This is a genomic window from Planomonospora antibiotica (assembly GCF_014647955.1).
In the GTDB taxonomy this organism is placed as follows: Bacteria; Actinomycetota; Actinomycetes; order Streptosporangiales; family Streptosporangiaceae; genus Planomonospora; species Planomonospora parontospora.
In genome coordinates this window covers 1-57,671 of the sequence record NZ_BMQE01000007.1, presented here as the reverse complement: position 1 = coordinate 57,671, position 57,671 = coordinate 1, and the positions used below count along the sequence as shown (strand labels likewise).

Genomic DNA, 57,671 nt, shown 5'->3' with positions numbered 1-57,671 from the left:
GCTGCTGCAGGACATCCCGGACGACGACGGCTACCTGGCGGTCATGGCCTACCTCGACCGGGAGGCGGCCTTCGACGCCCCCGTGGCCGAGGACGCCTCGTTCGAGGCCATGACCGACGCGTGGAGCGCGGCCGACCCGGCCACGCTGCGCGGCCTGCTCGCCGTGCGGACCGACCGGCCCGTCACCTTCGGGTGGGGGCCCCGGTTCCTGCACTCCACCGGCCAGTACCACAAGGGCGGCCCGCAGAACGGCGTGTTCCTGCAGATCACCGGGGCGGTCGAGGCCGACCTGGAGGTGCCGGGCAAGCCGTACACCCTGGGCCGGCTCCAGATGGCGCAGGCTCTGGGCGACCAGGACGCGCTGACCGGCCGGGCCCGCCCGACCGTGCGGCTGCACCTGACCGACCGCGCGGCCGGGGTCGCGCGCCTGCTCGCGGCAGCGCGGGAGGTCTGAATGACCCAGCAGGAGCAGGTGGGCAGCCCCGAGGAGTCCGTGGCCGCCGCCTCGGCGGCCGCGGTCACCGGCACCACCGAGGAGGTCGTGGCGGCCAACCCGCTGCGCGACCCCCGCGACAAGCGCCTGCCGCGCGTGGCGGGGCCGTGCGTGCTGGTCCTGTTCGGCGTGACGGGCGACCTGGCGCGCAAGAAACTGCTCCCGGCGATCTACGACCTGGCGAACCGGGGGCTGCTGCCCCCGGGCTTCTCCCTGGTCGGTTTCGCCCGCCGCGACTGGGCCGACCAGGACTTCGCGAAGCTGACGTACGACGCGGTCAAGCAGCACGCGCGCACGCCGTTCCGCGAGGAGGTCTGGAAGCAGCTGTCGGAGGGCATCTTCTTCTGCCCCGGCGAGTTCACCGACGACGGCGCGTTCGACGCGCTGGCGATGATGCTCAAGGAGATCGACGAGACCCGGGGCACCGGCGGCAACTACGGGTTCTACCTGTCGGTGCCGCCGAGGTTCTTCCCGGTCGTGGTCCAGCAGCTCAAGCGGACCGACCTGGCGCACGGTCCCGCCGGGGCCTGGCGCCGGGTGGTCATCGAGAAGCCGTTCGGGCACGACCTGAAGAGCGCCCACGAGCTCAACGCGATCACCAGCGCGGTCTTCCCGGAGAGCTCGGTGTTCCGCATCGACCACTACCTGGGCAAGGAGACCGTCCAGAACGTCATGGCGCTGCGCTTCGCCAACAACCTGTTCGAGCCGATCTGGAACCGCGGGTACGTCGACCACGTCCAGATCACGATGGCCGAGGACATCGGCATCGGCGGCCGGGCGGGTTACTACGACGGCATCGGCGCGGCCCGCGACGTGATCCAGAACCACCTGCTCCAGCTGCTGGCGCTGGTCGCGATGGAGGACCCGACCTCCTTCGACGCCGACTCGCTGCGCCGGGAGAAGGAGAAGGTGCTCAAGGCGGTGCAGCTCCCGCAGGACCTGTCGCTGTCCACCGCCCGCGGGCGGTACGCCGCGGGCTGGCAGGGCGGTCAGCCGGTCGTCGGCTACACCGAGGAGGAGGGCATCCCCGCCGACTCGATCACCGAGACCTACGCCGCGATCAAGCTGGAGATCGCCAACCGCCGCTGGGCGGGGGTCCCGTTCTACCTGCGCACCGGCAAGCGGCTGGGCCGCCGGACGACCGAGGTCGCCGTGGTGTTCCAGAAGGCGCCGCACCTGCCGTTCAGCAAGGACGACACCGAGATCCTGGGGCACAACGCCCTGGTCATCCGGGTCCAGCCGGACGAGGGCATCACGGTGCGGTTCGGCTCCAAGGTGCCGGGCACCGCGATGGAGGTCCGGGACGTCTCGATGGACTTCGCCTACGGCGAGTCGTTCATGGAGTCCTCCCCCGAGGCCTACGAGCGGCTGCTGCTGGACGTGCTGATCGGCGACCCGCCGCTCTTCCCGCACCAGCGCGAGGTGGAGCTGTCGTGGAAGATCCTCGACCCGATCGAGGAGTTCTGGGCCTCGCAGGGGCCGCCGGAGGACTACCCGGCGGGCAGCTGGGGCCCGGCCTCGGCCGACGAGATGATGGCCCGCGACGGGCGCGTCTGGAGGAGACTCTGAGATGACGAGCTTCATGCTCACCGACACGACCGCGTCGAAGATCTCCTCCCAGCTCACCCACCTCCGCCACCAGCTGGGCAGCCCGGCGGTCGGCATGGTGCTGACCCTGGTGGTGGTCTGCGACGAGGGCAGCCAGTACGACGCGGTGCGCGCCGCGACCGAGGCCGCCCGCGAGCACCCCTCGCGGATCCTGGTCGTCATCACCCGCGACGAGACCGAGCCGAACCGGCTGGACGCGGAGCTGCGGGTCGGGGAGAGCACGCCGGGCGAGGTGATACTGCTCCGGCTGTACGGCGAGCTGACCCGGCACGCCGACTCGGTGGTCAGCCCCCTGCTGCTCACCGACACCCCGGTGGTCGCCTGGTGGCCGAAGGCGTCCCCGGAGGTCCCGGCCGAGGACCCGGTGGGGGCGCTCGCCCAGCGCCGGATCGTCGACGCCCGTGCGGCGACGCCGTCGGTGCGGGCGATCGCGAGCCGGGCCCGGAGCTACGTGCCGGGCGACACCGACCTGGCGTGGACCCGGCTGACTCCCTGGCGGAGCCTGCTGGCCGCCGCGTTCGACCAGCCGGTGGGCAAGGTCAGGAAGGGCGTGGTGGAGGCCTCGCCCGACCACTCCAGCGCCCCGCTGCTGGCCGCCTGGCTCGGTGAGCGGCTGGGCGTCCCGGTGAAGGTGGCGGAGTCCGGCGGCCCCGGCCTGACCACGGTCAGGCTGACCACCGCCGAGGGCGACATCGTCATCACCCGCTCCGACGCGCGGCTGGCCACGCTGTCCCGCCCGGGGCAGCCGGACCGCCAGGTGGCCCTGACCCGGCGTCCGACGGCGGAGCTGCTCGCCGAGGAGCTGCGCCGCCTGGACCCGGACGAGGTCTACGAGGCCGCGGTCCGGCGGGTCGCCCGCACGAGCAAGTCCTCCTGACGGGAGGGCGCCCCGCGGACCGGCCGCGGGGCGCTCCCCCGCCGGGGTGTTCCGGCCCGGGGCCTCCCGGGCCTTCCCGGTCCTCCGAGACCCTCCTGGGTCTTCCGATTCCCCGAATCAGAGAGAGCGCGCTGTGAGTGTTCCCAACGTCGTCGTCCACCGCGACGCCGACATGCTGGCCAAGGCCGTCGCCGCCCGGGTGATCACCCGCCTGGTCGACGCGCAGTCGGCCAAGGGCTCGGCCTCCCTGGTCCTGACCGGCGGCACCGTGGGCATCGCCACCCTGGCCGAGATCGCCGCCAGCCCGGCCCGCGACGCCGTCGACTGGCGCAACCTGGACGTCTGGTGGGGCGACGAGCGCTTCCTGCCCTCCGGCGACCCCGACCGCAACGAGACCGGCGCCCGCACGGCGCTGCTGGACCACGTCGACGTCGACCCGGCGCGCGTGCACGTGATGCGCGGCCCCGACTCCGGCATGACCGCCGAGGAGTCGGCGGACGCCTACGCCGAGGAGCTGAGCCGCGCCGCCCGGCACGAGGACCACGGCCCGGCGCCCTCCTTCGACGTGCTGCTGCTGGGCATGGGCCCGGACTCCCACGTGGCGTCGCTGTTTCCCGGCATGCCCGCGCTGTACGATACCCGGCCGGCGGTCGCCGTGCACGGCTCCCCCAAGCCGCCGCCCACCCGGATCTCGCTGACCATGCCGGTCATCCAGGCCGCGCGCGAGGTGTGGGTGGTCGCGGCGGGCGCGGACAAGGCGGGGGCCGTACGGCTGGCGCTGTCGGACGACTCCGGACCGGTGCAGGTCCCGGCGGCCGGCGCGCGGGGGCGGCGACGCACCCTGTTCCTGCTGGACCGCGCCTCCGCGTCGAAGATCCCCGCCTCCCTGAGCCGGATCTCCTCTCCCTGAGGGGACGGAAATTCGGATGCGCACTATCTGGTGATTTAGGCATCATTTCCGTCATGAACGTGAGCATCGCGGAGCCGGAGCGGCTGGGGCGGACCGAGCTTCCCGACGGCCGGTCGCTGGGCTGGGCCGAATGGGGACCGACGGGCGGGGCACCGGTGCTGCTCTGCCCGGGAGCGGCCACGAGCCGGTGGCTGGGATTCGGCGCGGACGTCCTGGACGAGCTCGGGGTCCGCCTCGTCTCGGCGGACCGCCCCGGCCTCGGCGCCTCCGATCCCGCGCCCGGCCGGACGCTGGAGGACTGGGCGGACGACGTGCGCCACCTCGCCGTGGACCGCAGGCTGGACGGTCTGGCGGTCGTCGGCTACTCGCAGGGCGCGCCCTTCGCCCTGGCGTGCGCGGCGGCGGGCCTCGCCACGTCCGCGGCGATCGTCTCCGGCACGGACGAGCTGGCCGCGCCCGGGTTCGCCGACGCGCTGATCCCCCAGGTCCGGGGCATGGTGGAGGCCGTGGCGGGTGACCCCGCCGCCGCGGAGGCCTCCTTCGCCGGTTTCGGCGACCCCGAGACGATGTGGCAGATCGCCATCGCGGGCGCCTCCGCCGTCGACCGCGAGGTCTACCTGCAGCCGCCGTTCGAGCAGGCCTACCGCCGGGCCATGGCCGAGGCGTTCTCCCAGGGGCCCGCCGGATACGCCCGCGACACCGTCCTGGCCTCGGGCCGCTGGCCGTTCGACCCCGCGGACGTCACCGTCCCGGTCGACCTGTGGTACGGCCCGCACGACACCAGCCCGGTCCACTCCCCCGACCTCGGCGCCACCCTGGCCCGCCGCATCCCCGCCGCCCGCCGCCACGTCGTCTCCGGGGCGGGCGGCTCGCTGCTGTGGACCCACTCGGCGGAGATCCTCCGCTCCCTGCTCCGAGGCGCCGCCGGCGCCTGAGCGGGTGCGGGGACGGGACCTATGATGCCGGTCGGCGGCGGACGCGGGGAGGCAGGATGGGCGTGGACGGCGCGGGAGCCGTACGGCGGGCGGTCCCGGACCGTGCGGGACCGGCGGAGGAGCGGGCGCTGTTCGTCTACGGGACGCTGATGTTCCCCGAGGTGCTGCGGGCGCTGCTCGGCCGGGTGCCGCAGAGCGCTCCGGCGGCCGTCGCGGGGTGGCGGGCCGCCCGCCTGCCGGGCCACGTCTACCCGGTGCTCGTGCCCGCCGGAGCGGGTACGGCGCGCGGGCTGCTGCTCACCGGCCTGACCGCCGGCGATTGGCGCGTCCTGGACGAGTACGAGGGCCCGCTGTACGACCTGCGGCCGGTCGTGCTGACGGACGGGCGCGGGGGCTGGGCCTACATCAGCGCCGATCCGTCGGCGGCGTCCGCCGAGGACTGGGACGCCGGCCGCTTCGCGGCCGAGCACCTGAGCGCCTACTTGGGCGAGTGCACCGGCTGGGCGACCGAGGACGGGCGAACCGGATAACACCGGACGGTACCGGACCGGGCGGCGCTCAGGCATGGACGGCTCCCCGGACATGGGCGGCGCTCACGCGCGGGCGGCCTCCGGCGGCGGGTCGCCGGTGAGAGCGGCGGTCACGGCGCCGGCCAGGTGCTCCTCGACGTCGTCGGCGCGCCTGCCCCGGTCGGCCGTCAGCTGCTCCCAGACGGGGACCGAGGTCATCGCCCACGCCAGGTCGGCGGCGACGTCCGGGGCCAGGCCGGGCCGCAGCCGCCCGGCGGCCTCCAGTCGGCGGGCGGCGACGAGGAACCCCTCGTGAAGCTCGCCCATCCGGTCGTTCCAGGCCGCGTCGGCGTCGGGGTCGTCGCGGCGGGAGGCCAGCAGCACCGAGGCCACCGGATGGATCGTCGCCGCGTAGCCCAGCCAGACGCGCAGGAACGCGCGGAACGCCTCCACCGGCTCCTCCCCGGTCAGCGCCTTCGCGCAGCGCGCGCGGATCCCGTCGCGTTCGTCCATGTCCCGCACGACGGCCACGAGCAGGCTCGCCCGGGAGCCGAAGTGGAGGTAGAGCGCCTGCCGGGAGATCCCGGCCGCGCGGGCCACTTCGGCCATCGAGACGCGTGGGCCCTGCTCGGTGATGAGCCGCCGGGCGGTCTCCAGGATGCGCGATCGCGTGCTTGACACATGTCAAGCATAGCTCTAGCTTGACACGCGTCAAGCTCCAGGGCTCCCGAGGAGGCACCCGATGCACACCACCCACCCGGCGGTCGCCGCCGCGCTCACCGCGATGGGCGCGGTCGGCGCCGGCGACCGGGACGCCTGGCTCGCCTGCTACGCGCCGGACGCCGTGCTCCACGACCCGGTCGGCGGCTCCCCGCTGGACCCCGACGGCACCGGGCTGCGGGGGACGGCCGCCCTCGAACGCTTCTGGGAGCTCACCGTCGCCGCCAACGAGGTGCGCTTCGAGATCGCCGCGGTGCATCCGGCGGGCGACGAGGCGGCGGTCGTGGCCTCGGTCTCCGCCCGCTTCCCCACCGGCGCCTCCGCCGGCTACGACGGAGTCTTCGTCTACCGGGTGGGCGGCGACGGGCGGATCGTCTCGCTGCGCGCCTACTGGGACCTGCAAGCCGTCCTGTCCGCACTCGGCGCCTGACCGGCGCCGGTCGCATCGTGGAGCCGACCAGGCCCGCAGCGCCCCGGCAGGCCCGGAGGTCCATCGGTGAGGCCGGAGGCCGGGTGCCGGACGCGCGGCGGGGAGCGTCCCGCCAGGCGCCCCTCAGAGCAGGGCGTCGATCTCGGCGGCCAGGGAGCGCTTGGCCGCGGGGTCGAGGCAGGAGGCGGTGACGGCGTTGCGGGCCAGGGCCGCCAGGGCCGGGCGGTCGAGGCCGAAGACGTCGGCGGCGACGCGGTACTCGTTCGTCAGCGTGGTGGCGAACATCGGCGGGTCGTCGCTGCCCAGCGTGACGGACAGGCCCTCGGCCAGCAGGCGCGGGAGCGGGTGGTCCTCGATCCGGGCGACCTGGCCGGTGCGGACGTTGGAGGTGGGGCAGACGTCCAGCCAGATCCGCTCGTCCCGCAGCCGGTCGACGAGGCGGGGGTCGTCCAGGCAGGAGATGCCGTGCCCGATCCGTTCGGCGCCGAGGTGGTCGACGGCCTCCCAGATCGTCTCGGGGCCGGTCATCTCCCCCGCGTGCGGCACGCTGCGCAGACCTGCGGCCGTGGCCGCACGGAAGGCGTCCCGGAAGGCGTCGCGGTGGTGGACCCTCTCCTGCTCGATCCCGGCCAGGCCGAAAGCTACCAATGCCTGGGGAGGTTCCTGCAGGGCGTGGTCCAGGGTGACCCGGGCGGCCTCGGCGCCGTACTCGCCGGGGATGTCGAAGATGTAGCCGACCCGGACGCCGTGCTCGTCCAGGGACCGCCGGGCGGCGAGGTCCAGCGCCTCGGTGACCTCCCCGGCCGGCATCCCGACGACGTGGTGGGCGTACGGCGTGACGGTCACCTCCGCGTAGCGCCCGTTCTGCGCGGCCAGGTCCCGGGCCAGGCCCGTCACCAGGGTGGCCACGTCCTCGGGCTCGCGGACCAGGGCGTTGACCGCCTGGTAGGCGACGGCGAACTCGCCGAAGTCCCGGAACCGGTAGAACGCCCGCAGTTCCTCCTCGGTGGTCGGCACCCCGCCGCCGGGGTGGCGGCGGGACAGTTCGAGGACCGTGGGCACCGAGGCCGAGCCGACGAGGTGGACGTGGAGCTCGGCCTTGGGCAGCGCGTCGATGAAGTCGTGGATCGTCATGCGGCAGACCTTAGGCACCCGGGACGGCGCCGGGTAGAGATCGGACGTCAATCTCACATGAGAATGTCAAATTCTATCGCTTGCCGATCCGGCGGTCGCCCGCCGCGCGGAGGGCGGCGAGACGGTGCCGAGCGCCTGCCGCCGGAGGGCCTGCACCGGCACTTCCGCTCCGACATCGGGACGGACCTCGCTCCGTAGCGTCACCCCTGCCGACTCGCCGGGTCCGGCCTTCCGCCCCTCCACTCCAATAGTGGAATAAAGCGTTCCATTCCGATATGCTGAAGGGGATGAAAGGACATGAGATGAACTCCGGCTGGATTCTGCTCGACGCCTCGCACGACGCCCTCCGCACGGTCGTGGCCGGCCTCCCCGCCGACGCCCTGGAGCTGCCCACCCCCTGCACCGACTGGAACGTCACCCAGGTGATCCAGCACGCCGCGGGCGACCAGGTCGCCTACGCCGCCTTCCTGACCGGAGAGCCCGGCCCGGAGGAGAACCCCTTCGCGCCGTCCGGCTCACTGAGCGGCGAGCCGCTGGCCCACGTGGAGGCCGCCATGGAGCGCTCGGCCAAGGCGTGGGCGGCGGTCGACAGGGACGCCGCCGAGGTGCCCGTGCCGATGCCGCCGAACAAGATGGCGCCCTGGCTGGGCGCGGGCGCGTGCGCGCTCGACGCGGCCGTGCACGCCTGGGACATCGCGATCGCCACCGGCCGGCCGTCCCCGCTCACCCCGCAGCTGGCGCGGGAGCTGCTGGTGGTGGCACGGGAGACCGCCGAGCCGGTGCGCGGCTTCGCCTACGCCGCCGCGCTGGCCCCCGAGCCCGGCGACGACGAGGTCGCGGCCCTGCTGCGCCACCTGGGCCGCGACCCGCACTGGACCCCCTGAGGACGGCCGGCGCGGCTTCGGGGGCCCTGGACCGGCTCGCGGAGTCCGCCGGAGATCTGTGGAGATATGTCCTCCCGCTGACCGGAGGGCCTGGCGCATAGTGGGGTCAAGAGCAACTCGACTCCCCCATCGGAGGCCCTCCGTGTTCGAGCGCTTCACCGACCGTGCCCGCCGCGTCGTGGTCCTGGCCCAGGAGGAGGCCCGGCGGCTCAGCCACGACCACATCGGCACCGAGCACGTCCTGCTCGGCCTGCTCGGGGAGGAGGACGGCGTCGCGGCCCGCGCGCTGCAGTCCTTCGGCATCGGCCTGGAGCAGGTCCGCAGCGACATCGAGAAGATCATCGGCCAGGGTTCGGCCCCGCCGTCCGGGCACGTCCCGTTCACTCCCCGCGCCAAGAAGGTGCTGGAGCTGTCGCTGCGGGAGGCGCTCGACCTGCGCCACACCTACATCGGCACCGAGCACATCCTGCTCGGCCTGATCCGCGAGGGCGAGGGGCTCGCGGCGCAGGTGCTGACCAAGCGGGGGGCGCGGCTGGAGGCCGTGCGCGCCCATGTGGTCGCGGTGCTCGACGGCCGGGGCGGCGACCGGGGCCGGTTGGTCACCGCCGAGGAGGTGCTCACCGGGCTGGGGCCGTCGCTGGGCGGGAAGCTGGACCGGATCCAGGAGAGCCTGGACCGGATCGAGCGCCGCCTGGACGCCCTGGGCGCCCCGCAGGCGGCAGACGGCCCGCAGGCGGCGGACGACACGGCGGACGACACGGCGGCACCGGATGACACGGCGGCACGGTCCGCGGCGGAGCCGCCCGGGGCCGGGGCCGCCGGGCGGGAGGGGTGATCCCCCTGGTCCGAAGGGCCCTGAGCTCCCTTCGGACCAGAGGGACCGGGTGATGGGTTCAGCTCGGGGACGCCGTCGCCATCACGCCGATCCCCAGCCTGGCTTCCACCACGCCGGGGTCGTCGGTGTAGCCGAGGGTCGCGCCGAGCGAGACCAGGAGCCTGCGCATCCGCACGTTGTCGGAGAGCAGCGTCGCCTTCACCTCGGCGAAGCCCAGGTCGCGGGCCTCCGCGACGAGCATCCGGGCCAGGGCGGCGCCCAGTCCCCTGCCCTGCCAGCGGTCCTCGACCAGGAAGGCCAGCTCGGCGGTCCCCGGATCGGGGGTGAACACCAGGCTGGCCAGCGCGACCACCTGCCCGTCGCGCCCGGCGACGATCGAGTGCCCGCGCTCCCGGTCGCAGAGCCGGTCGAAGACGCGCTCGGGCAGCGCGGGCATCGCGGTGAAGTAGCGGAAGCGGCGGCTCTCCGGCGAGCAGCGGTCGTGCAGGTCGCGCACGGCCTCACGGTAGACGGGGGTGAGCGGCCGGATCTCGGTCTCGGTGCCGTCGGCCAGTCTGACGGACCGCTCGGCCGGGCCGGTCTCCTCTGCCGGAGGCTGGGCCAGCCGGACGAACGAGGCGGCGCGGGCGGCCTCGGTCAGCGTGAACGGCAGGTCGCCGCGGCGCACCCGGATCGCCCGGCGGTCGGCCACGGGCAGGGTGAGGAGGGTCGGATCGGGCAGGTCGCTCATATCGGAACCGTAGACCCAGCGGGCGTCGTCGGCGCGCAGCAGCTCCTTGAGCAGCTCCGGCAGGCGCCAGGGCGTGGTCCGCAGCCGGGAGGCGAGCAGTAGGGCCCGGGTGGGCTCGTCGGTCAGCTCGTGGGCTCCTGCGGGCACGACCTGGACCCGCCGCCCGCCGGCCGCCTCCAGCGCCTCCCGCACGGCCTCGGGGGCCGCGGGGATCTCGGCGACGAACTCGTCCACCGTGCCGTCGGCGTCGGGGTGGACGCTCAGGCCGAGGATGTTGCCGCCCTTCTCCGCGAGCGCGGCGGCCAGCGACGCCAGCCGTCCCGGCCGCTCGTCCACCGTCGTACGAATCCGCAAGAACCCCATCGGAACGCTCCCTCCGTCTGGCACCGAGCCTGACGGAGTCCTGTTACAGCGCTGCTACGCGCGGATGAGGTGCCCGTTACGTCGACAAAGATCACTCATGACGCGGTTGCGCAACGGTTTCCGTCGGAACGCGCGGCCCGACTAACGGATATAGCAGGATATTGGGCCATGAGCACGCGTGTCCCTCTTTCGGATGACTTCATCAACGGTGACGTCTCTTTCTGGTTCCGCTCCCTCGGCGTCCCCGAGGCGGGGACGCCCCTCGAGGGCGACCGCGACGCCGATGTGGTGATCGTCGGCGGCGGCTACACCGGGTTGTGGACCGCGTACTACCTGAAGAAGGCCGACCCGGCCCTGCGCGTCGTCGTGCTGGAGAAGGAGTTCGCCGGGTACGGCGCGTCCGGGCGCAACGGCGGCTGGCTGGTCGGCGAGCTGGCCGGGACCCCCGAGCGTTACGCGCGCACGCACGGGGAGGACGCGGCCCGGCGCTTCCAGCGGGTGATGTTCGAGACGGTCGACGAGGTCGTCGCCGTGGCCCGGGACGAGCGGATCGACGCCGACGTCGTCAAGGGCGGCGTCACCACCGTCGCCACCAACGCGGCCCAGGAACGGCGCCTGCACGAGCTGGTCGCCCACGCGCGCCACTGGGGCTGGACCGAGGACGACCTGCGGCCGCTGGAGCCGGACGAGCGGGAGCGCCGCCTGCGGGTCAGCGGGGCGGTCGGCGCGGTCTGGAGCCCGCACTGCGCCAGGGTCCAGCCGGCCAGACTGGTCCGCGGCCTGGCGGAGACCGTCCGGGGACTCGGGGTGGAGGTCTTCGAGCGCACCCCGGTGACCGGGATCGCGCCGCGTACGGCGCGCACGCCGTACGGGACGGTCCGCGCCGACTACGTCATCCGGGCCACCGAGGGGTTCACCGCGGAGATGCGGCAGTACCACCGGGCCTGGCTGCCGATGAACAGCTCGATGATCGTCACCGAGCCGCTGGGCGGGTTGTGGGACGAGATCGGCTGGGAGGGCTGCGAGCTCCTCGGCGACCTGGCCCACTACTACATGTACGCGCAGCGGACCGCCGACGGGCGGATCGCGTTCGGCGGTCGCGGCAAGCCGTACCTGTACGGCTCGCGGGTGGACGACCGGGGGCGCACGCACGCCTGGACGGTCGAGGCCCTGTGGGAGCTGCTGACGCAGATGTTCCCCGCGGTGCGGGCCTCGCGCGTGGCCCACACCTGGTCGGGGGTGCTGGGCGTGCCGCGCGACTGGTGCGCGACCGTGCACGTGGACCACGCCACCGGGATCGGCTGGGCGGGCGGCTACACCGGCCACGGGGTGTCGGCGGCCAACCTCGCCGGCCGTACCCTGCGCGATCTGGTCCTGCGCGAGGAGACCGAGCTGGTCTCCCTGCCCTGGGTGGACCGCAGGGTGCGAAGCTGGGAGATCGAACCGCTGCGCTGGATCGGGGTGCACGCCATGTACGACCTGTACCGCCGGGCCGACGCGCGGGAGCGGGCCGGGCTCGGCCGCACCTCCGTGCTGGCCCGGCTGGCCGACTCCATCACCGGCCGCTGACACGACCGCTGACACGACGACCGCGGATCCAGAGAGGATCAACGTATGACGGACCTGCTCTTCCGGGGCGGGCGCGCCTTCCTGGCCGCCGGCTCCTTCGCCGAGGCCGTACTGGTCCGCGACGGGCGGATCGCCGCCGTCGGCGCCGAGGCCGAGCTGGCGCGGCTGGCCGCCCCCCGCTGCGAGACCGTCGACCTGGGCGGCGGCCTGCTGGTCCCGGGGATCACCGACGCCCACATGCACCCGGTCCAGGCCGGGCTGGAGCGGGCCAGGTGCGACCTGTCGGCGGTCTACGGGCTGCCGGAGTACCTGGAGAAGGTCGCCGGCTACGCCGCGGCCCACCCGGACCGGGAGTGGATCGACGGCGGCGGCTGGGACATGTCGGCCTTCCCCGGCGGCCTGCCGCACCGCTCGCAGCTCGACTTCCTCGACCGGCCCGTCTACCTGATCCAGCGCGACCACCACGCCGCCTGGGTGAACGGCCGGGCCCTGGAGATCGCCGGGATCACCCGCGACACCCCCGACCCGGCCGACGGCCGGATCGAGCGCGACGCCGACGGCGCGCCGAGCGGCGTGCTGCACGAGGGCGCGATGGACCTGGTGGGCCTGCTCGCCCCGCGCCCGACCGGGCAGGACCTGCTGGAGGCGCTGCTGGACGCCCAGTCCCACCTGTTCTCCCTGGGGATCACCGGCTGGCAGGACGCCATCGTCGGCTCCTACGCCGGTTCGGACGACCAGCTGCCCACCTACGTCTCCGCCGCGTCCTCCGGGAGGCTCAAGGCCCGGGTGACCGGCGCGCTCTGGTGGGACCGGGCGCGCGGCGCCGAGCAGATCGACGGGCTGCTGGAGCGCCGCAAGGCCGCCGAGGGCCTGGAGACGTTCCGGGCCGGCTCGGTGAAGATCATGCAGGACGGCATCACCGAGAACTTCACCGCCGCGGTGATCGAGCCCTACTGCCGCTGCGGCGGGACGGGCCTGTCCTACGTCGACCCCGAGGCGCTGAAGGGGTACGTCGCCGAGCTGGACCGGCACGGCTTCCAGGTGCACTTCCACGCGATCGGCGAGCGGGCCGTGCGCGAGGCGCTGGACGCGCTGGAGGGCACCGACCCGGTCACCCGGCTCGAGCGGCGGCACCACATCGCGCACCTGCAGATCGTCACCCCGGCCGACGTGCCGCGTTTCGCCCGGCTCGGCGTCACGGCCAACCTGCAGCCGCTGTGGGCCACCCACCACGCGCAGATGGACGAGCTGACCATCCCGTTCCTGGGCGAGGAGCGCTCGTCCTGGCAGTACCCCTTCGCCGACCTGCTGCGCGCGGGCACCCGCTTCTGCGCGGGCAGCGACTGGCCCGTCTCCAACGCCGACCCGCTCCAGGGCATGCACGTGGCGGTCAACCGCACCGAGCCGGGCGGCTCGGTGCACGCGGACTACCCGACGGCGCAGACGCCGTTCCTGCCGGGGCAGGCGATCGACCTGGCCACCGTGCTGACCGCCTACACGGCCGGGTCGGCGTGGATCAACCACGACGACGACGCGGGCACGATCGCGGCCGGCAACCGCGCCGACCTCGTGGTGCTGGACCGCGACCCGTTCGCCGGAGCGCAGGAGGACATCTGGCGTACGAGGGCCGCCATGACCTTCGTCGGCGGCGAGCAGGTGCACTGACCCGCGGCCCGGCACTCCGGCGTCCGGCACTCCGGCGTCCGTCGGCCCGCGCCGCGGCCGGCCGGGGGACGCCGGGGGCTCAGCGGGCGGGTACGGTCGCCCGGACCAGGCGGCACAGGTCGGCGGGACGCAGGGCGTCGGAGCGGCGCCAGAGTGCGGCGCCGACGCTGTCGGCCTGCCGTACGTGCCCGGCCGTTGCGAGACCGTGCCGCTCCAGCAGGGCCGACAGGTCGCCGGGGGCGAAGAAGGACAGCCAGGGCTCGCCGCGCTCGGCGGCGGCGGGGAGGGCGAAGTCCGCGTAGGCGCCGCCCCGCTCGTCGCGCAGGGTCGGGGGCAGGGCGTACTCCATGACCAGCTCCGTGCCGGGGGCGAAGCGGCCGACGGCGGCCAGCGTGGCCTCGACCGCGTCCCGGGTGAGGTACATGGACACCCCCAGCCAGCTCACCAGGGCCGGCCTGGACGGGTCGAAGCCCGCGGAGGTCAGAGCGGTCGTCAGATCGCCGGTCTCGAAGTCCACCGGCACGAACGTTCCCTCCGGACGGTCGATCCCCGCGGCCGCGAGCAGACCCCGCTTCCACTGCTGCGTGGCGGGATGGTCCACCTCGAAGACCTCGACCCGGACGGTCGGCCCGGAGCGGTGGGCGAAGGTGTCGAGGCCGGCACCGAGCACGACGTACTGCTCCAGGCCGCCGCGGGCCAGCTCGGCCAGGCGGCGTTCGGTGTAGTGGCTGCGCGCCGTCACCTGGGCGCGGGTGCCCGCCAGGATGAGATGGTCGCCGTGCACCCGGTGGTAGCCGATGATCTCCTCGGCGAGCGGGCCGAGCAGGGACGCGGCCGCGGTGTCGTGGAAGATGAAGGGCTCCCGGTCCACCACGAGGTGGGCCGCGCGGGCCGCCGCCGCCATGATCGCGGTCTGGCTCGGCTGTGCTGCGTACATGAACCGTCGTTCCTCTCTCAGCGCGGGGAACGACAATGCTAAACAAGAAATAGATTTATCTCTCCAATCATAACATATATAAATAACTTTTGCATATCGGATGCATCAGTAATCGATCACGCGGTTCCTCGTTCATTCCGTACGGCTCCGCCGTGCAGCCTCCCCGAGGGCGCCGCACGACGTCCCGTCCCTGCTCCGCGGCGCGATCCCACGGGAGTTCCCTCCTGCCGGCGGCGCATAGCATGCACCCGGAACCGTCGACCCTCGAAACAGAAGTGCATGCGCGAACACCGCTCTCCGCATTCCGCCGCCCGCCGGGAGCAGGCCGCGGAGACCTCCCGCGCGCCCCGGCACCGCCGTCGCGCGGGCGGACGCGCACGGCCCGGCCTCCCGCGGCGTTCAGGCGGAGACCTTCGGCCGGGACCCGTACGCGGCGTGGTCGCGGGCGTGCGGCGGTTCGGGCCGCGCTCGCTCCTCGCCGTCCTGCTCCTCCTCATCGTGGGGGCCGTCGTGTTCACCCGCACCGGTGACGACGCCGTCGTCCTGAAGTTCTACGACGCGGCCGGGAAGGGCACCGAGCTGACCGGCGAGGCCGTCAAGAAGGTCATGCACGGCAGCGGCGGCTCCGACAGCGACGCGCTGCTCGACCCGGCGACCCTCGAGGTCGTGCGGGAGTGGCCGCTGTACGCCGGGGGCCCGCCCGGCCGCTGGCGGTTCGACGTCCCGGACCGGGCGGTGGCCTTCGCCGTCAACTGGCCGACCTCGCGCGGCTACTCCACCGTGGTCGTGGACAACGGCGGGACCGGCTTCACCGGCCGCGGGACCGTCGTCTTCAACCTCCAGGCGGCGCTGGACGCCCGGCGCAGGCTCGACGCGGCGCTGGCCGTACGGAGCGGCTACCGTCGCTCGGCGGAGTTCGAGCGCGCCTACGCCGCGGCCACCGCCGAGCTGGACCGCGCCCGCGCCGCCGCCTCCGACGCCGAGCGGGGCCGGTACGGCCAGCGCGCGCTGGACGCCCTGCACACCGCGAACGACCTGATGCTCAGCGAGTACGGCCCCGCCTCCGCGGCGGCGCGCGGCGCCGAGACCTGGACCGGCCTGACCGTGACCGAGGTCGCCGGGCACCGGGGGCGGCCCGGACTGGCGCGCTGGCTGACCGGGCCGGACGGCTGGGTGCGGATCGTCTTCGAGCCGGACGAGGACCGCGGCGACCCCGAGCACTACCGGGCCGCGGTGCAGGCCGCCCGCGCCGCCGGGCTGAAGGTGCTCGGCCAGCCGCTGGACTCGGCCTTCGCCCGGGAGAACACCCGCGCCGCCTACCTGGCCCGGATGAAGGCCTACGTCGACGCCTACCCGGAGATCGAGGCGTGGGAGGTGGGCAACGAGGTCAACGGCTGCTGGGTGGACGGCGGCTGCCGGGGCCAGCGGCCCGTCGCGGACGACGACCGGATCACGAACAAGATCGCCGACGCGGCCGCCTACGTGCGCGAGGCCCGGCCGCAGGCGAAGGTCGTCGTGACGCTCTACTGGCAGCTGGGCACCGACGCCGCCCGCTGGTCCGTCTTCACCTGGGCCCGGGAGAACCTGCCCGCCTCGGTCCGCGAGGACGTCGACGTGGTGGCGCTCTCGGTCTACGCCGAGGACGCACCGCTGGGGCTCGCTTTCGACCAGGTGATGAACGCCCTGCACGCCGAGTTCCCGGGGCAGAAGGTCGCGCTCGGCGAGCTCGGCTACTGGAGCGCGGACACCACCAAGGCGTACTGGGCGTTCGACGCCGCCGACACCGCGGCGGCCCGGCGGGCGCTGGCCGGGCACTACTACGCGGCCGCGCTCGGTTACGAGTGGAGCCTGGGCGGCGGCTTCTGGTGGTACTTCGTCCAGGAGGTGCCGGGCGACGCCGGGCTGCAGAACGCGATCCGCGGTGTGTCCGGGCGGCTGGCCGGTTCCTGACGCGCACCGGAAGCGACCGTGACCCCCCCGGACGGCGGGGACCGGGCCGTCAGCCGGAGGCGAACGGGAGTGCTCCTACGGAGCCGGGCGGCGGCTCGCCGGGGCGGGCGGTGGTGACACGGGGTCCGGCTTCCGGCAGGTCCGCCTGCACGGTGGTGCCGCACTAAGATCACCTCTCATGCTTTCGGATGGTTTCTGGCGGGTTGTCAGGGTCGGATCAGTAGGTCTGGTCCTTGCCGCGGCGGTCGCGGGCCTGGCGCTCGGCGACGCCTGGCTCTGGGTGGCCGCCGAATGGTCGCCGCCGGCCTATGCGGGGTTCCATGCGCCAGACGGGTTCGACACCCCGACGACCGTGGCGCTGTTCGCAGCCGCTCTGGTGAAGGCCGCGTTCCTGTGGCTGATCCTGCGTGCCCCCGCGCCGGGACCGCTGGACCGCCGGGCGAAGGCGCTGCGCCGGCTGCTGTACCTGGCGGTGGTGTACGCCCTCGTGCTGTGGTATCCGATCGCACTGCTCCCCGACGTGGTCGATGCGGCATTCCAGCTCGCGCTGTGGACCGTGATCGACGTCCTCTACCTGCTCGTCATCCGCTGGCGGTCCCGCGTGCTGCGCGCGGCGGCCGGAACGGTGTTCGCGGTCGAGCTGGCCGGGATGGCCGACGAGCTGCTCGACGAACTCGACCTCCCAGAGCTCGGCTCGGGCGGCGTCGTCGGACCGGTCCTGATGCTGGGCGGAGTGGCGGCGATCGTCATCACGGTCGTCGGGCAGCGGCGCGACGGCCGGTGGAGCCGCGGCACGCAGATCGCCGGATGGGCGTCGGTGGGCGTCTACGCGCTGGTGATCCCGCTCAACGTCCTCTTCGGAGGGATCTCCGGCGACGGTCTGGCGGTGCCGGTCGTGATGGACGCGGCATGGCTCGTCAGCACCGTGTGGATCGCGGCGACCGCCCGTGAACTGCCCGCCGAGGGCCATCCGGCGGGCCCGCCGGCAGGCCTGGCGCCCGCGCGGCGGCGCGTGGTCCGCATCGCGGTGGCGGCCGTGGCCGTGCTGCCGGTCATCGCGCTGATCCACCCGGAGCAGACCCCGCACCTCACCTACACCGGCTGGTCGACGGACTGCTACGACCGGCCCGCCTTCGGCGACCTGAAACCCGCGGAACGCGACGCCGCGTTCCTGTGCTGGGCGCGGGGCACGGACGGCGGAGTCACGCCCGTGTTCCCGGACAGCCTGTCGGACCAGCAGATCCTCGCGTACGGGCGGGCGCTGTGCCGGGCGAAGGACCGCGCCGGGCAGGAGGCGATTCTGACGCGGGCCGGGAGCGCACGGCCCGGGTGGGGCGCGGACCCGTGGGACCTCGTCTACGTCTGCCCGGAGGTCGTCGGCGCGACCCATCCCGAGCTGCTGTGGTCGGCCGAGGAGGCGGAGGCGGCGAACACCGCCTACATCGCCGAGAAGAACGCGATGTGCCGCGACCCGTGGCCCCGGACGAAGGGCGTCGCCCAGGCCACGGCCAACTACTTCCTGTTCGCCGACGGCGATCACGGCTATCTGGTCCACGACCCCGGGGACGAGGCGGGCGAGGAGGCGGCGGAGCGGGCGATCGGCGAGCTCTACGACGACAGCGCCCTCATCGGGGCGTCCGGCAGCGCGGTCATCGTCGGGCACATCGAGGACGTCATCGATCTGTGCCTCACCGTGAAGGCCTTCCGCACCGCGCCGCCACCGCGGACGGCCGGGTGGGACCAGGTCACCGAGGTGCCGGTCGTCAGCCGCAGCGGCCGGCTCACCGTGCCGGAGAAGGACGGCGGAGACGTGGGCGCGGGCGCCCCGATGCCGAACCTGGCGATCGCGGGGAAGGGCCGCTACCGGGTCCGGGTCTACGTACGGGTCCGCGATGCCGGGGAGGAGCACCTGGTCGTCGTGTTCCCGGGTTCGTCGGGGAAGAGGTACAAGCTGAAGCGGTGAGCGATGAGCGGGAGGCGCCATGAACGATCTGCCCATCTGCGTGACCTGCGGGGTCCAGTACGGCGCCCCGCGCGAGAACTGCCCGATCTGCGAGGACGAGCGGCAGTACGTCGGCTGGGAGGGCCAGCGCTGGACCTCCCTGAACGAGCTGCGCGCCGCCGGGCACCGGCTGAAGGCCGCCGAGGAGGGCCCCGGGGTGGTCGGCATCGGCACCGACCCCGCCACCGCCATCGGCCAGCGGGCCCTGCTGGTCCGCACACCCGCCGGGAACGTGCTGTGGGACATGGTCAGCCACCTCGACGACGACGTGATCCGGGAGGTCCGGGAGCTCGGCGGGGTCGACGCCATCGCGATCAGCCATCCGCACTTCTACGGCTCGATGGTCGAGTGGGCGCACGCCTTCGACGCGCCGGTCCACATCCATGCCGCCGACCGGCGGTGGGTGGCCCGGCCGGACGACTCGGTGGTGTTCTGGGAGGGCGACACCTGCGAGATCCTCGACGGGCTGACGCTGGTCAACGCGGGCGTGCACTTCGCCGGCGGCCAGGTGCTGCACTGGCGCGACGGCGGGGACGGCCGGGGCGCGCTGCTGTCCGGCGACATCCTCCAGGTGGTCGCCGACCGCCGCTGGGTGAGCTTCATGTACAGCTACCCGAACCTCATCCCCGAGCGCCCCCGGACGGTCCGCCGCGCCCTGTCGCTGCTGGAGCCGTACCCGTTCGAGCGCGTCTACGGCGGCTGGTGGAAGCGGGTCGTGCGCACCGACGGCGCCGAGGCCGTCCGCCGCTCCGCCGACCGCTACCTCTCCTTCGCCCTGGACGACTCCCCGGACGACGGCAGGACCGAGAGGTGGCGGTAGATCAGGCCTCAGAAGCCGCTGCGGCCAGAAGCCGGGCGAGCTCCACCGGCCTGGTGATCATGGGCCAGTGGCCCGAGTCGATGTCCACGAAGCCGAGGTTCCTGGCTCCGGCCAGCTCGGGCACGTCACCGGCGGCGATCCATTCCCGAGCCTGGGCGGGGGTGAACTCGGGGCACACGACGAGGACGGGGACGTCGAACCGCCGCTCGTCCGTCAGGCGCACCACGCCCTTCGCCACCCCTGCGGGCACGGGGATCGCCGCGGACGCGAAATCCCGGCGGGCCTCCTCGCCGAGGTCGGCGGAGTCCGGTCCTTCGAACGGCCCCCAGCCGGGGAAGGGCATGACGCCGTCCTCCAGCTCGAAGAAGTCGGCGTAGGGCTGCCCGTCGGCGGACGGGAAGCCGCCGACGAGCACGACCTTGGCGACCCGCTCCGGGCGTGCGTCGGCGGCCAGCCAGGCCAGGGTGCCGGCGGCGGAGTGCCCCACCACCATGGGCGTTCCCGACGCCGAGTCCACGGCGGAGAGCACGGCCGCCACCTGGTCGTCCAGAGTGGCCGAGGCGGACCCGTCGCCCTGCCCGGGCAAGGTGACCGGCACGGGGCGGTGGCCGAGCGCCTCGAGTTCAGCCGCGACGTCGTGCCACGCGGATCCGTCGAGCCACAGTCCGGCGATGAGCAGGATGTCCATGATCAGTTCTCTTTCCTCAGCGCGTTCCGGCGGCGTCCTGCCCGCGAGACTCGGGCAGGACGCCAGGCTAGGACCGATTCCGGACGTTCTACTTCCTGTTCGTCCCGCAACCTCCTAATGTGCTCGTGTGCCGACCGAACCCAGTCCCACCGCGCGGGCCCTGCGCGCCATGGAGATCCTTCGGGCCCGTCCCGGCGTGACGGCCGGCGAGCTCGCCGCCTGCCTGGGCGTCACGGAGCGGGCCGCGCGCCGGTACGTCGGGATCCTCCGCGAGGCGGGCATCCCCGTCGAGTCGGCCCGCGGCCCCTACGGCGGATACCGGCTCGGGCGCGGGACCCGGCTGCCTCCGGTCGCCTTCACCGAGCCCGAGGCGCTCGGCCTGGTCATGGCGGTGCTCAACGGCCAACCTGCGTCCGCCGACGTCGGCGACCTCGTCGGAACCGCCCTGGAGAAGGTCGTCCGGGCCCTGCCCGAGAACGTCGGCCGGCAGGCCGCCGCGCTGCGCGAGCATGCGTCGGCGGCGCCCGACCGGTTCTCGGCGCGTCCGGATCCCGCCACCACCGGCGCGCTCGTGGCGGCCATCGCGGACCGGCGGCGCGTGGTGGTCGCCTACCGCAGCGAGTCCGGCAACGAGTGGGAGGCCGAGGTGGACCCCTGGGCGGTCGTCGTCCGCCACGGGCGCTGGTACCTGCTGTGCCACTCCCACCGCGCGGATGCCGTCCGCACCTACCGGGTCGACCGCGTCCGCCGGGTCCGGCGGAGCACGCACGCGTTCGAGCCGCCCGACGGCCTCGACCCGGTGGCCGCGCTGGAGGAGAACCTGGGCACCGGGTGGGAGTTCGCCACGCGCGTCGTGTTCGATGCCCCCCTCTCCGAGGTGGCGCCCTGGATCCGGCCGCCCATGGGACGGCTCGAACCGTCGGGGGACGGGTGCGTGCTCATCGGCAGCACGAGCAACCCGGCGATGTACGCGCAGGAGTGGCTGCCGAACGTGCCGTTCCCCCTCCGCGTCGAGGGCGGGCCGGAACTGCGCGCCGCGGTCGCGGCGCTCGCTTCACGTCTCACCGCCGCCCTGGCGGTCCAGTCCGTGGACGACGTCACCCGGCGGCCGCAGAGCGAAACGGCTCGATCATCCTGCACCCTCTGAGCCCGGCTCGGCGGCGGCCCCGCCCGATCCGGTGACGGCCGCGCCCGATCCGGTGACGGCCCAGCGCTGCCGGGCGGCCCACTCCCGCACGCCGGTGGGGGCGGACCGCAGGATCCCGGCGGGCGGAGGGGGCGGAGACGCCGAGGCGGCGGCCTGCTCGTAGACGGCGGCGACGCCCGCCGCGGCGGCGTCTCCGATCACCGGTGCGATCAGCCGTCCGTACTCCGCGGGGTCCAGGTGGACCCAGCGCACGTCGCGGCCCACGGCGGCGGCGACCTCCGCCGCGACCTGGTCACCGGTGAGCGGCGGGCCGGACAGCAGGCCGACGGCCGCGGGGGCGTCCTCGCGCAGGAGGGCGGCCACAGCGTCGCCGAGGTCGTCGAGGGCCGTCCACGACGCGGGAGCCGCCGCGGGCAGCGGGTAGGCCAGTTCGCCCTGCTGCGCGACCCTCCGCACCGACCAGGGCATCAGCAGGTTCTCCAGGTACATCCCGGCCGGGCCGATCACCGATGCCGTCTGGACCGCTCCGGGCAGCCGTCGGGCCAGCAGGACGCGCGCGTCGACGTACGGCACGCCGACCGGCTCCGGCGGCAGGGCCATGCCGGGGTTGAACACCACCCGGGACGGACCCGCCTCGGCCAGCGCGGTCAGCGCGGTCAGCAGGGTCTCGGCGTGGGTGAGGGCCGCCGGGCCGAACACCAGCGGCAGCTGCACCACCACCGCGTCGGCCGGGCCGTACGCCCGGACGACGGAGTCGGCGTCGGTGAGGTCGAGGGAGCGGGAGTCGAGTGGCCGGACGTCGTGTCCGGCCGCGCGGAGGCGGCGGGCGATGTGCGAGCCCTGGGTGCCCGTGGCGCCGTGGACCGCGACGGAGAGCGACGCGGAGGGCGATGCGGAAGGTGACGCGGAGGGCGACGTGGAGGGCGACGTGGAGGGCGATGCGGAGAGCGATGCGGAGAGCGATGTCATGCCGATGACGTTAGGGAAGCTACTTCATATTGTGAAGTACGCACTTTTCCTGTAGGAACTTCAAGTATGGGAAGCTCACAGGTCGACTCCCCCGTGACGCCGGAGACGTGCTCGGTGACCCGGACGCTCTCGTTCGTCGGCAGCAAGTGGACACCACTGGTGATCTTCCATCTGCTGCCCGGCGCGAAGCGGTACGGCGAGCTGCAGCACCTGCTGCCCGGCATCAGCCCCAAGACGCTCGCCGACCGGCTCCAGACCCTCGAAGGCGAAGGACTGCTCACCCGGACCGTCCATCCCGACAAACCGCCGCGGGTGGAGTACGCGCTGACCCGGCGCGGCCACGAGCTGGGCGAGATCCTCAACTCGATCGCCGAGTGGGCCGAGTCCTGACGTCCCGCCGCGCGCCCGGCACCGGCCCTGCGGCGGCGGCCCTCCTCCCGGCGTCAGGCCTCCTCGGCCCGCACCTCGAAGGCGGCGGCGTCCGGCTCCAGGAAGCGCAGGAGCGCCTCACCCTCCGCGGTCAGCTCGGCGAACGCCTCCCGCGGCAGCGGCTCGAAAGGGGTCAGCCGCAGGACGGCCGCCTTCCGTCTGACCTCCGCCTGCCAGGTGCCGCGGACGGTGCCGTCCCACAGGAACACGGCCCGCACCCGGAGGTTCTTGGTGGTGACGCGCCCGCGGTACTCCTCGGCCATCAGCCGGGTGCGGTCAGCGTGGGCGAGCACCAGGCTGTCGAAGTCGGGCAGGAAGCGCGCCGGGGCAGGCGTCTCCTCGTCCGGGCGCGGGGCGCCGGGCAGGTCGAACAGCTCCCTGCCCCGCTCATCGCGGAAGACGGCCAGCCGGGGACGGAGCCCGTCCAGTACGGCGCGCAGCCCCTTCAGCCCGGTCCAGGTCTGCGCGTCGGCGGCGGTGGCCGGGCCGAAGGCCGCCAGATAGCGCAGCACCAGCTCTCCCACCGGGTCTTCCGGTCCTCCCGGTTCCGCCGACTCCTCCGCCTGACCGGCCCCCGCGCCGGGCAGGGCATCCGGCGCGGCCTCGGGCAGGGCCGCCCCCGGCAGGGCATCCGACGGGGCATCCGACGGGGCCTCGGGCAGGGCGAACTTCGCTGCGGGCGGGAAGGCCCAGCGGTCCTCGGTGGGGACCATGACCAGCGGGAGGCTCATCCGTACGGCGTAGCCCAGCGCGCGCTCGTTGACGTCGGGGAAGTGCCGCTGGAGCAGGGCGCGCAGCTCGGTGAAGTCCCGCGGCCCCTCGGCGAGGACGGCGCGGGCGACGGGCAGCAGCGCGTCGAGGTCCAGCCCGGCGGTCAGCTCGCCGCGCCCGTGCAGGGCGGCGGCGAGCGACGGTGCGAGAACCGGCCGGAACCTCGCGTGGTCGGCCGCGCTCACCAGGTGGAGCGTGGCCCGCATCATCGTGGCGCGGACCACGGAGTGCTCGTGCAGCGCCCGGTGCAGGTCCTCGCGGCGGAAGTCCTCCAGCCGCGTCCACAGCCCGGTGAAGGGGTGCCGGGGCTCCTGCGCCTGCATGCCACCGAGCCGCTCCACCGCCGTGACGACGTCGCTCTTCTCCCGGGCGAGCAGCATCTGCCGGGCCAGCGTCGCACGGTTCAGCCGCCGCGTCGTCAAGGTCTCCATGCCCCCATCGTGCCGCCCGTACCTGACAGCCCGCGGCAGGTACGGACGGCTTCTCCGATACGGCCGGCCTGCGCGCCGGTCGGGGCGTAAGGTCTCCGCATGCCCGCGAAGAACGACCTCGTATCGCTCGGTGACATCGAGTTCGCCCTGCCCGACGCCCTCAAGGCGGGTTCCCCCGACCCGGTGGTCGCCCGCCTGCTCGCGGCCGTGGACGATCCTGCCCTCCGCGGTGACGACTTCGAACCCGCCTTCGCCATGGTCGCGGTGAGCGGGGTCCAGGAGGACTTCGGCCTGCTGGAGGAGGCGCTGGCCACCCTGCGGCGGGCCGACGCCGAGGACATCCGCGACGACGAGACCGAGCCGAAGGTCTGGATCGCGGCGCTGCTGGTCACGATGGGCCGGATCGACGAGGCCGCCGAGGTCTTCCGGGAGGTCCGGCAGGCCGGCCGGGACGACTGGAGCGCCTACGAGATCTACGGGGAGTCCCTCGAGGAGACCGACGACCTCGCGGGCGCGTTGAAGATCTTCGCCTCCGGCGAGGCCCGGGCCCGCGACGCCGGGGACGACTTCGGCGTCGAGCAGCTGGGCACGGCGGTCAACCGGGTACGGCGCGCCATGGGCTTCCCCGACGAGGCTCCCCCATCGGGGCAGTCGGCGCAGCGGCGTCTTCTCGCCGAGGACTACGACCTGGCGGCAGGCGACTACGACCTGGGGGCGGACGGCCGCGACCGCACCGCGACGGACGTCGAACCGTTCTGGCCCCGGGCCGACTTCGAGCGGCTCGTCGGCCGCTGGCCCGCGCTGGCGGAGTCCGAGGGGGCGGACTGGGACGCGCACCGGGCGGAGGTGGAGACCGGCGCCCTGGAGGCCGGGGAGCTGGGCATCCGGGTCTCTCTGCTGCGCTGCTCGTTCGAGGACTTCGCGTCCTTCGCGGAGAAGGCCGGCGGGCGGCCCGGCGAGGACACGGTCCTGGCGTACGCCGAGAGCCGCGGCCCGGCCGGCGCCCTGGTCCCCTGGCCGCCCGAGCGCAACGCCCCCTGCTGGTGCGGCTCCGGCCGCAAGTACAAGCAGTGCTGCCGCCCCCGGGGCTTCGCCTCCCCCTCCTGAGCTCCGGACAGGAGGCCGCGCATTCCCCGTACGGATCTCACAGGCCGCGGTAGACCTCACGACGGTTGCCGACGGCCAGGACCCACACGAGCAGCCGGCCGTCCTCGATCGTGTAGACGACGCGGTAGTCCCCGACCCGGAGCCGCCAGCGGGAGCCGTGCCCCTGCAGGGCCTTGATGTCGAAGGCGGCGGTGTCCGCCGCGTCCATCGCCTGCTGGAGCTCGGTGAGGCGACGGAGGATGCGCAGCGCGTCGGGGCGGGGGATTTTCAGCATGTCCCGCTGGGCGTGCGGAGTGAACCGCGTGACATACCCCATCGGGTCAACCGCGCTGATCGCGGAGCAGGGCGGCCATCTCTTCGAGCGACACGGACCCCTCTGTGCCTTCAGCCTCCGCCTCGTCGGCCAACCGGTTGAGCCACGTCTCCTCGACCTGCTCCGCGAGATCACGCAGGCGCTGGTACTCGTTGATGTCGATCACCACGGCCTCCTGCCTGCCGCGCCGAGTGATGATCGTCGGGGTCTCGTCCCGGCGGGCCCGGTCGATGACGTCCGCGAGGTGACTCCGGACCTCCGCCATGGATTCGATCACCGGTTCGCTCATGTCATGAATGTAGCAGATGTACATCACGGTGTTGCGGTGAAAGCAATCCGTTCCGCGAGCTCCCGCGCCTCCCGGTCGAGCCGGTCGGGCGGCAGGCCGAGATCGAGGACGTGCGCGGTGACTGTGATGCCGGAGCCCGTGATGCGGTACGGCCCGGCGGGCGCCCTCCCCGCGGCGTAGACGAGGTGCCCGTGGTCCAGACCGAGGGCGGTGCAGTAGGAGATCAGCTGGAACAGGTGCCCGGCGGGCGGGTCCCCTTCCAGCACCTGGTACTTGGCGTCGACCACGGTCACCGGCCGGCCGCGGCGGTGGGCGATGACGTCGGGCCGGAACCGCACCCGGCCGCCCCGGTCCAGGCGGTGGCTCCCCTGCTGGGCCTCGCAGCGCACGCCGTACGGCGTCAGCAGGTCGCGCAGCCGGGCGGTGAGGAAGCGTTCGAAGACCTGCGCCAGGTCGAGGACGAACCCGTCGATCCGTACGGCGGGCCGCCCGGCCTGCCGGAGCGACGATCCGGCGAGGACCAGCTCGGCGAGGCGCAGGGCGGGCGCGTACCGCTCGTTGAACCGGGTGGCCCGCCAGCTCGGGGGCGGGACACCGGGACGGGCCGGGACGACGCCGACCAGGCGCGCCGCCAGGTGGCGCAGGAGCGCGGCGGTGGCGGCGGTGACGCCGGGGACGCTCCGCAGCCTCTCCAGGGCGCCGAGCAGGATGCGGTTCTCCGCGATGTCGGCGGTGTGGTCGTCGAAGGCCACCTCCAGCGGCACGGGCATGCCGAGCCTGCGGCCGAGCTGGGCGCCGGTGCGGACGCGGCCGCGCACGACGGTGAGCGCCTCCTCCCGGTGGACGTAACCGTGCAGCACTCCGCCGTTCAGGGTCTGCTCCGCCAGGCGCGCGAAGGCGTCCGCGACGGCGGCCACCAGCGTCTCGGCCTCGGCGACCTCGACCAGGCCCCGCCGCCAGACCGGGACGCCGCCCGCGTAGCCGACCAACCCCAGCAGATGGCCGACCGGGATCTTGGGGTGGAGGCGCAGTTCCAGCGCGCCGTCGCCGGCGCCGAGCCGTACCGTCCCGACTCGCTGCCGCCCGGCCACCCGCCACCGTCCCGAGCGGTCCGGGGTGACGGCGACGAGCTCGGGGACCGCGGCCAGTGTCGCCACCTGGGCCGGGGTCAGCGGGAGCACCGCCGACGACGTCTCGGTCAGCTCGAGGACGGGGACGCCCGTAGCGGTCGTCCCGGTGGCGGCGCTCACGGCAGGTCGATCCCCAGCGCCTCCAGGAGCACGGCCAGGCCGTACTCCTGCTCGACGTCGGTGCCGCTCCCGTAGAGCTGGTCCTCCAGGAGCGGGATGATCTCGGTCGCCCAGATCCGCTCCAGCCCACGCCGGTGCGCCGCCTGGCGGGTCATCAGGTAGGACGGGCCGACCGCCCGGTCGGGGTCGGCGAGGCGGCGGTTGACCTCGTCGAGCAGCCGGGCGGGGATGTCGGGGAGGTGCTTCTCGGTCAGCCAGCGGCGGAGCAGCCCGTCGACGGGCGGCCGGTCGGGGGCGAGCGCGCGGAACGCGAAACGGCGGCGCATGGCCGCGTCGACGAGCGCCACCGAGCGGTCGACGGTGTTCATCGTGCCGATGACGAACACGTTCTCCGGCAGTTTGAACTTCTCGTGCGGGGAGTACTGCAGGCTGATCTCCCGGTTGCGGTACTCCAGCAGGAAGTACAGCTCGCCGAAGACCTTGGCCAGATCCGCCCGGTTGATCTCGTCGATGACCAGCACGAACGGCTTTCCCGGCTCGGCCTCGGCCGCCTCGACGGCCCGCTTGAACGGGCCCGGGACCAGTTCGAAGCCGATCGTGCCGCTGTCCGCCGGGCGGGGCCGGAAGCCCTCGACGAAGTCCTCGTAGCCGTAGGAGGGGTGGAACTGGATCAGGTCGGCACGTTCGGGACCGGCCAGTTCCTCGGCGAGCCGGGTGGCGAGGAAGGTCTTCCCGGTGCCGGGCGGGCCGTACAGGATGAGCTGGCGCTTGGCCACCAGCAGGTCTGCGGTCTCCCGCAGCCAGTCCAGCGGCATCAGCAGATCGTCCGCGAACGCCTCGGTGAGCATGGGGATCACCAGCGGCTGCGTCTCGTTGAGGATCTTGACGTCGTCGGTGACCTCGTCGTCCAGGCCTGCCTCGGCCGCCAGTTCGGCCATCACCCGGGTGAGGTCGCCGACGGTGCGGCGGTCGCGCAGCCGCGCCTGGGTCGCCTCGGACAACCGGCGCCGGCTCAGCGGGCTCCCGGTGCTCCACTCGACCGGCCGCCGCCGCGCCAGATCGCGGCCGTCGGTGTCGTCGTAGAAGGCGTCACCGGTGACCTTCCCGACGTAGACGGCGTCCCCGTCCACGGTGGCGACGAGATCACCGGGCTGCATCTCGGTGAGGAACCGCGAGAGCTGGCGCACGTGGGCGGACCTGCTCTCGTTCACGGCATCCGGGTACGCCTTGGTGACCACGGATCCGATCTCCTCCCGGGAGGCTCCGGCGGGGATCTCGTCGGCCTCGGCCCAGGCGACGGAGCAGAACCCCTCCTCCAGCCAGCGGGGGACGACGTTGACGCCCTCCACGTTGGCGCCGCGCACCAGCCAGCCCTTCTGCGGACGGGGCTGCTCGGGAGGGCGCCAGACCGACCTCCAAGGTTCGGCGTAGAAGCCGACCGGGCGGCCGCTCTCCTGTTCCAGCCTCCTGCGGATCTCGGCGAGGTCGCGGTCGACGTCCCCGGCGGGCCCGGCGAGGCGGTCGGCGAAGGCGTCCCGGATCAGTTCCTTGTGCCGCTCACTGGTGATGGGCTCGTACGTGCCGGGGAAGAGCAGGAAGAGCAGGATGTGCAGCTGGGACCGGGCGCGGTACTTGCCGTCGTGGTCGGCGAACACCGCCTGGGCCAGGTCGCGGAAGGCCCACGGGTCGTCCAGCAGGCGCTCCCGCTCCGCGGCCGTCGACTCCAGCAGCCGTACGGTGACCCGGATGAGGAAGGCGAACTGCGCCCAGCGGTAGTTGAGGAACGCCTGCCCTCCCTTGATGGAGCCGGTGGAGGCGGCCTCGGCGAGGTCGGCGGGGATCGCGGACTGGCGGGGCGTCCACGACAGGACGGTCTCGATGATCTCGAACTTGCGGTCCGGGCCGACCGTCCCGGCGTTCAACGGCACCAGGTTGACGTACAGCAGCTCGGCCGCGAGCACGACGGCCGCGTCCGAGGCGTCCGAGATCTGGCGTTTGAGCTTGACCAGGAACTCGTCCGCCGAGCCGTCGTAGTTCTCCACGAACCGGTGGAGCAGCTCCCGCGCGGCCGGAAGGGTCCAGGCCTCCAGCTCCGGCGCGAAGGCCGACCGGCCGGTGAGAATCCCGGTCCGGAACACCTTCTGCGCGGCGGTGCAGACGATCGCATGCCGTTCGACGCCCATCCGGCCTCCATCTCGTCGATCACTCAGCGTTCGGTCATGAATACCCTACGAGAACGCATTCGACACACCAAGGCGCGGTTCGAACCGGGCACCCGGTCGGCAGGGGCGCTGTACCGAAGATCAATGCACTGCCCGCAAGAACACACTCGGCTGGCCATGCCATGAGACGTAGAGCTGCTCCCGGGCACGGGTGGCCGCAACGAAGAGAACGCATCTCTCGCGCTGCAGATCATGCATATGGGCGGCTTCGTCCTCCACTGCCGGAGTGACCGCCCGCGCCGGCGGCACTTGGTTCTCGCCTACGCCGATCACCGCCACGCAGCGGAACTCCAGCCCCTTCATCCCATGCATCGTCCCGATCTGTACGGCGTTGCCCGCGCCCTTCTTCGAGAGTGCACTTGCGGGGATTCCTTCTCTCTCCAGAAGCTCCTTGGCATCTCTGATCAGGATGTCGGATCGTGCTGCGACACCGATCTCCGCCAGCTCCACCCCTGCCTTCACCCAGGCCTGGATCTGCGCGACGAGCGCTTCCCTCTCATCGAACGGTGTGGGGAACCCTCTCTCGGAGGGGCTCTCCCCGTGGACGTACGAACGGCAACCGGCGATCTTCTCCAGCTGTTCGTTCATGTCGTCGATCTGGACGCCGTGGAGCATGGAGAGGCTCCAGCCCAGGATCTCGGCCGTGGTCCGGTAGTTCAGCGTGAGCCGCGCGGACCGTCCGCCGATGTCGATTCCCACCTCACGCAGCGACGGACGGTAGTGGTAGATCCGCTGGTGGGTGTCCCCCGCGATGAAGAGATCGTCCTGGTTCTCTGCAACGGCCGCCCGGAGAAAGCGCCACTGCATCGGGCTGAAGTCCTGAGCCTCGTCCACGACGATGTGGCGGTACGGCTTCTCCGAGCCCTCGGCGAGAATTCTGGCGGCCTCGATGCAGACCGTTTCGTGCGTCCACCGGTCGAACAGCTGCAGTTCCTGCTGGAAATCCCAGATGATCTCCCATGCCTGCGCACGCTGCTGCGCCCGCAGACTCCGGCCACGGCCGGAGCGCTTCGCTCGCAGGTAGTCGCCGGCGCTGGTCACCTGCTGGGCGAGCACGACCTGCCGCCACTCGTCGTACAGGAACTGCTCACTGAGTGACGACTTCCTCTTCTTGGCCAGCCGCTTCCAGATCTCGAGTTCTTCCTCCTTACGGAGGATCATCGGTCGGCCGTGCCGCTCGGTGAAGACGCGGTGCGCCACCTGATCCACGTTGTGGACGTGGACCCGCTGGGCCTGCTCTGGTGTCTCCAGCAGGAGCGCCAGGTCACGCCCGAGCGCAGAGGCCAGAGCCGACGTGAACGTGGTGAGCAGGACGGCGCCCTCGTTCTGCAGCGCGAGATGCTTGGTCCTGTGCAGGGCCGCCACCGTCTTGCCTGTCCCGGGTCCTCCGGTGATCCGCGCCGGTCCCCGGTAGGAAGCGTGCGCCACTTGATACTGCAGGGGATGCAGGTAAGCCCGCCAGAGCGCGAACGACTCCCGGAAGACCTTCATCAGCTCGGCTGGGCCATCCACCAGGAGAACCCGGTCTGAGGTGCGCTCGACGGCCGCGGAGAGATCCTCCGTGTCGAACGGTTCCGGCTCGGCCCCGCGTCCGAGATCCTCCCAGACTTCTTCCGGGGTCATTCCTGCGGCGAGACCAAAGAGCGCATCCCACTGCGTGGCGGGCAGGAAGGACTTGGCCTTCTCCAGCTGCTCCACGCGAGTGAGCTCTCGCGCGAACGCCAGAGTCTCTTTCGAGATGCCGAGCTGCATGAGATCGGAGTCACTGACGTGATCGAACAGCTGGCCCGGCGCGCTCTGCGCTTCATGCTCGATCTCGCCGAGCGCCTCATGGAGGGCGGCGGGATCCCAGATATCGATGCAGCCGTTCGCGGTGTTCACTTCGATCTTGTGACGCTCGGCCCACCGGTAGGCGTCATCATGCGGGAGCACCTTGACGAGCGTGTAGCTGTCGCCGCTCTCCGGGGCGAGGACGACACCTCGCCAGAAGCCGTCGACCCTGATCGTCCGCAGACGGTCGTCACGAGCGTTGTTGACCTTCTCCAGATGCAGTCCCGCGTACGTGGCCTGTTCGAACTTGCCGAACACCTCGCCGACCCTCGTCCGGACAGGAGCCTCCATCCGGAAGACTTCCTTCAGGCATTCGAGGTGGATGCCGAGCCGGGCCACTTACGACTCCTTACGGTGGATTGCGCTGACGAGGCGGTCGATCTCGGTCGCCTGAGGGTGAGCAGCGCCGTAAAGCCGGACGATGTCGCTCCTGAGCGCCAGCAGCGTGCGTTCGGCTTCCTCGCTGTCTCCGGCGTCCAGTTGGAGGAGACCGATCTGCCTGCGCAGTTCGAAATGACCGAAGTCCGCGTCGCCGTACGCTTCCCGCTGGTCTTCGAGAAGCGACGTCAGCTGCTGGATCGCGACACGGGTCTCCCCACCCATGGCGCGGCATCTCGCTTCACGGAACCTGCAGTGGAAGGCCGACTCACCCCCGCCAGCCTGCCGCCGGGCGTAGAGATCTCCGAGCGCTCGATAGTGGGACACGGCAGGCCGGTAGTCACCCCCCTCGAACAAGATGTCGGCGAGTTCCAGCCGCAGGCTCAATACCTCTCCGCTCTCCGGCCCGAGGAGCCGGCCCGCCGGACCGACCGCCTCGGTGAGGACTTCGACCGCCTGGGTGTAACGCGCCTCCCTCACCAGGTCCGCGGCTTCGGCACGAACCGCTCGCAGGTCGTCAACGCTGGTCAACCTCAGATCATCGGCGGGCAGGTACTCCCCCGCCGGATCGGCGGCACCGCTCTGGCCGCTGCTCGACAGCGCGGCCAAGGTCTGCGCATACATCCGGACCGGTGACGCGGCGGAGGCCGGATTGACGAAATCCGGAAGGCGTACGGCGCCCGAGGTCAGCGCCGACAACGTAGTGAAGACCTCCCGCGCGTCCCGTGGCCGGTCTTCGGGGTGTTTCTCCAGCAGGCCGAGGAGAAGCCGGTCGAGTTCACGGGGAATCCCCTCCCTCACCCGGCTGACCGCTTGCGGGGGGTCACTGACCTGCTGGTGCAGCGTCTCGTATTCGGAAGGTCCAGGAAACACGTGCTTAGCGGTGAGCATCTCGTACATCACGCAGCCGAGCGCGTAGAGATCGCTCTTCGGACCCAGCGTCTGGGCACGCACCTGCTCAGGCGACATGTAGTGCGGGGTCCCCATGGCCTGCCCGCTCCGGGTGTACCTCGTGAACTGCGGGTCCGTGAACACCGCCAGACCGAAGTCCAGCACCTTGACGTTGCCGTCCGGGCAGATCATGAGGTTGGACGGTTTGAGGTCCCGGTGCAGGATCGACAGATCATGGGCGGCCTGGAGGACGGCACAGACCTGAGCTCCGATGCCCGCCACCCAGCCGATCGGGAGTGGCCCTATCTCGGCCAGCAGGTCGGCGATGGTGCTCCCCCTGACGAACTGCATCACCTCGAAGAGACGCCGTTCACCACTGCGCGGATCATCAAAGCTGCCGGCGTCATAGATGGCGGGCGTTCCCGGATGGTCGAGACGCGCCATGATCCGCGCCTCACGCAGAAAGCGCCGTTCCAGTTCCTCGGCGGGCAGGCCGCCGGTGAAGCGGATGAACTTGATCGCGACTTTCCGATCGAGCTGCCGGTCGTGGCCTGAGTAGACCTCGCCCATTCCACCCTTGCCGACGGGATGATCGACTTCATAGCGATCAGCGATGACCATCGCACCCCGCCCCTTCGCGATTATGCAGCTAGCGGGAGAAGTTACACCGATTCGCGCACCGAGATCGAGAGTACCGCCGACCTCGTCGTCGTAACCAAACCCCACACCGGATCCAGCACCCTCCCCTGACCGCCCCTCGGTATGGATCGTTCGACATGCCGACGATCCCAGGGCCCTCTGGAGCATCACCTCGGATAACCACTTGATCATCTAGAAAGAGGGTTGTGAATTTTGCACACAGCTGTTTTACTCATACGCGAAGCCCTCCCCTGAGCTTCCGGGTTGAGCAGGACGTATTGCCTGATTCGCGCATAACCTGTAGAGCACTTCGTCCTGCACGCTTCCCCGAACCTTTAACCACCACGGTGTGCCCATGAGTCTTCGACTTGACGCCGATCCGGCACGGTCATCGGCGCTGCTCGATCAGTTCGAGTCCAGTTGGAAGCCACGACTGCCTGGCATCTCGCTTCTGACAGAGCTCGAGGTCGACAAGGAAACCGTCGCGGAGGTCTCCCGCGCCCTTGGCCATCTCTACCGGCGCAAGGTCCTCAAGGGCCAGCACCAGTCCCTCTTCGACCGGTGGCCCGGATGCGTCGCGGTGGCGATGAGCGGCGTAGCGGCCCACGACTATCGAGAAGGGACCTTCTGGCGTTACTGGTGGGAGGCGATCGACTACCAGGAGCACGCCGGGCAGCAGGACGCCAAGGCTTGGGGGCAGGCGTTCCTCAACGCGCTGCGCACCTTCCGCCTACCGCTCTTTTCGGAACGTTCCATGAGGTATGTCGGGCCGATCCTCATGCACGCCGGCATCCCCACGTTCTGTCTGGAGCGCTTCTTCAACCTCCTCCTCCAGCGGCGTTCCGCAGACCCCGGCCTGGACGCGGACACCTTGCTGGCCTGGGCCGTCGGACGGGAGAACCGCCTGCGCGGTCTGCACGAACCGGCTCAATGGTTCATCCGGTACGGCACGGACCACGCCGTCGACGTCATCGATCGCTGCTTCGACCTCCTCGACCGGCTGCGCGCGGGCGACCATGACTTCGACGGCCTTGGTCTCCCCGCCCGCTATCTCGACCAGGCGCAGGCCTTGTTCGCCGACGACCGCCTCGATCCAGGGCACCGGACAACGACGGACATGCGTCCGCGCCGTACGGAACGGCCCAGACTGGCCATAGACCCCTTCGGGCAGGGTGTCCGGATCATCCTGCCGCCGGTGGGCGACACCCCGGACGGAACCGCCCGCTGGTCCGTCACCGTGGACGGCGTCCAAAGCATGGTCAAGAGCCGGTCCATGTGGCTGGGCACCGCCGAAGCCGCGCCCAGCACCTCCTTCGCGATCGCCAGACCCGCGCGTGTCGCCCAGGTCTCCCTGTACGGCGCCGCACACGAATCCGAGATCGGCATCGTCGACTCGGACGACCCTCTGCTGATCTTCAAGGAGAACGGCGACCGCCTCCCCGATCACCTGGCGGTGCCTCCGGACTCGGTGTGGCTGCTGCATCCCGACGACCGCGAGCCGGTGGCCGACGTTCCGCTGCGAACCGTCGTGACAGGCTCGCTCCCCATCGGATGGGACGGCTGGCGGCTCGTCCAGGTGGCGCTGGAAGGGGCGACCTGGATCGGCCTGTCCGGGGAGCAGACCCGGCGCCGTCCGGTGCGCGGGCACAGCAAGCCCCGAGTGATCACCGGTGAGCCACTGACGGGTGTCACCACGCCTTACGGCTCACCGGTCTTCTCCGAACCGCCCGCCATCTGGCTGCCCGCCGAGACGACCACCACCTGGCTGGTCGATGTCCGCCCGGCGGCGGGAGGGAACAGCGTCTTCAGCGACTCGTTCACCGTCAACGAGCCCACCGAGGTCTCGGACGCGCTGTGGAGCGAGGTGCCCCAGCCGATCCTGGGCGCGTTCGAGATCACCGTACGAGGACCCATCGGCCGGAGCACGCGCAGGACCGTCTTCATCGCCGAAGGACTGACCGCGCGGTTCACCCCCCAAGTGCGGCTCTTCGCACACGGCGGCCTGGTCGCCGGGCAGGCGGCGATCGAGACCTTGCCCGGCATGACGGCGGAGCCCGCACTGTCGGCCTACTCGCCCATCGAGCAGAAGCACGTCGTCACCTGTAGTGCCGGGCACCGGAGCGAGCCCTTGATCGTTGCTCCGCCCTCCATGAAGGTCCTGACCCAGGAGCGGGACCAGAGCCCGCAGTGGGGTTTCGGACCGGTACGGCTGGTCACCGAGAGCTTCGACGAGATCGAGTCACTCCAGATCGAGGTCCCCGGCCTCAGCACGCTGCCGCCGATGGAACTGCTCGTCGGCGGCAGAAGCGTCCAGGAGCTCGCTCCGGCCGGCCGGGGCCGCTACAGCCTGAAACGCGCCCAGGACACCATCGCTCGGCACCACAGCGCGGAGCTGGTCCTGCCGCTCGCCGGTCGTGCGATTCCCATCGGCAGCGTCCGTCCCAACCAGCTGGCCACCGGCGTCTCCGACCAGGGTGATCACCTGCGACTCGAGGGGTGCGTCTGGGTCGAAGGCCTGACCGCGGGAATCTATCTCTGCACCGCCCCCTGGCGCGAAGCGGAGATCGTCACCGTCAAGGAGGACGGCTCCATCCCGCTCCCGCCCGACCTGGTCGGCGCCGGGCCGATGCACGTCCGTCTCTCCGTGGAGAGCCCCTGGTTCTTCTCGGAGTGGCCGCGATGGCCGCACCCGAGGGAAGTGCTCAAATGCGAGACCGCCGGCCAGTACGGCGGGGCCGACGACGAGGAGCGGTTGCTCTCCGGATACCTGGCCGGGGCCAATCGGCTCCCTGAGCACGTGTCCCGGCTGGACCGGCTCTGGACCATCGTCGACCTGGCCAACCGGATCGACTACACGTCGGCGGCCCGGCGGATCGAGGACTGCGCCTCGCTGCTCCGTAGACACCCCGAATCGATCCGCTCCCTGCCCGACGCCGCCCTCCCACCGGACCGGGCGATCGTCGCGCTGGTGACGACCGGGCTCGCCGCGGCAGGCGTCGACGACTACCGGGAGACCGACGATCGTCTCTGGCGTAGATCACCTCTCGTGGCGGCGCTGCTGACCGGTCCGGTGCTCGCCGAGCTGGCTGAGGACTCGGATCTGCTCGCCGAGATCGAGGCCGAGTGCGGCGAGTCGGCGGCTGCCATCCTCCGGGGAGAAGGTGATCCCCATCCGGAGGCCGGACAGTTCGACCGGTTCGCGGAGCTGATGGATCGCCGTAGCCCGGAAGAACTCGAGCAGGTCTGGTCGAACGCTCAGCTGGTCCCCGCCGGCCTGCTCGACAGGGACACCCGGGTCGCCGCCGCACGGCAGCTCTTCGACGAACGGCACCGCCGCGACGGCCGGATGCTCTCCGCGAAGGCCGCTGACGTGCTTCGCGAAGCCATGGCCATCCGGGTGACCGAGTATCGCGGTCTGGAGCAGTACATCGAGGCCCGCTGCCATCCGCAACGGCGCGACGGCTGGGTGTCCCTCTCCGCCATGTCCATCGCATGCGCTCTGATCGCGCGGACAGCGGCCCGCGGCCACGAGGGCTGCCAGCACCTCGAACGCGAATTCCGCCCACTGTGGCGCGCACTGTCCAAGATCGCCCCAGAGCTGACAGCGCTGGACCTCGTCCGTGCCGAACTTCTCCTAGCCGAGCGGATCAGTCGGCCCAACAAATAGATCTTTGTGCCACCAACCGTATGTGCCAGATACCATTTATGTGCACTACCAGCACCGTTCTCATCAGTATGAGGCATTCGTTGCTCAACACGCCATCACAAGAAGAACTGATCGCGGCCGAACTCGAGCGCCGCGCTCGTAAGCGAGCGGCGAGATCAGAAGCAAGCGCCGTTGATCTCGTAATGGAAGGCTGGGCCAGCCTCGGGGTTCAGGCAGCAGACACCGTCGCCGCCATCCGTCAGGCCCTGGAGCAGCTTCTACAGGACAGCCGTATCACCGATCGCAACCACCGTGATGTCATCAGCCGCGCTGTGACAGAGATCCCCGATACGGCCTTACCTTCGGCCTTGAAGGCGGCTCTTGCCGATCTTGATCCAGTTCAGCTCGTCATAAATCTCCACCGGCTGATCGAGGCCGGAATTCCATGGGTGAGCGATCGGGGCATCCGCCGGGTCGCCCTTTTAGCGGCGCCTCGACCGCAGCTCGGCACAGTACGCCCGCTCGACTCTACGTTGTTGGACGGAGACCTCTACTGGCGCCTGTATCTCGCCATCTTAGGCCACCCCGCCCAGATCCATCCAGAAGAAACTATCCCGATCATCTCCCAGCTTCCACTGCCGATTGTCGATGATCTCATCGACATGGGAGTGATCGGCAGAGAGGACGAGCCATGGGAGCACCGTGAGGATAGCCAGGAGGCGGTCTATCTAAGAGCACGTCTGGCGCCCGAGTCCATCTCGCGCGCCGATGCGGAGCACATCGGCTGGAAGGAAAACGTGGCCCGACATGATTTCCTGAATGGAGAACCTGTCAACGGTGACGAATTGTTGGAAAAGCTCGCGGCCCTGTACACAGGTGACACCGATAGCTTCTTCGATCTACGGACTGTCTTACCTCCCGCTCAGCGATCCCTGCTCGATGAGATTCTGGAGGGAGCCCGCATCGGTAGGTGGCCTCAGCATGTCACCGCCGACAGAGGGCTCTGGGGACTCCTCGTCGAGCAGTGGGCCGCATCTGTTCGGGAGAGCGATGAGCAGCACGGGTCCGATGCCTCCCGCGGATCAAGGTTGATAAATGCCACGCACAGCGAATTTCATTCCTGGTATGTGCTCTGCGTCGTCTACAACTGGATCTTGGCAGGGCAGGTCGAATGGGCAATCGAACAGGCCAAGAGCCTGGAGAAAATTAAGAGCACTTCCCCTTCACTCCAGGTTGAGATCAACAACCTGCTGGCCTATCTCGCACAGAAGCCTAATGAGCAGAGATACGAGGACCTGACAAAAGCGGAGAAACTTCTATCCGAAGTGCGCGACCTTCACCCAAGCATCAGGAACAATCTCACCTTGGTCCAGGATCGTCGCATGCTCTCCATGAACGACCGCACCTCCTGGGAAAACCCATACTTCACACTCGGACTTCCCCATGGAAGTCCGGATTGGAATGAACAGTGGCAGAAACTGAGCGTCGCTTACCGCGACGACATTGAGAAGTCATCCATAATAAATGAGGCTCTAGAAAGAATTCAAGCCGCCAGGAAATTCGGATCACATTTCTTCTCGCTCCCCTTGGAGCCAGAAATAATGCACATCCCTAAAGCTCGATCAGGAGCTCTCATTCCACCACTTTCACCACTCTCTCGTCAAACAACCACTAACCAAGATGAATTGCAATTCATAAAATCACTAACAGCCCACCTTCTAATAGAAGATTTCTTCCCCGCATCCAAAGATTGGAATGGCCATGAGTAAAGATAAAAAATATTCAAAAGGGATGGGTCCCGCCAAGGAATGGAATGGACTGAAGGATAATAAGCCCTCAAAGGAGACAATTAAATCAATCGCCGATCTCGACGAAGAATCCTTGCAGGCCATTAAAAGGCAGCTGAGACACGAGCTGACTCCTCAAATTCGCAAAGAAGTGTATCTTGAGTACACTGACACAGAGCGCTTCAGGCTGGAGAAGCGAGTTCGAGCCGATTTGGAGAAAAAATTCAAAGAAAAAATTGACTCACTCAAGAAGGAAGTTGATTCAAAACTGCTAGATCCTGCTCAATTGCTAGCAGAGTTCAACAACCATGCCGGCAAGATATTTGATCAATACATCACAGAAGGGGTGATATCAAAGCAACAAATATCAACGGTCCTCCGACAAGCCGTCTTGGAAGCATTACGTACGAGAAAGATGCATCATGCTGTAATAATTCGCCTGGATCGTCTTTCCCTCCGAGGGGCAAGTTCAAGTCAGTTCCGTGAGCACATCTCGGACTGGCTTAGCGAAGCAGGACTGCGCAGAATTGAAGAAATTGAAGACATGAGAAATTTCACCATGCAGGGCGACGAGACCGATGGAAAATTTCTTCAACTTCTTCAGCCCGCCTACGTTGACTCGCGTACCGGTCAACTTGTTCAGGCAGGCCAGGTTAAAGCCATCATCAACCCTCGTCACACTAAAGGCGGAAAAATATTTGCAAGACCGGACGCCGACGAGTCTATTACGCCAACCCAGGAATAGAAATGACTACTGGAATTGACTTTGGAACAACCAACTCGGTTGTTGCTCAATGGAATGGCACGGAGGTCGAAGTTCTCGCCCTCGATGCCGAAAATCTAGATTCAGACTGGTTCTATTCATCCTTTGAAAACATTTTTCCATCAATAGCCGGACAGAGCGCACTCCGCTCAGGGCTGCTCTACGGGTGGGAAGCGAAGCTCCGCTCAGAACATGCCATTGAAGCGTGCAAGCGTATGCTAATCAGTGAGGGTGGAGTCCAGGTAGGTGGCCGCCGATTCCCTGCTACTAGCGTTGCCGCTGGTGTTTTCTCCGCCATGCGGGATCGGGCCAGGACTCAGCTCACTGAAATCGATAGCGCGGTTATCACCGTTCCGGCCAATGCCAAGGGAGGGGCTCGGTATCGAACCCGAGCCGCGGCCGTGGCAGCCGGCATCCAAGTGAAAGCCCTACTCAATGAGCCAACTGCGGCAGCTCTGGCGTACACACATTACATCCAGCAGAACGGCACCATCATGGTGTTCGACTGGGGTGGCGGCACAATCGACGTCACCGTACTGGAACACAGAGATGGTTTCTTCCACGAGAAGGCATCACGTGGTATCACCCAGCTCGGTGGCCTCGAGATCGATGAAAGACTCCGCGAGCTCATCATCCGCAAGAACGGAAGGATACCCGATTTCAGTCTTGCCGACGAACGCCGGTTCGCATTGGCTATAGAACGTACGAAGATCCGGCTCTCCACCGAAGATGCGGTTTTCCTCGACGTACCGAACGGAAGGCATATCCAGGTAACCCGCGACGAGTTCGAGAGCGTCATCGGCGATCTGATCGAGCGTTCTCTTCAGCCAGTCCGGATGTGTCTGAATGACCTGGGGATCGATCCGATCGAGATCGATGACATCCTCATGATCGGTGGGACGAGCCAGATGCCGTGCGTTCGACGGGCGGTCGAGCGGGTGATGGACGACGAGACTGTAAATCCCGGGTTGTGCGAGCCGATGACCGCTGTCGCCCGTGGAGCGGCTCTGGCTTCAGCGATATTCAATCGCGAGATCGACGGCATGCTGCGGGTCTCCTCCATGTACGCCCTCGGCACCAGCACCACTGATAAAGAGAGCGGCAAGAAGGTCTTCAGCACGATCATCCCCGAGCGTTCACCCCTCCCCATCATCCGAGAGAAGAGCTACACGCCGATCGACGACTATCGGCAGCGGCTGTCCATCCCTGTGTGGGAGGCCGATCCCAACACTCCTCTGGATGACGAAGAGAACTTCCAGCTCACGACTCTCCGGCTGGAATATCCAGAGCCTCTCCCCCGGGAAGAAGCCGAGTTCCTGCTCAAGTACACATACACGGACGACGGCCTGCTGAGAGTCAAAGCCACACTGGCCAAGACCGGCGAAGTGGTGCTCGACCAGGAGGTAAAAGAGTTCACCCACGGCGACTCCATCTCCCCTGAGGAAATCAAGACACAGCTTCGCGAGCTCAGTCTCACGCCTCCTCTGCGGACCCTCCGACCCACCGCTCCGGTTGCCAATTCTCCGCAGTTCAGTTCCGCTCCGGCCACGTCGGCTCCAGCAGTGCCTATTTCCACCCCGGTCCGGGAGTTCGTGATCGACGGTTCCAATATCGCCTGGGCCGGAGGGGACATCAAGCTCGGTGACACCCCGAGCTTCGCCCGTCTGCTGGAGGCCGTCGACGCGCTCAAGAGCGAATTCCCCGGTGCGGTGGTGGACGTGATCGTCGATGCCGCCCTGGCTCACCAGCTGCCCTACCTCGAGCGGGAGGAGCTGAAGCAGGCCATGCGCTCGGGTCTCGTCACCCAGGTGCCGGCGGGCACCAATGGGAAGGCTGATCGTGTGGTGACGACCCTTGCCGCCCGTAAGAATGCGGTCGTGGTGACCAATGACAGCTACAAGGAGCTCCAGTCGGAGTTCCCCTGGCTGCTGGACGAGGGCCGGGTGCTCGGCGCGACAAATCCGGGTGGCGTCTGGCTCTTTCTCAAGCGGACACCTGTCCGGCCGCGCAGGCCCGACGTCAACGGGCTCTGACCAAGACCTCCTTCGATCTTCTCTCAGCCATCGGAGCTCACCGTGGATCCGCTGAAGACAAGTGCTCTCATTACCGACACCTACCGGCGCTACCTGCGATCGTTGTTGCCCATGCGCGACCCGAAGATCGCGGAAGCGCTGGTCGCGGAGATCATGAACAGCCCGATGCTGACCAAGGGACCGTTGCTGGAGGCCACGCCCCCGTACGCGACGGGGGCGACGCTGCGACAGCTCATCGGAGAGAAGGTGCTCTCGCCCTCGTTCGAGGAGCTGGGCAGCAAGGCCCTCCCCCTGGACCGGGCGCTCTACCTGCACCAGGAGAGGGCGATCAGGAAGGCCGCCGACGGCCGGAACCTGGTGGTCGCGACGGGCACAGGTTCGGGTAAGACGGAGTCCTTCCTCCTGCCGATCCTGAACTCGTTGATCACCGAGCACTCGAACGGCACGCTCGGGCCCGGCGTACGCGCGCTGCTCCTCTACCCGATGAACGCGCTCGCCAACGACCAGCTCAAGCGCCTGCGCCAGCTGCTGGCGGCCACGCCGTACATCACCTTCGGCCGGTACACCGGGGACACCAAGGAGCACATGCATGAAGGCCTCGCGCAGTTCGCCGAGCTGAACCCCGGGCAGCAGCCGTTGAAGAACGAGCTGCTGAGCCGTCAGGAGATGCGGGACAAGCCCCCGCACATCCTGCTCACCAACTACGCGATGCTGGAGTATCTCCTGCTCCGCCCCTCCGACATGGACCTGTTCGAGGGGGACCACGGCGGGCACTGGAAGTTCATCGCGCTCGACGAGGCGCACGTCTACGACGGCGCCAAGGCCGAGGAGCTCGGCATGCTCCTGCGCCGCCTGCACGACCGGGTCGCGCCCAAGCAGCGCCTGCAGTGCATCGCCACCAGTGCGACCGTGGGTGACGAGCCCGAGGCCGTGATGGAGTTCGCCTCGAAGCTCTTCAACGTGCCATTCGAGTGGGTCGAGGGCGACGCGAGCCGTCAGGATCTGGTGAACGCAACCCGGGTGACGATGCCCCAGGGTCCGTTCTGGGGCCCGCTCTCCGCGGAGCAGTACAAGGAGCTGGCCCGGACGGAGGATCTCAACGACGCGCTGGGCTGGCACGTGGCCGGTGAGTACGAGCACTCCGCCATCGCTCTGGCCCACGAGCACGCGATGGCCCATCTCCGGAGCACGCTGTCCGGCGGCCCCAAGGCATTCGGTGACCTCGCCCGGCTCCTCTTCGGCGACCAGGAGGACCCGGAGGGAGGTCTGGCGGCGCTGGTCGAGGTCGGCAGCCGGGTGAAGGACCCGTCCGGCACCGCCGTGCTGTCGGCGCGGTACCACCTGTTCGCCAGGGCCACGGAGGGCGCTTACACCTGCCTGACCGGTCAGGGCCCCCATGTCTCACTGAACCGGCACGAGACCTGTCCCACCTGTGACGGGGCCATGTTCGAGCTCGCCGGGTGCAAGCGGTGCGGCGCGGCGCACCTGATGGGTGCCGTCGTCAACGCTTCGGGGGGATTCGTCTTCACGCCCCGGATCACCCATGACAATCCCCGGGCCTGGCTCCTGCTGGACGACGCTCCCGAGGTCGCCGACGAGGACGAGGACACGCTCTCCGACGCCGCGCCGACCGAGGGTCAGACCGCCTACCTGTGCCCGCGCTGCGGGGCGCTGCACAGTTCCGCGCAGGCGTTCTGCGGCAGGAACGGCTGCGGCGAGACCACACTGCGGCCGGTCCGGAAGCTGAACACCAAGGCCGCCTCCCCCACCGGCTGCCTGGCCTGCGGCGGCCGAGGTTCCGGCACCATCCGGCAGTTCGACAGCGGCCGGGACGCCACCGCGGCCGTGCTGGCGACGGCCCTGTACCAGCAGATCCCGCCGGCCCCCGATCCGGAGACGGCCGACCATCCCGGTGAGGGCCGCAAGCTCCTCGCCTTCAGCGACAGCCGCCAGCAGGCCGCCTTCTTCGCCCCTTACCTGGAGACGAGCTACTCCGGGCTGCAGCACCGCCGCCTCATCATGGAGGGCCTGCGAGAGGCCTCCGAGAACGGTGACCCGGTGAGCGTGGCCACGCTGGTCTTCTACGTGACCAAGGCGGCCAACAAGGCCGGCGTCTTCCCCGCCAAGGACGACGACTCCACCAGGCAGCGGGCCGTCGCGCTGTGGGTGATGCGCGAGCTGCTCGCCCTGGACGAGCGGCAGTCGCTGGAGGGCCTGGGACTGGTCCGGGTGGAGCTGCTGCGGGACCCCTCGTGGCTGGTGCCCCCCGGCCTGCTCGCCCTGGGCCTGTCCGAGGACGAGTGCTGGGACCTGCTCCAGGAGCTCGTACGGTCGCTGCGCACCCAGGGTGTGCTCACCATGCCGGAGAACGTCAACCCGCAGGACGAGGCGTTCCAGCCGCGGACCGGCCCGATCTATGTCCGGAGCGACGGGTCGGAGGCCAAGTTGAAGGTGCTGAGCTGGCTCCCCACCCGGGGGGTGAACCGGCGGCTGGACTATCTGAAGCGGGTGCTCACGGCAGTCGGCTCACCGGTCGATCCGAAGCAGGTCCTGGAGGGCTGCTGGCAGTTCCTCACGGTGCAGAACGGGCGGCAGAAGGTGCCGTGGCTGCCGAGTGACAGTCCGCGCAAGGTCGGTGTGGTCCACCAGATCGACCACACGATGTTGCGGCTCTCCGCCGCCGAGAAGCTCTACCGGTGTGACCGGTGCCGCCGGTTCACCGGGGTCAGCGTGCGCGGCGTCTGCCCGATGATGAGCTGCTCCGGCAGCCTCGTTGAGGCGACGGCGGACCGCGACGACCACTACGCGACGCTGTACCAGACCATGACGCCCATCCCGCTGACCGCCATGGAGCACACGGCCCAGTGGACCGGCACCAAGGCCGCGGAGATCCAGCAGCAGTTCGTCCGGGGCGTGCTGAACGTGCTGTCCTGCTCGACGACGTTCGAGCTGGGCGTCGACGTCGGTGAGCTGCAGACGGTGATGCTGCGCAACATGCCGCCGACCACGGCCAACTACATCCAGCGCGCCGGTCGTGCGGGCCGGCGGGCGGACTCCGCGGCGCTGGTGCTCACCTACGCCCAGCGCCGGCCCCACGACCTGTCCCGCTACGCCGAGCCGGAGACGATGATCGCGGGTCAGGTGCGCGCGCCGTACGTGCCGCTGGGCAACGAGCGCATCGACCGGCGGCACGCGCACTCGGTGGCGATGGCCGCGTTCTTCCGGCACGCGAAGGCGACCAGCGGCGAGGTCTGGCGGAACGCGGGTGAGTTCTTCCGCGGCTCCCAGGGCGCTCAGGACGCGCCGTGCAACCGGGTCCTCGACTTCCTCACGCCCGTTCCCGCCGAGATCACCGAGACCCTGCGGCGAGTGCTCCCCCCGGAGGTCCAGGGCGAGATCGGGGTGGAGTCGGAGAGCTGGGTGATCAGGCTCTGCGATCTCCTGGACAAGGTCCGCGACGAGCTCGATCAGGACATCACGCTCTTCGAAGAACGCATCGCCGAAGCCGTGCAGGGCCGGAAGTTCCAGATCGCCGACCGCTTCCAGAAGACCATCAACACGTTGATGAGGCGCAATCTCATCGGGTTCCTGGCCAACCGGAACGTGCTGCCGAAGTACGGCTTCCCGGTGGACACCGTGGAACTGCGGACCACGCACTGCGACGGCCAGGTGGGGGCCACCCTGGATCTGGCGCGTGACCTGTCCAGTGCCATCTACGAGTACGCGCCGGGCGCCGAGGTGGTGGCGGGCGGTCAGCTGTGGACGTCGGCCGGCATCTACCGGCTACCCGGACGTGAGCTGATCAGCCGCAAGTACTACGTCTGCCGCAACTGTGGTCACTTCCGGTACGTCGGGCAGGACCCGGAGGCCATCTGCCCCGGCTGCCAGACGCCGGCGGAGTCAGTGCCACGAGAGTACTGCGTGCCCGAGTTCGGCTTCGTCGCGGAGCGCAAGACCCGCAAACCTGGGACCGAGCCGCCCAAGACCTCGTGGAACGGCGCCACCCACGTGGTGCAGCTGGCGGCCGACCCGGTGGAGTTCAACTGGCGTACGGCGGGCGGCATGATGGTGCGGGCCCGGTCCGGGGAGCGTGGCGTCATGGTCGCGCTGTCCGAGGGGATCGGCGGCGCCGGCTACCTCATCTGCGACTGGTGCGGCTGGGCGACCCCGAATCTGGGCCGGAAGGCGCCGAGCCACTCCAGCCCGCTCCGCCAGGCGGAGTGCAAGGGGCAGTTGCAGTGGCGTTCCCTGGCGCACCGCTACGAGACCGACATCCTGGAGCTCTGCTTCGACGGGCTGAGCATGCCGTGGGCAGAGTGGCTGTCCACGCTGTACGCCCTGCTCGAAGGTGCCGCCTACGGGTTGGAGATCAGCCGCGACGACATCGACGGGACGGTCCACTCCGGGGCCGACGGCAAGACGAGCCTGGTCATCTACGACACGGTGCCCGGCGGTGCCGGGTCCGTGATGCGGATCGCCAGGGGGTTCGACATCGTCGGCGAGACCGCGCTGCGGCGCATGTCAGCGTGCGAGTGTGGCGAGGAGACGTCCTGCTACGGGTGCCTGCGCAACCGGCGCAACGAGCGGAACCACGAGTTGTTGAGCCGGGGCACCGCACTCAAGGTCTTGCGGCTCCTTGCCGGAGACGGACCACTGAAGGTGGAAGAGGGGTAACGGTGCAGAACGGCGGCCTGACCATGGTGGGCAGGCCGCCGTTCAGCACCGCGACAGGGTTGCCGTGTAGTCAGAGAACCGTCCAGCGCGCCGGGTCGTGCAGGACCGCGGCGGCCCCGTCGAGGTCGGCAAGGCGTGCCGCGAGCGTCGCCTCAGCGAGCCGTTCCGGCAGGGCGACGCTGAACTTGAGCCCGTTGAGTGCCTTACGGTCGACCTCGGGAAGCGCGAGCCGGTCGGCGGCACCGGTGACGGCCCTCTTCCACATCTCGGGAGTGAGGTCCTCACGGAGCCGGAGGGAGTCTTCTTCGACACGCTGTCCCGGGCTGACGGCTCCCGCCAAAGTGGACACCAGCGTGGCGTTGGCCCGAAACCCGCCCCAGGTCCACCACCGGATCTCCCCGCTGGGGTCGCGGATGATGACGGTCCCGTCGGGATGCACCGTCTCGGAGGCCCCCTCACGGACCGCCGACAGCCGGTCTCTGGCCCGCTGGGTGAGGTGCACCGGCGGGTCTTCCCCCAGCAGGACCGCGCGCATCGCGCGGGTGAGCTCGAACGACAGGCCACTCAGTCCACTCGCGCTGTTCCAGCGTGCCTTGCCCCGCCCGTCCGCCGGTTCGACGAAGCAGCGTCGCCGCCGCCAGTCGATGTAGGTGACCTGCCAGGTTCGCCCGCCCAGCAGGAGAAGCCGCGGGCCTTCGATCTCCTCTGTCAGAAGGGCGGGGTCGGTGCGGCCGACCTCTTTCCGGCCTGACAGCACGGTGAACTCGGGGACCGCGGTGAAGACGGAAGTCATCTCCATGAAGTGCCGTCGGCCGAAACGGCGCTCGGCCTCCGGACCGATGAACAGCATGCCGGAGTCCTCGTCCAGGAACCCATGGGTGACGAGGTGCCGCACGATCGGGTCCGCCGCGCCGCCGAACGGCCCTAATCCGTTCCACCAATCACGCCACAGCTTGTCGCCGACCCTGTGCTCCTGCAGGCAGAGCGCGAGCAACTGCTGGGCGACGATGTGACGGGGTTCGGGAGGAGCGGTGACCGGTTCAACCCAGCCTCTCCCCCACAGGGTCAACAGCCCGGCCGCCCGCAGGAGTGCGTCCTCCGTCAAGGCGAGGAACAGGCAGTTGCGCAGGGTTCCGGCCCGCCGTCCGGTACGGCCGAGCCGCTGCAGGAACGACGCGACGGTATCCGGGGCGTTGATCTGGATGACGCGATCGAGGTCACCGACGTCGATGCCCAGTTCGAGTGTGGAGGTGGAGACGATGACGCAATCGCGGGCCTCGGCGAAGGCCGCTTCCGAGCGGCGCCGTTCGTCCACTGAGAGCGAGGCGTGGGAGAGGAAGGTGGTGATTCCAAGCGCCCGGAGGGAGTGGCCGAGTTCCTCGACCAGTTGCCGGGAGTCGCAGAAGACCAGTCGTTTCTCTCCCTGGTGCAGAGCGGCGATCACTTTGGCCGCGTTCGCCACCGAACCGACGTAGTCGAGTTGGATGTCACCGGAAGGAGCGGTCGGCGCGCCGGAGGGCAGGTCGGGAGCGATCACCAGTGAGGGGCGGGTGCTGGTCCCCTGCAGCCAGGCGAGCAGCTCGGCGGGGTTGCCGACGGTGGCGGACAGGCCGACACGCTGGATGGGTCGGCCGATGAGCCGGGTGAGCCGTTCCAGGACCGCCAGCAGGTGCCAGCCGCGGTCGTCTCCGGCGAAGGCGTGCACCTCGTCGACGACGATGGCCTGCAGCCCGGAGAAGAACTGCCGGTGGTCCACGTTGACGCTCACCAGCATCGCTTCGAGCGACTCCGGTGTGGTCAGCAGCACGTCGGGCCGGTTGGTGAGGATCCTTTTGCGTGCCGGACCGCTCACGTCACCGTGCCAGAGGGCGACGCGTCGGCCGATCCACTCGGCGTACCGCTCCAGGCGCGGGAGGAGGTTGTTGAGCAGTGCCTTAAGCGGGCACACGTACAGGATCGCGGTGCCGCTCCAGTTGGCCGTCGCCATCCTCGACAGCAGCGGGAACATGGCGGCCTCGGTCTTGCCTCCGGCCGTGGGAGCGAGCAGGAGCGCGTCGGCCCCTTCCATCAGAGGACCGGTGGCGGCTTCCTGCAGGGGGCGCAGCGCCGGCCAGCCCAGCGTGTTGACGACGTGATGCACCAACGTGGGATGCAGCCGTGTGAGCGTCATGGGAGGTCCAGATCGACCTCATCGACCGAGACCGCGGGCCGTACCATTGCGCTGCCCGAGGCGGCGTTGCTCTCAACGTCGGTGAGTTCCACGGCCGACAGGGTGAGTGCGTAGTGCTTGCGCGGGTCGAAGTCGTCGAACTGGTCGACGCGGTCGAGCACGTCCACGAGTTTCCGCAGGAAGATCCGTGGGGCGACGCCTACCTGCCCGCCGAGTCCTCCGGCGACGGCCGAGGCCAGTTCGGCGACGTAGTCGTCGTCGACGACAGCGGAGACACGGCCAGGCGCGGACGCGCCGGACGCGTACAGGTCGCGGACCTTCCTGCCAAGCTCGCCCAGCGATTCGAGTGAGAAGCCGGGCAGCCGGATCTGGATCGCCCGGGGGTTGTCGAAGCGCGCGTCGGCGGTGAAGTCGACGGCGAGCCGCTGTGCCAGCGGGGTGAGCCGCTGCACGCCCTGGGGCCCGTCGTAGAACGCGGGCGTCCCGGTGATCAGGAGGTAGAGGCCGGGGAAGCGGCCCGAGTGGACTTCGTCGATGAGCTGCCGCAGCGAGTTGAGCGCTTTGTCGCGCGCGTCGGAGCGGACCCGCTGCAGGGTCTCCACCTCGTCGAGCACCAGCACCAGGCCAGGGTGGCCGGAATCCCGGAGCACGGCCAGCAGCCCTTGGAGGAAGCCCAGTGCCCCGAAATGGTCAAGGTCGCCGCGGACTCCCGCCGCCCGGCGGGCCGCGGCGGCGACATTCGGCTGCCCGCCCAGCCAGGCGAGAATTGCCTCGGCGGTCCCCATGTCACCGGCAGCGAGGGCGTTGCGATAGCCGCGCAGTGCCGCGGCGAACGTCGGCGCGGATCGGCTGACCTCTGCCAGCCGCTGGACGAGGAGTTCCTCGACGGCGGCCTCCAGCGCCATCCCGTCCAGGGAGGGGTCCGCCGCGAGGGCGTCCTCCTCCAGGACGTAGAACCACGCGTCGACCACGGGGCGCAGCGCGGACGGCGCGTACGACGCCGTGGAGAGCCGCTCGGTGAGTCGCCGGTAGACGGTCTCCAGCCGGTGCAACGGCGTCTCGTTCTCCGATACCTGGACCTCGGCGGTGGCCATACCTCGCTGTTTGGCCTGCTCGGCGAGCCAGCGGCTGAAGAACGTCTTGCCGGAGCCGTACTCGCCGCGGACCGCTTTGAAGACCGCGCCGCCGGAGGCGATGGTGTCCAGCTCCGTAGCCACGGCGGAGTCGAACCGGGCCAGGCCCACCGCGAGCAGGCCCAGCCCGGACTGGGGCACCGCCCCGTTGCGGAGCGCGTCGATGACCTCGCGGCGCCGCGCGGCGCTGACCGGGCCGACCGTCACCTCTTACCGTCCTCTCAGCCCGAACTGCTCGCGCAGCAGCGCCACGTCGAGCTTGAGGGTGCGCCCGTTGTCGGTGACGCTCAGCACGGGATGGTTGTCGATGTTGAAGACGCGTCCGAGGACGGCGGCGAACCCGGCGGCCCGCACCGTGGCCTCACCGGCCCGTTCCGCGACCACCGGGAGCGGGAGCACTCCTCCGGACTCCAGCAGCGCCGTGAGCACCGCTTCGATCTTGCTGGTCGGGACCTTGCGGGGCAGCAGCTTCTGCTGGGCCTGGAACAGCTCGGTGCCGAACAGTTCGGCCACGAGCGCCTTCTCGGGCGCAGGGGCGGCCTCGGCGGGTCGCGCCTCGATCTCGAAGAGACCCGGTCCCTCCGGCTGGTCCTGCTGCTTCTTGGTGCTCTTCTTCGCTCGGGGCGCGGTCGGTGCGGCGGGCGCGGGCGGCGTTCGCTCCCCGGCGTCGAGCGACCACCAGGCGGGGCGCTGGTCCGGCAGGGCGCGCCAGCCGGCCGGGGCGGCGGCTCCCAGCGGCAGGAACGCCAGCAGCGGGATCGTCACCTCGGCCAGTGACGCGCCGCCGTGGTAGCCGGCCTTCTTGTCGGTGTAGCGGACGTAGGGGTCCCAGAGAGCGACGATCCGGCCGTCCTCGACCGCCACCCGCGTCCCGGCCAGCTCCATCTCCCCCGCGCCGACAGGCGCCCCGGCGGCGCGGTGCCGGGCCGACCCGGCGCCGTCGACACGGCGCAGGTCGCCTCCGCGTTCCAGGATGTGGCCGTGGTCGCTGGTGAGGATGACCGCGCGCCCCTGGTAGCGGGCGTGGTCGAGCAGCGCCCGCATCCCGGCGATGTCGTCGATGCGCCAGGGCACGTCCGCGCGTCCCTTGTCGAGGCTGTCGTCGATGGTGTTGAGGACGACGGCGACCGCGGTGTCCTCGTCGTTCAGCGCCCGGACCAGCTCGTCTCCGAGGGTCTCGCCGGCCTCCCCGGGCAGGCCCCCCTTGTGGAAGAGCCTGGCCTTGCGGCCCTTCCAGAACGCGTGCGCGCCGAAGGCCGTACTCTCCTCCTTCTGCCCGCCGGTGGTGACGCGAGCGGCCAGCAGGCTGGCGCGCGACACTTGGGTGAGGGTGGGCAGGGCAGCGAGCACGCCCCGGCGGCGAGGCTCCTGCTCGGACAGGTGGACAGGGTCGTACTCCTCCCACCGCTCGGCGCGCAGTTCCTCGCCGAGCGCGGCGGCGACGGCCGCGCTCATCCCGTCCAGGACCAGGAGCAGCACAGGACGCCTCTTGCCGCTCGCGCCCGCGACGAGCGGGGCCACGACGCGCGGCAGCACCGTCTCGACGGTGAGGATCTCTCCCGGGTCGTTCCCGGCCGCGGTGAACGCGGCCAGCCGGGCGGCGAACTCCTCGTCCAGGGCGCGCCGCCGCTCGCGGACGATCTCGTACAGTTCCCGGTAGGCGGCCTGCAGCGTCTGGTCGAGCTCCTCGCCCGCCCAGATGTCGTCACGAGCCCGGTCGACCCAGCCCCATTCCGCGATCTGGCCCTGCAGGGCCGTGCCAACGCCTGTGACGTGCGCGCCAGAGGAGACGGCGAGCCACTGGACGAGCCGCTGCGCCATCTCGGCCCGCCGTACCCGGTGGGCGTGCACGTCGGCCAGCCTGTGCCGGCGCAGCTCTGCGATGGCCCGCGCCAGGTCCGGCACCTTCCACTGGTCGGCGATGCACGTCTTCAGCGCCCGGGCGACCTTGGCGACGCGGGCGTCGAGGCTGGAGCGGAGCAGCAGGCTGTGCCGTACGGCCTGGCCGGCGTCGAACTGGACGGCCAATTCCTCGGCCCGGTCGAGTACGGCGTGCGCCTGCCGGGCGGCGTTCTCGTCGCGCCGGTCGGCCAGCATCCAGCCGACCAGCTGCTCGGCGGCGGCGGCGAACTCCCGGACGGCCCGGTCGGTCACCTTGGTCTCACCGGGCCGGGCCATGGCGATGTAGGTCAGCACCCCGCCCTGGGCACGCTGCGCGTCGGCTCCGGCGCCGGGGTGCCAGAGCGCTGCGCAGACCAGTCCGAGCGCCAGGGCGTCCATGCCGTGGCCCGCCTCCACGAGGGGGAACAGCACCTCGGCGGTTCCCCCGGCACACTCCGCGAGCCAGGCGACCAGTCCGTCACGCTCGGCCTCCCGCAGTGTGCGGAACGCCTCGACCTGTTCCCGGTCCCTGCTCCACAGCAGCAGCGCGGCGGCGTCGATGTTCTCGGGCGCGACGCCGAGGCGGTCGAGCCGGAGGCGCCGGACGGCCAGGGCGCGCATCGCGGTGTCCCGGGTGAGCAGGGTCCCGGCGAGGCGCGGCCAGCCGCCGGGCGGCATGGCGTCCAGCAGCGCCTCTCCGGCCCAGCTCTCGGCGGTCAGGCGGGGGTCGAGCTGCTGTGCGCCGAAGCTCTCCTCGATCAAGCGCCACGGCTCGACCATGAAGACCCGCTGCCGGATGGCGCGGCTGAGCAGCCCCGCGCCGAGCTCGTTCTCCTCGGCGCCGGTGAGCACCACCAGGATGCCCTCATCGTCGCTCTCGACATGCTCGGTGACCTGTTCGAGCACGGCGAGCGGCGAGACGCAGGAGACGATCCGGACCTGCCGGTCGCCGACGGTCAGCGGGCTGAAGCCGTTGCCGGACGGCTGGGCCCGCATCAGCAGGACCTTCTCGTCGCGACCGGCGTACTTGCGCAGCAGCCTGGTCACCTCCTGCTCCAGCGCGGCGGAGGTGACGGGCAGGACGCGGCCGGTCACCGCGGGCGGGGAGTCCTGTGCCGTCACGGTTCGACCACCTCCCAGGTGACCTTGACGGTGGCGCCGGGGTGCTTCGCCGCGATCTCCTCGGCGAGGGCCGCCAGACCGGTGATGTGGACCGTGGCGGTCCCTCCCGTCCGCTTCGGAGGCTTCGGAGGCTGCGGAGGCTGCGGGCCGGGGCCGATCGCCTTGCTCAGCAGCTCGGTCGCCGCTTTGGAGGCTGCCGAGAGCGCCGGACCGAGTCCCACCACGAACTCGTCGGCCGCCGCCGTCTCCCGGAGTCTGGCGAGGATTCTCTCGGCCTCTTCCCGGTGCGGGTCACCCAGCGAGGCGATGAGCCGGAAGTTCTCCCAGGGGGCGTTGCGCAGCGCGGCGCAGACCGCCGCGGCGCTCTTGATGCTCTTGCCGATGTACTGAGCGGGGCCGTCGACTCCGGCGATCCTGCGGATGACCTCCAGCCGCTCCTGCTGCTCCTGAGCCAGCCCGTCGAGCAGGTCGGCCGCGATCCTGGCGGTGTGCAGCCGTCCGCGCTCCGCCGCGGGGTCCAGCCCGAGCATCTCCTCGTGGGCCTCGAGCTCTCCGACGAGCCTGCGCGCGTCGTCCGTGTGACGCCGTGCCTCCTCGCAGAGCTGCCGGGCGAGGATCGCCACCAGCCGCGCCTTGCGCGGCTGCGGCGGGTTGAGCCCGAAGATCTCCATGGCCCGCAGCCGCGCCGCCTCCCAGGTCTCCTCGCCGGGGAGCGGCTCGTCCCGCAGGGCCATGTCGTCCTTGACCTGGTTCAGCTCGGGGGTCGTCCGCTCGACGACGCCCCGGTGGACGAAGGCCCGGTCCGTCTGCTCGGCGAAACACGCGACGACCAGGTGGGCGACCGGCTTCTCCAGGCCGCGGGCGTCGGGCAGGTCGATCCAGTCGAGCAGCTTGGCCAGGCGCAGGTCGCCGGTGACGCCCTCCTTGTGCGCCTGCTGGTGGAAGTGCTGACGCCAGTACGAGCCGAGCACGAACTTCGCGTCGTGCATCTCTCCGATGAGCAGCGGGTTCGCGATCCGGCGCATGATCGCGCGGTGCGGCTTGTCGACCTCCAGCGGATCGCCGGGCTTCTCGGCGGCCCGCCGCACGTACTCCAGCACGGTCTTCAGCTCGGCGGGCTTGACCGTGACACCGGTGCGCTCCAGGTCGAAGTCGGGATGCGCGGGAAACTGCACGGCCAGCATCTGGTCGGCGAGGGAGCGCATCGCGTCGGAGAGCTTGGCTCCGGAGGCCAGCCGGGGACGCAGCCCCTCCTCCAGGGAGAACAGGTGGTCGTCGAAGCCGGTGACGACGTCACCGGACTGCTTGGTGGTCAGCCCGTACGCCTGGCGGAGGGTCTCGGTCAGCTTGCCCTGCAGGACGTTGCGCTGCTCGGTCAGGGTCTGGCGGGCCCGGTGCCGGTCGGTCGGGTTCAGGTGACCGGCGTGCTCGTCGAACCGCTGCCCGGAGAGCACGTAGTCGAGGATGACGAGCTGGCGCAGGTCCTGCATGCGCTCGACCGAGAGCGAGGCGGGCACCCAGGCGACGGTCCGCCCGTGCACGCCCCGGGCGATCATGGACTGGATCCGGTTGCGGTCGTCGGCGGGCGTGTGATCGCCGGAGTCGAAGGGGTAGTCGATGACCACCCGCCAGGCGGTGGGGTCAGCGGGCTGGAAGGCGTCGTCGCGCAGGTCGTGCTCGTCGCGCACGTTCCCGAAGACGACCTCCACGGAGCGCCGGCTGCCGCGCCAGGTCAGGTCGAACCGGTCGCCGCTGTACTGCCCGGTCTCGGCGACGCCGAGCTCGGTGTAGAGCAGCCGCTTGACGAGGCTCTTCCAGGCGCCCTCGGTGCTGGCGAACCGGGCGGTGGACAGGATCGACTCCACGTCCACGCCGACCAGCTCCAGGCCGACGCCGGGGTCGTCCCCCTTGACGAACTTGATCTCGGTGAACCGGCCCGCCCACTCCTCGACCTTCCGGGCGACCTGGGTGACCTCCATGCCGGGGATCGGGGGGCTGACGAAGCTGCCGTGGTTGAGGGCCGCGAGCCTGCCGGCCGTCAGGTTGTGCAGGGCGGGCACGGTGGGTGCGAGTGCCGACAGCAGCAGCGTCTTCATCAACCGGTCGTCACCGGCGAGCGCCTTCGCCTTGGCGGCCTTCTCCGGGTCGTCGCCGTCCTGCCCCTTACGGGCCCGGGCGACGTCGTCCTCGGTGAGGCCGTACTTGTCCAGCAGGTACGGCCTCAGCCGCGACCCGTAGAGCTTCTGCGCGGCCTCGAACTCCACCTTGAGCTTCTGGGTGAACGGTTCGTCGCCGCCCTCGGTGATGACGTCGTAGAGGTCTCCGAGCGGGATGAGCTGGCCGAGGCGGAGCTCGTCGCGGCGGCGGATCAGCAGGCGGCGCATCAGCTTCAGCGCCGTGCGGGACCGCTGCAGCGCCGCCGACAGGTGGACCAGCGTGTCCATGAAGGCCGGGCTGAACGGGTAGGTCTTGCGGAACGCCTCGATGTCGGCGCCGGTGCCGGTCCCGCTGCCGAGCAGGGTGTCCCAGACCTGCTGGCGCAGCTTGGTCGCCTGGTCGAAGGCGCGCGCGATGGCGGCGTCGGACTCGGCCGCCGGCTCCCTGCGGCGGAGCACTCGCTCGCGGGCGATCACCGGCAGGTTCCGGTCCTCCAGCGTGATCGTGTCGAAGCGGGCCTTGGCCAGGTCGAGGGTGTCGAGGATGCTCAGCTCGGTGGTGCCGGTCACCTGCTCGCCGAGCGCCTCGCGCAGGTCGCGCTGGCGGGCGATGAAGCTCACCACCGGGGCCGGGCGGTCCGGGTCGCCCGACTCCACAAAGTTCGTGATCTTCTGCATCTCGCGGCTGACGAACTGCGCGTCACCCGCCGAGTTGATCAGCCAGAGCACCAGCTCGTCGAGGAAGAGGATGAGGCTGTCGTAGCCGATCTCCCTGGCGTGGCGGCTGATCTCCTTCAGGCCCGCGTCCAGCGAGACGAACGCCTCGGCGTCCTCCTTGGCGTCGCGGAAGAAGCCCTTGTTCCAGCTCTGCAGCAGGTCGTTGACGAGCCGTCGGCGCAGCTCGTCGCTGTGCGCCCCGGCGAAGGCGGCGTCGAGCTTCTCCGGAGTCCAGAAGGACACACTTTCGCCCCACTCGTCCTCTTCCTCCTCGCCCCCGGGCAGGCCCGCGATGAACGCCTCGTCGCCCACCTGCCGCCGGGTGAAGCGGGCCTGGTCCAGCAGCGCGTCGGTCCGGTGCACCGCCGGGATCGGCGCGTCCGGGTGCAGCACCCGGACGTAGTCGATGTAGCGGCCGAAGACCCGCTGCTCCAGCGACTTGGCGCCGAGCAGGTGGAGCGGGACCAGCAGGAACCTCCTGCCCTCCATCCAGTCGTGCTTGGCCAGTAGCCCGGCGAACTCCGTGCGCTCCCGAGCCGCCTTCTCGCCGCGCAGCAGCGCATGCAGCACCGCCATGAAGTGCGACTTACCGGCGCCGAACGAGCCGTGCAGGTAGGCCGCCTTCGACGCCTGCCCAGTCACCGCGCTCTTGATCAGTCCGAGCGCCTGGTCGAAGTTCTTGACCAGCGACTCGGTGATCACATACTCGCGCAGCGTCTCCTCGGCCTTACTGATCCCGCTGGCGAGTTCCAGGACGAGGTCGCTGTCGCTCATCCCCTCCGGAATGTCGATGACGTCCCGGAGCAACGGCTGCTGGGTCGGTGTGGACATGTCTCCCACGTTAGGTGCGATAGGGGGATGGATTCTGCTCTTCCGGCATGTCAGGAGGGTCGCCGCGCGGACCCGGTCAGGACTGGGCCCGTTTTCCCCGGCCGCGGCCGGTGGCCGGCGGGCGCCACCCGGTGAGGTCCTCGTCGGTGAGGTTGAGGCGGTTCTTGGTCTGGTCGAGGAAGCCCTCGTAGACCTCAGCGGGGCTGGCACCGTAGAGGGCGTCGAACTTCCCGTGCCACTGCCTCACCCAGGGCAATACCTCGCGCAGTCCCGCGAGCAGCGGGCGGAGCTTCTCCGCACCCCAGCCGTCGCCCTGCTCCCGCTCCATGATCAGCGTGGCGAGCGCCTGCGCCTGCTCCCGGTGGTCGAAGCCCGCCCAGCCGAGCAGCAGGGTCCCGTCCTTAGTGGAGGAGGCGCCGTCACGGCTCGCGTAGGGATAGGAGATGAACCGCTCCTTGGGCACGTCGAGCTTGCCGCGGTTGCGCCAGTAGGAGGTCTTGAGGAAGTCGCCGGAGCCGTACTTCGGCGGCACCGGAATCCTGTCCCGGATGCGCTTCTTCGCCTCCTCGGAGTCGGCGGCGTCCTCCTGCCGCTGCAGGTCCCAGATGTGCTCCCAGTCGGCGCGCTTGCGCAGGCCGCTCTCCTTGTAGCGCAGGGCGGCGAGGTACGGCACGTGCTCGTCGGTGACCAGCTCGGCGACGACCTTCTCCAGGTCCTTGCCGGGGGCGTACAGCTCGGCCACGGCGACCACGTCGGCGTCGGGACGGAGCGCGTCGGCGAGCTGCGCGGTGGTCAGCAGCTTCGGCTGCTCCATGCCGTCCATGTGGTCGAACCAGAGCTCACGCCGCTCGAACCGGTCGAGCAGCCACTCCTGCAGCGCCTTCTCCCGCATGGCGTCGAAGCCCTCAGTCGCCCAGCGCCGCTTGCACTCCGGCCGCTCGATCAGGGCGATGTTCCGGTCGGACTCGATGAGCGCGATCCGCCGCTCCACCACCGCGCGGTACTCAGCGGGCCAGTGCGCCGGCAACTCGATAATCGGCGTGGACCCGTGCCGGGCGAACCACTCCGTCTCCACCTCTCCCGTCGCCATCTTGCGGGCGAGCACGATCTCGAAGGCCCTCTCACCAAGGTTCAGCTCCGGTACGGCATGCTCTGGAGCGGTCAGCTCCTCATCGAGGAGGCCGTAGAGCGAGTAGACCTCCCAGTCCAGCTCTTCCTGCGCCGCGATCATCTGACGGCGTGTGGAGAGCCAATCCCGTTGGGCCTTCGCCAACGCTTCCCGAGCTGGTACGGCTTCTGCCGCCACATTGGATGGGTTGACCGATGTCAACTTCTGAGCAAGCGCATCAATCTCGCGTCCACGATCCAACGGCAAACGTCCTGGCAGCGGGAATTCTTTGAGCTTCGTCCCGGTAAACTCGTACCGGTCCGACCATGACTCGGCACTGACCCGTGCGCCTTCGTCTCCGATCGGATCGCCACCCTTGGGATAGCTCACCTGCTTAAGCCAGAAGCATGCAGTGGAGCTATTGAGCACCCCCAACAACTCCAGGTGCTCATCCTCCCCTGCCTCACTAGGCAGGATAATTAGAGGGGCGGACTTATTAGAGACAACTTTTCTCCTGACAAGGGAGAAATTATTGTGAGACGAAACGAATGCATACTCAATCATTCGCTCAGAGTTCAGCTTAGACGGAGAAGTGTATACATAGTCCGACCATCGAAGCCTGCGACTCTCCTTAACTTCACCGAAATAAAGAGTGGAACGGAGACATTCACGGTACGGCCAGAGAATCCCGGATTCGATGTCATCCCTCCACTCCGGAGGAAGCTCGCAAGGATAAATTGCTAAGGTTGACGGATCAAGAGACCAATCTCTAAGACTTTCGCCATCCACAAAAGGCCTTAGGAGACCCGAGTCATGACGAGATGCGGCGGACCGAGGAACAATATACACGGAGTCATCTCCAGTTACTGAGCCGATCATAAGTTTTGGGACTATCGGTGTCGCGGGCCGATGTAGGCCAGATGCG

At 70.2% G+C, this 57,671-nt stretch carries 39 protein-coding genes and 1 pseudogene (1 of these 40 running past the window's edge); 22 read left to right on the top strand and 18 right to left on the bottom strand.

Features of this window, described 5'->3' with window-relative positions:
• The 6 genes from IEZ06_RS08805 to IEZ06_RS08780 all read left to right on the top strand — a co-directional run.
• Nucleotides 1-454, top strand: partial view of a phosphoglucose isomerase-related protein gene (locus tag IEZ06_RS08805; protein WP_189236185.1) — the 3' end only. It extends 1,172 nt beyond the left edge of the window; 454 of the gene's 1,626 nt are visible here — the last part of the coding sequence; its start codon lies off the left edge, out of view; its stop codon occupies nucleotides 452-454.
• A complete protein-coding gene (zwf, locus tag IEZ06_RS08800) occupies nucleotides 455-2,062 on the top strand; it encodes a glucose-6-phosphate dehydrogenase (protein ID WP_229797897.1) in 1,608 nt (535 codons plus the stop codon).
• A 1-nt stretch (nucleotide 2,063) separates the two neighbouring features.
• The gene (locus tag IEZ06_RS08795) at nucleotides 2,064-2,978 is read left to right on the top strand and encodes a glucose-6-phosphate dehydrogenase assembly protein OpcA (protein WP_189236184.1); all 915 of its coding nucleotides are present in this window, start codon (nucleotides 2,064-2,066) and stop codon (nucleotides 2,976-2,978) included.
• A 133-nt stretch (nucleotides 2,979-3,111) separates the two neighbouring features.
• Nucleotides 3,112-3,888 carry a 6-phosphogluconolactonase gene (gene pgl / locus IEZ06_RS08790; protein WP_189236183.1) on the top strand — a complete coding sequence of 259 codons (777 nt, stop codon included), beginning with the start codon at nucleotides 3,112-3,114 and terminating at the stop codon, nucleotides 3,886-3,888.
• Nucleotides 3,889-3,941: 53 nt separating this feature from the next.
• A complete protein-coding gene (locus IEZ06_RS08785) occupies nucleotides 3,942-4,823 on the top strand; it encodes an alpha/beta fold hydrolase (protein ID WP_189236182.1) in 882 nt (293 codons plus the stop codon).
• A gap of 56 nt (nucleotides 4,824-4,879) precedes the next feature.
• The gene (locus IEZ06_RS08780; RefSeq protein WP_189236181.1) at nucleotides 4,880-5,353 is read left to right on the top strand and encodes a gamma-glutamylcyclotransferase family protein; all 474 of its coding nucleotides are present in this window, start codon (nucleotides 4,880-4,882) and stop codon (nucleotides 5,351-5,353) included.
• Nucleotides 5,354-5,416: 63 nt separating this feature from the next.
• Here the strand turns inward: IEZ06_RS08780 and IEZ06_RS08775 are convergent, their stop codons facing one another.
• Nucleotides 5,417-6,013: a TetR/AcrR family transcriptional regulator gene (locus tag IEZ06_RS08775; RefSeq protein WP_189236180.1), complete on the bottom strand. Its 597-nt coding sequence runs from the start codon at nucleotides 6,011-6,013 to the stop codon at nucleotides 5,417-5,419.
• Nucleotides 6,014-6,074: 61 nt separating this feature from the next.
• On the opposite strand from IEZ06_RS08775, the gene IEZ06_RS08770 reads away from it, so the two are divergent.
• Nucleotides 6,075-6,482, top strand: coding sequence for a nuclear transport factor 2 family protein (locus IEZ06_RS08770; protein ID WP_189236179.1), 408 nt, complete (start codon nucleotides 6,075-6,077; stop codon nucleotides 6,480-6,482).
• A 123-nt stretch (nucleotides 6,483-6,605) separates the two neighbouring features.
• On the opposite strand, the gene add is transcribed toward IEZ06_RS08770, so the two are convergent.
• Complete coding sequence (gene add / locus IEZ06_RS08765; protein WP_189236178.1) at nucleotides 6,606-7,616, bottom strand: adenosine deaminase; 1,011 nt, start codon at nucleotides 7,614-7,616, stop codon at nucleotides 6,606-6,608.
• Nucleotides 7,617-7,903: 287 nt separating this feature from the next.
• Here add and IEZ06_RS08760 point away from each other — a divergent pair, with 287 nt between their 5' ends.
• A complete protein-coding gene (locus IEZ06_RS08760) occupies nucleotides 7,904-8,500 on the top strand; it encodes a TIGR03086 family metal-binding protein (RefSeq protein ID WP_189236177.1) in 597 nt (198 codons plus the stop codon).
• A gap of 142 nt (nucleotides 8,501-8,642) precedes the next feature.
• A pseudogene (locus tag IEZ06_RS08755) lies at nucleotides 8,643-9,083 on the top strand (Clp protease N-terminal domain-containing protein); the annotation flags it as partial.
• Between the two features lie 310 nt (nucleotides 9,084-9,393).
• Here the strand turns inward: IEZ06_RS08755 and IEZ06_RS08750 are convergent.
• On the bottom strand, nucleotides 9,394-10,428 hold the full coding sequence (locus IEZ06_RS08750) for a GNAT family N-acetyltransferase (protein WP_189236175.1): 1,035 nt from the start codon (nucleotides 10,426-10,428) through the stop codon (nucleotides 9,394-9,396).
• A 168-nt stretch (nucleotides 10,429-10,596) separates the two neighbouring features.
• On the opposite strand from IEZ06_RS08750, the gene IEZ06_RS08745 reads away from it, so the two are divergent.
• Both IEZ06_RS08745 and IEZ06_RS08740 read left to right on the top strand, forming a co-directional pair.
• Nucleotides 10,597-11,997, top strand: coding sequence for an NAD(P)/FAD-dependent oxidoreductase (locus IEZ06_RS08745; RefSeq protein ID WP_189236174.1), 1,401 nt, complete (start codon nucleotides 10,597-10,599; stop codon nucleotides 11,995-11,997).
• Between the two features lie 45 nt (nucleotides 11,998-12,042).
• On the top strand, nucleotides 12,043-13,662 hold the full coding sequence (locus IEZ06_RS08740) for an amidohydrolase (protein WP_189236173.1): 1,620 nt from the start codon (nucleotides 12,043-12,045) through the stop codon (nucleotides 13,660-13,662).
• A gap of 79 nt (nucleotides 13,663-13,741) precedes the next feature.
• Here the strand turns inward: IEZ06_RS08740 and IEZ06_RS08735 are convergent, their stop codons facing one another.
• Entirely contained in the window at nucleotides 13,742-14,599 is an 858-nt protein-coding gene (locus IEZ06_RS08735; RefSeq protein WP_203871863.1) for a class I SAM-dependent methyltransferase, read from the bottom strand.
• 435 nt (nucleotides 14,600-15,034) lie between these two features.
• Between IEZ06_RS08735 and IEZ06_RS08730 the strand changes: the two genes are divergently transcribed.
• The 3 genes from IEZ06_RS08730 to IEZ06_RS08720 all read left to right on the top strand — a co-directional run bounded on the left by IEZ06_RS08730 (nucleotide 15,035) and on the right by IEZ06_RS08720 (nucleotide 19,371).
• The gene (locus tag IEZ06_RS08730) at nucleotides 15,035-16,549 is read left to right on the top strand and encodes a hypothetical protein (protein ID WP_189236172.1); all 1,515 of its coding nucleotides are present in this window, start codon (nucleotides 15,035-15,037) and stop codon (nucleotides 16,547-16,549) included.
• 178 nt (nucleotides 16,550-16,727) lie between these two features.
• On the top strand, nucleotides 16,728-18,512 hold the full coding sequence (locus IEZ06_RS08725) for a hypothetical protein (RefSeq protein ID WP_189236171.1): 1,785 nt from the start codon (nucleotides 16,728-16,730) through the stop codon (nucleotides 18,510-18,512).
• Nucleotides 18,513-18,531: 19 nt separating this feature from the next.
• Nucleotides 18,532-19,371, top strand: coding sequence for an MBL fold metallo-hydrolase (locus tag IEZ06_RS08720; RefSeq protein WP_189236170.1), 840 nt, complete (start codon nucleotides 18,532-18,534; stop codon nucleotides 19,369-19,371).
• A 1-nt stretch (nucleotide 19,372) separates the two neighbouring features.
• Here the strand turns inward: IEZ06_RS08720 and IEZ06_RS08715 are convergent, their stop codons facing one another.
• On the bottom strand, nucleotides 19,373-20,059 hold the full coding sequence (locus IEZ06_RS08715) for an alpha/beta fold hydrolase (RefSeq protein WP_189236169.1): 687 nt from the start codon (nucleotides 20,057-20,059) through the stop codon (nucleotides 19,373-19,375).
• 127 nt (nucleotides 20,060-20,186) lie between these two features.
• Here IEZ06_RS08715 and IEZ06_RS08710 point away from each other — a divergent pair, with 127 nt between their 5' ends.
• Nucleotides 20,187-21,206 carry a helix-turn-helix transcriptional regulator gene (locus IEZ06_RS08710; RefSeq protein ID WP_189236168.1) on the top strand — a complete coding sequence of 340 codons (1,020 nt, stop codon included), beginning with the start codon at nucleotides 20,187-20,189 and terminating at the stop codon, nucleotides 21,204-21,206.
• Here the strand turns inward: IEZ06_RS08710 and IEZ06_RS08705 are convergent.
• Nucleotides 21,189-22,175, bottom strand: coding sequence for an NAD-dependent epimerase/dehydratase family protein (locus tag IEZ06_RS08705; RefSeq protein ID WP_189236167.1), 987 nt, complete (start codon nucleotides 22,173-22,175; stop codon nucleotides 21,189-21,191). The two genes, IEZ06_RS08710 and IEZ06_RS08705, sit on opposite strands and share 18 nt — an antisense overlap.
• Nucleotides 22,176-22,241: 66 nt before the next feature.
• On the opposite strand from IEZ06_RS08705, the gene IEZ06_RS08700 reads away from it, so the two are divergent.
• Nucleotides 22,242-22,565, top strand: coding sequence for a winged helix-turn-helix transcriptional regulator (locus IEZ06_RS08700; RefSeq protein ID WP_189236166.1), 324 nt, complete (start codon nucleotides 22,242-22,244; stop codon nucleotides 22,563-22,565).
• Nucleotides 22,566-22,618: 53 nt separating this feature from the next.
• Here the strand turns inward: IEZ06_RS08700 and IEZ06_RS08695 are convergent, their stop codons facing one another.
• Complete coding sequence (locus IEZ06_RS08695; protein WP_189236165.1) at nucleotides 22,619-23,806, bottom strand: winged helix DNA-binding domain-containing protein; 1,188 nt, start codon at nucleotides 23,804-23,806, stop codon at nucleotides 22,619-22,621.
• Between the two features lie 99 nt (nucleotides 23,807-23,905).
• Between IEZ06_RS08695 and IEZ06_RS08690 the strand changes: the two genes are divergently transcribed.
• Nucleotides 23,906-24,913, top strand: coding sequence for an SEC-C metal-binding domain-containing protein (locus IEZ06_RS08690; protein ID WP_189236164.1), 1,008 nt, complete (start codon nucleotides 23,906-23,908; stop codon nucleotides 24,911-24,913).
• Between the two features lie 37 nt (nucleotides 24,914-24,950).
• Here the strand turns inward: IEZ06_RS08690 and IEZ06_RS08685 are convergent, their stop codons facing one another.
• The 6 genes from IEZ06_RS08685 to IEZ06_RS08660 all read right to left on the bottom strand — a co-directional run bounded on the left by IEZ06_RS08685 (nucleotide 24,951) and on the right by IEZ06_RS08660 (nucleotide 32,707).
• Nucleotides 24,951-25,229 (bottom strand): type II toxin-antitoxin system RelE family toxin, encoded by a 279-nt coding sequence (locus IEZ06_RS08685; RefSeq protein ID WP_189236163.1) that lies wholly within the window; start codon nucleotides 25,227-25,229, stop codon nucleotides 24,951-24,953.
• Nucleotides 25,230-25,233: 4 nt separating this feature from the next.
• Entirely contained in the window at nucleotides 25,234-25,515 is a 282-nt protein-coding gene (locus IEZ06_RS08680; protein WP_229797896.1) for a type II toxin-antitoxin system Phd/YefM family antitoxin, read from the bottom strand.
• A 23-nt stretch (nucleotides 25,516-25,538) separates the two neighbouring features.
• On the bottom strand, nucleotides 25,539-26,765 hold the full coding sequence (locus tag IEZ06_RS08675) for an McrC family protein (RefSeq protein ID WP_203871864.1): 1,227 nt from the start codon (nucleotides 26,763-26,765) through the stop codon (nucleotides 25,539-25,541).
• The gene (locus IEZ06_RS08670) at nucleotides 26,762-28,948 is read right to left on the bottom strand and encodes an McrB family protein (protein ID WP_189236162.1); all 2,187 of its coding nucleotides are present in this window, start codon (nucleotides 28,946-28,948) and stop codon (nucleotides 26,762-26,764) included. The genes IEZ06_RS08675 and IEZ06_RS08670 overlap by 4 nt, the downstream gene beginning before the upstream one ends.
• 120 nt (nucleotides 28,949-29,068) lie before the next feature.
• Nucleotides 29,069-31,156, bottom strand: coding sequence for a UvrD-helicase domain-containing protein (locus tag IEZ06_RS08665; protein WP_189236161.1), 2,088 nt, complete (start codon nucleotides 31,154-31,156; stop codon nucleotides 29,069-29,071).
• Entirely contained in the window at nucleotides 31,157-32,707 is a 1,551-nt protein-coding gene (locus tag IEZ06_RS08660) for a serine/threonine-protein kinase (protein WP_189236160.1), read from the bottom strand.
• Nucleotides 32,708-33,080: 373 nt separating this feature from the next.
• On the opposite strand from IEZ06_RS08660, the gene IEZ06_RS08655 reads away from it, so the two are divergent.
• The 5 genes from IEZ06_RS08655 (at nucleotide 33,081) to IEZ06_RS08635 (ending at nucleotide 45,628) form a co-directional block, all read left to right on the top strand.
• Nucleotides 33,081-36,392 carry a hypothetical protein gene (locus IEZ06_RS08655; RefSeq protein ID WP_189236159.1) on the top strand — a complete coding sequence of 1,104 codons (3,312 nt, stop codon included), beginning with the start codon at nucleotides 33,081-33,083 and terminating at the stop codon, nucleotides 36,390-36,392.
• 80 nt (nucleotides 36,393-36,472) lie between these two features.
• Nucleotides 36,473-38,140, top strand: coding sequence for a hypothetical protein (locus IEZ06_RS08650; RefSeq protein ID WP_189236158.1), 1,668 nt, complete (start codon nucleotides 36,473-36,475; stop codon nucleotides 38,138-38,140).
• Nucleotides 38,133-38,903: a hypothetical protein gene (locus tag IEZ06_RS08645; RefSeq protein ID WP_189236157.1), complete on the top strand. Its 771-nt coding sequence runs from the start codon at nucleotides 38,133-38,135 to the stop codon at nucleotides 38,901-38,903. Before IEZ06_RS08650 ends, IEZ06_RS08645 begins: the two co-directional genes overlap by 8 nt.
• Before the next feature lie 2 nt (nucleotides 38,904-38,905).
• Nucleotides 38,906-40,954 (top strand): Hsp70 family protein, encoded by a 2,049-nt coding sequence (locus IEZ06_RS08640; protein WP_189236156.1) that lies wholly within the window; start codon nucleotides 38,906-38,908, stop codon nucleotides 40,952-40,954.
• Nucleotides 40,955-40,996: 42 nt separating this feature from the next.
• Complete coding sequence (locus IEZ06_RS08635) at nucleotides 40,997-45,628, top strand: DEAD/DEAH box helicase family protein (protein WP_229797895.1); 4,632 nt, start codon at nucleotides 40,997-40,999, stop codon at nucleotides 45,626-45,628.
• Between the two features lie 70 nt (nucleotides 45,629-45,698).
• On the opposite strand, the gene IEZ06_RS08630 is transcribed toward IEZ06_RS08635, so the two are convergent.
• The 5 genes from IEZ06_RS08630 to pglX form a co-directional block, all read right to left on the bottom strand.
• Nucleotides 45,699-47,798: a DEAD/DEAH box helicase gene (locus tag IEZ06_RS08630; RefSeq protein WP_189236155.1), complete on the bottom strand. Its 2,100-nt coding sequence runs from the start codon at nucleotides 47,796-47,798 to the stop codon at nucleotides 45,699-45,701.
• A complete protein-coding gene (gene brxD / locus IEZ06_RS08625; RefSeq protein ID WP_189236154.1) occupies nucleotides 47,795-49,138 on the bottom strand; it encodes a BREX system ATP-binding protein BrxD in 1,344 nt (447 codons plus the stop codon). Before brxD ends, IEZ06_RS08630 begins: the two co-directional genes overlap by 4 nt.
• Nucleotides 49,139-49,141: 3 nt before the next feature.
• Nucleotides 49,142-51,934, bottom strand: coding sequence for a BREX-2 system phosphatase PglZ (gene pglZ, locus IEZ06_RS08620; protein ID WP_189236153.1), 2,793 nt, complete (start codon nucleotides 51,932-51,934; stop codon nucleotides 49,142-49,144).
• Nucleotides 51,931-55,638 carry a DUF6079 family protein gene (locus tag IEZ06_RS08615; RefSeq protein WP_189236152.1) on the bottom strand — a complete coding sequence of 1,236 codons (3,708 nt, stop codon included), beginning with the start codon at nucleotides 55,636-55,638 and terminating at the stop codon, nucleotides 51,931-51,933. Before IEZ06_RS08615 ends, pglZ begins: the two co-directional genes overlap by 4 nt.
• A 76-nt stretch (nucleotides 55,639-55,714) precedes the next feature.
• Complete coding sequence (pglX, locus tag IEZ06_RS08610; RefSeq protein ID WP_229797894.1) at nucleotides 55,715-57,625, bottom strand: BREX-2 system adenine-specific DNA-methyltransferase PglX; 1,911 nt, start codon at nucleotides 57,623-57,625, stop codon at nucleotides 55,715-55,717.
• Between the last annotated feature and the right edge of the window lie 46 nt (nucleotides 57,626-57,671).

Bases quoted from the DNA above. Each gene is read 5' to 3' on its own strand.
- zwf (WP_229797897.1), top strand. From the start codon at position 455: ATGACCCAGCAGGAGCAGGTGGGCAGCCCCGAGGAGTCCGTGGCCGCC.
- IEZ06_RS08795 (WP_189236184.1), top strand. From the start codon at position 2,064: ATGACGAGCTTCATGCTCACCGACACGACCGCGTCGAAGATCTCCTCC.
- IEZ06_RS08785 (WP_189236182.1), top strand. From the start codon at position 3,942: ATGAACGTGAGCATCGCGGAGCCGGAGCGGCTGGGGCGGACCGAGCTT.
- IEZ06_RS08780 (WP_189236181.1), top strand. From the start codon at position 4,880: ATGGGCGTGGACGGCGCGGGAGCCGTACGGCGGGCGGTCCCGGACCGT.
- IEZ06_RS08770 (WP_189236179.1), top strand. From the start codon at position 6,075: ATGCACACCACCCACCCGGCGGTCGCCGCCGCGCTCACCGCGATGGGC.
- add (WP_189236178.1), bottom strand. From the start codon at position 7,616: ATGACGATCCACGACTTCATCGACGCGCTGCCCAAGGCCGAGCTCCAC.
- IEZ06_RS08760 (WP_189236177.1), top strand. From the start codon at position 7,904: ATGAAAGGACATGAGATGAACTCCGGCTGGATTCTGCTCGACGCCTCG.
- IEZ06_RS08750 (WP_189236175.1), bottom strand. From the start codon at position 10,428: ATGGGGTTCTTGCGGATTCGTACGACGGTGGACGAGCGGCCGGGACGG.
- IEZ06_RS08745 (WP_189236174.1), top strand. From the start codon at position 10,597: ATGAGCACGCGTGTCCCTCTTTCGGATGACTTCATCAACGGTGACGTC.
- IEZ06_RS08740 (WP_189236173.1), top strand. From the start codon at position 12,043: ATGACGGACCTGCTCTTCCGGGGCGGGCGCGCCTTCCTGGCCGCCGGC.
- IEZ06_RS08735 (WP_203871863.1), bottom strand. From the start codon at position 14,599: ATGTACGCAGCACAGCCGAGCCAGACCGCGATCATGGCGGCGGCGGCC.
- IEZ06_RS08725 (WP_189236171.1), top strand. From the start codon at position 16,728: ATGCTTTCGGATGGTTTCTGGCGGGTTGTCAGGGTCGGATCAGTAGGT.
- IEZ06_RS08720 (WP_189236170.1), top strand. From the start codon at position 18,532: ATGAACGATCTGCCCATCTGCGTGACCTGCGGGGTCCAGTACGGCGCC.
- IEZ06_RS08715 (WP_189236169.1), bottom strand. From the start codon at position 20,059: ATGGACATCCTGCTCATCGCCGGACTGTGGCTCGACGGATCCGCGTGG.
- IEZ06_RS08705 (WP_189236167.1), bottom strand. From the start codon at position 22,175: ATGACATCGCTCTCCGCATCGCTCTCCGCATCGCCCTCCACGTCGCCC.
- IEZ06_RS08700 (WP_189236166.1), top strand. From the start codon at position 22,242: ATGGGAAGCTCACAGGTCGACTCCCCCGTGACGCCGGAGACGTGCTCG.
- IEZ06_RS08695 (WP_189236165.1), bottom strand. From the start codon at position 23,806: ATGGAGACCTTGACGACGCGGCGGCTGAACCGTGCGACGCTGGCCCGG.
- IEZ06_RS08690 (WP_189236164.1), top strand. From the start codon at position 23,906: ATGCCCGCGAAGAACGACCTCGTATCGCTCGGTGACATCGAGTTCGCC.
- IEZ06_RS08685 (WP_189236163.1), bottom strand. From the start codon at position 25,229: ATGGGGTATGTCACGCGGTTCACTCCGCACGCCCAGCGGGACATGCTG.
- IEZ06_RS08680 (WP_229797896.1), bottom strand. From the start codon at position 25,515: ATGAGCGAACCGGTGATCGAATCCATGGCGGAGGTCCGGAGTCACCTC.
- IEZ06_RS08670 (WP_189236162.1), bottom strand. From the start codon at position 28,948: ATGGGCGTCGAACGGCATGCGATCGTCTGCACCGCCGCGCAGAAGGTG.
- IEZ06_RS08660 (WP_189236160.1), bottom strand. From the start codon at position 32,707: ATGGTCATCGCTGATCGCTATGAAGTCGATCATCCCGTCGGCAAGGGT.
- IEZ06_RS08655 (WP_189236159.1), top strand. From the start codon at position 33,081: ATGAGTCTTCGACTTGACGCCGATCCGGCACGGTCATCGGCGCTGCTC.
- IEZ06_RS08645 (WP_189236157.1), top strand. From the start codon at position 38,133: ATGAGTAAAGATAAAAAATATTCAAAAGGGATGGGTCCCGCCAAGGAA.
- IEZ06_RS08640 (WP_189236156.1), top strand. From the start codon at position 38,906: ATGACTACTGGAATTGACTTTGGAACAACCAACTCGGTTGTTGCTCAA.
- IEZ06_RS08630 (WP_189236155.1), bottom strand. From the start codon at position 47,798: ATGACGCTCACACGGCTGCATCCCACGTTGGTGCATCACGTCGTCAAC.
- IEZ06_RS08615 (WP_189236152.1), bottom strand. From the start codon at position 55,638: ATGTCCACACCGACCCAGCAGCCGTTGCTCCGGGACGTCATCGACATT.
- pglX (WP_229797894.1), bottom strand. From the start codon at position 57,625: ATGATCGGCTCAGTAACTGGAGATGACTCCGTGTATATTGTTCCTCGG.